Raw genomic sequence first — 57,671 nt, forward strand, 5'->3', positions numbered from 1 at the left:
TGTGCAAACCGGTCACGATGCCCGGAATGACCGGTCACGCTCGCCGGAATACGCACCGCCGATTTGCGTGCAAGATGGCCGGGCAGTGACCCACAGCCTGCCGACTTGCCGGCAGGGCGGGACTGATCCTTTCAATCGACCATTCGAGGTTGCAGTTATGCAGTTAGACACGATCGAAGACATCATCGAAGACATTCGCCTCGGGAAAATGGTCGTATTAATTGACGACGAGGACCGTGAAAACGAGGGCGACCTCGTAATGGCTGCGCAACATGTCACGCCAGAACATATCAACTTCATGGCGCGTTTCGCCCGGGGGCTGATTTGCATGCCGATGAGCAAGCAGCAAGCGGAGCGACTGGGGCTGCGCTTGATGGTCGAGCGTAATGATTCGGGGTTCGGCACGAAGTTCACAGCGTCGATTGAAGCTTCTACGGGTGTGACCACCGGTATTTCCGCAGCAGATCGAGCCCGGACGGTGCAGGTTGCTGCAGCCCCAAAAGCAAGCGCGCAAGATATTGTACAGCCGGGACATATCTTTCCATTGATTGCAGAGCCGGGCGGTGTGCTGGTACGTGCAGGCCATACCGAAGCATCCTGCGATCTTGCTCGGCTGGCTGGGCTGAATGAGGCGGGTGTGATTTGCGAAATCATGAATGATGACGGCACCATGGCACGCCTTCCCGAATTATATGAGTTCGCCCGCGCGCATGAACTTCGTATAGGGACGATAGCCGATTTGATCCATTACCGCGCAGTTTATGAAACCACCGTGGAGCGGGTGAGTCAGAGCCAAGTGACAACAGAGTACGGCGATTTTCTCTTGCATACTTACCGGGACCGAATCAATGGGGATCTGCACCTAGCGCTTACGCAAGGTGATCTGGATCGCTCACCGACATTGATCCGAGTGCAACAGGCTGTCTCATTGCGTGACCTGCTAGGCATACAGATTCCCGGCAGCAGTGGCTGGAATATACAGCGTTGCCTCGCCAGGATTGCAGCTGAAGGCAAAGGTGTACTGGTGTTGCTTGCAAGTCAGGAAACAGCAGAGGACATCAAACTACGAGTAGATGTACTTGCTGGCGAATCGAATCTGTCCAAGGCCCCAGCTGATGGTGACCCCCTCATGATAGGGGTGGGTTCTCAAATACTCAGGGATCTAGGCTTGGGAGATATGCGACTGATGGCCGGTCCGGCAAAGTATCATGGTATTTCCGGCTTTGACCTTCAGGTTTCTGAGTACGTAAAGTTCAGCTGAAAAGCTCAAGAAGATGTCTTTTTTGTGAGAATTTCATTTTATTTTCAATGAGTTAGAGTGGCTTCGCATTGCGTAAACGGAGCTTTGCGTTTTTTAAGTCAACATTTGCGTTGACTTTTTGGCAGGGCCTGATTAATTTGTAGGAAACCAAAGGACGAGAGGGGAAGCAAAATGAAATTCAATTTGATGCAAACGGGTGTAATCGGTCGACGACATGAGCTTGAAGCAGGCATGGCCGGTCAGCGCCCGGAGCTGTACCAGCGCTTTCTCGAAGAGGTACGTGGCTATGTGCGTCTGGCCGACGACCTGGGGTACGGAGCGTATTGTCAGCCCGAACATCACCTGCAGATCGAAGGGTTCGAGATCAACAACCATCCGGGCATGTTCAGTCTCTACGTGGGGCTGCACTCCAAGCGCATGAAGGCGGGCATCATGGGTTATACCCTGCCCACGCATAACCCGGTGCGGGTTGCCGAGGAGATCGCCACCCTGGATCACATGCTCCAGGGACGTCTGATGGTGGGCTTCACCCGTGGCTACCACGCGCGCTGGGTTGACTCGATGGCTGCTCGCCCGGGTGTCAGTGCGACTACACCGGTGAATGCCAAGGCCAAGGATGAGCTTGATGAGCTGAATCGCGAAGTGTTCGAAGAGTCGCTGCAGATCATCAAGAAAGCCTGGGCCAGTGATGTGTTCAACCACAAGGGCAAGCACTGGGAATTTCCACCCAACGGTGGTTCTGCGGGTCATCCCGCCTATGCCAGCATGGGCAAGGGCATGGATGCCGACGGCATCGTCCGGAAAATTGGTATTGCACCCAAGTGTTATCAGAACCCCCATCCGAAAATTTATGGTGGCTTCGCCGGTAGCATGCGTACGGTGGACATGTGGGCCCGTGAAGGTGGCAAGCCGATCGTTCTGGCGGCGGACCTGGACTTCTGCGACGCCTTGTGGAACCGCTATGCCGAAACGGCACGGACCCATGAGCGTGACGTGGCTCGTGAAGACGTGGCGGCTTGGGGCGGTTTCCTGATGTTGACTGATGACAAGGAGCATGCGCGGAAACTGCAGGCTGAACATCAATGGTTCTGGGACAAGTGGTTCATTCCTTTTGGCCAGAAAATGCCGAACGTGCTGATTGGCAGTGCCGACGAGATTGCCGACCAAATTGGCCGGGCGCATGACCGTCTGGGTTTCAACGAGCTGTTTCTCATGTTCGGTCAGGGTCACCTGGATCCGGAACAGAACAATGAAGAGCTGGAGAAGTTCGCTTCGCTGGTTGCGCCACGCTTCTCCACCAAGGATGCCGAAGGCACCATGGTATAAGTCTGGTCCTCATTTGAATATTGGTCGGCAGGTTTGGCCTGCCCGGCTTCCATCCCGGATCCATTGGGTTTGGATGGAAGTCGAATAACTTGTCTGGAGGTGCGCCATGACTGATGTTCTTGGCAAAGAGAGATGTGAAATGATCGACCCAAGCCAGTTTAGAAAGGTTCTGGGGCATTATCCCACTGGTGTATGTGCCATTACCGCGGTAGAGCCCGATGGTAACGTAGCCGGGATGGTGGTGGGCTCCTTTACATCTGTATCGTTGGATCCGCCTTTGGTTGCTTTCCTGCCGGACCGCAATTCCACTAGCTGGCCAAAAATAGCACGGGCTGGGAAGTTCTGCGTTAACGTCTTGAGCGATCAACAACTGGAGGTCTGCAAGCGACTTGCTTCCAAAGCTGAAAATAAATTCGAAGGACTGGATTATTACTTTTCCAAGAATGGATCGCCAATAATAAAAAACGTGGTCGCTTGGATAGATTGCGATCTGGAAAGGGTTGACGAGGCCGGCGATCATTATATTGTTCTTGGCGCGGTACGTGATCTTCAGATCGAATCTGAGAGTAAATCATTATTGTTTTTTCAGGGTGGGTATGGTGGCTTTTTGCCGCTTTCAGCGCCTTCAATATAGTCGTGTTGCATACGTGACATTTAAATAAAGGCTCAGGTGCTGACTCCGCGCCCAGAAGCCATGCTGATTGCTCAGAATAACAACCATATTAGTGGGGAGCCTTCAATGATAAAAAGAAATGAATGGTTTGAAATTTCAACTATCGGAGACTTGTTGGTACGTGCAGCCAACCAGTTTCCGGACCGCGAAGCGGTAATATTTCCAGATGAGCGGCGAACCTATCAACAACTCTATGACAATGCTATGCGGGCGGCTCGAGGATTGTTTGCATTAGGTGTCCGTTCAGGAGAGCACGTTGGGTTAATGTCTGCCAATTGTCCCGAATTCATAGAAGGGCTGTTGGGAGCGTCCATGCTCGGATGTGTGGTAGTGCCTATCAATGCGAGGCACAAAGCCAGTGAGATTGCCTATATCATTGAAAATGCCAATCTGGTAGCGCTACTTACAACCGCAGATGAAAATGAATACACTAATTTCACTCAATTATTCTGCGACGCACTTCCTGATCTGGCCGAGGCAGAATCGCCTTCTGCTCTGACCCTTACCCAAGTGCCCCGGTTGCGCAGCACCGTTTTATTGAAAGGGGAAGGACGCCAGGGCTTCATGGGGCAGTTGGAGTTTTGCCAGTTGGCGAAAACAGTCGGAGAGGATGAAGTGCACGCTGCCAGGCTGCGTGTCGGCATCAATGACTTGGCTTTACTGGTTTATACCTCCGGTACCACAGCGAATCCCAAAGGTTGCATGCTTAGCCATGAGACCATTGTTCGTGGGTCGGTCCACCGCACCCGTACTCGCTATGCTTCCAGCGAACACCATATAGCCTGGAATCCAGGGCCTCTGTTTCATATAGCGGCCCTTGCTCCTTTTATAGGAGTAATGGGTGTCTATGGCACCTATCTAACGGATACATTTTTTGAGCCGGGCCGGGCGATTGCTCTGATGGAGCAAGAGAATGTAGAAATGGCCTGGCCATGGTTCCCTGCGATCGTGCAAGGTGTGTTGGATCATCCCACATTTGATCCGAGCAAACTTGCTTCGCTGCGTAAGCTTATGTTGATTGGGCCACCGGCGTTGGCGAAGCGGGTTCTGGATACTTTCCCTGGTACAGAGCTCCTCCAGGCTTGCGGTATGACAGAAACCGCGGGCATTTTTGCATTGAGTGATACTGAGGATACCCAGGAGCAGAGAATCAACACCCAGGGGCGTGCTGCTGTAGGCATGGAAGTACGTATTGCCAGCCTGAACGGTGAGGGCGACGCCGCACCCAATGAAGTGGGTGAAATCCTGGTACGTGGATATTGCGTAATGGATGGGTACTACCGCGACGCAGAGAAAACCGCATCTACTCTGGATAAGGATGGGTGGTTGCACACCGGTGATCTCTATCTACGTACGGAGGAGGGTAGTCTGGTTTTCAATGGACGCCTCAAGGACATGCTTAAAGTCGGCGGTGAAAACGTAGCTGCGATCGAAATCGAAGCATATCTATGTGAGCACCCCTGCGTTGCGATTGCTGAGGTAGTAGGTAAGCCGGATCCGCGACTTGATGAAGTGCCAGTTGCCTTTATCGAACTCAAGCCCGGGAAGGATGTAAAGGAAGCAGAGCTGATTGAATTTTGCAAAGGCAAGATTGCAAACTACAAAGTGCCTCGCGCTATATACATAATGAAATCTGGAAGTTGGCCTATGTCGGCGACCAAAGTCAATAAAAGAGTTCTTCGTAGCATGCTGTGTGAGTAATCTGTAGATGCTGGTAGATGGTTATAAAATAAGTCTACAGAGGAGGCGTTGTTAGTGATTTTAATTGCAGATATTGACCGCGTAGTAAAAGAAGAATTGAAAGAGATTGAGGGGGGCGAGCCCCTCTCGACGTTGGATGTTCTTCTTATAAACTTGGCTTTGCGCGCATCACCCTCGGTGCTGGATGTTAACGGTATTGAGGAGTATACGCACCTTGCTTTGGACGCAGGGGCGACCGCCGCTCAGGTGCATGAAACGCTGGTTCTGGTCTCGGGGCTAGGTGTACATACGCTTATGGCGGGGTCTCCCATTGTAGCTGCTGTATTGCATGAGCGAAGAGATCCATCCATGGCCGCCCCCCTCGATTCTCGACAGCAGAAGTTATGGTCTACCTATGTAGGCGATGATCCGTTCTGGGATAGCATGGAAATGGAGGTCCCAGGTTTTCTTCAGTCCTTGCTCAGGCAATCTCCGGATGCTTTTGAGGCATTTTTCCAATACTGCGCTGTGCCGTGGAAAACAGCAGCGTTAAGAGCTTATATCAAGGAGCTAATCTCCCTTGCGGTAGATGCCTGTCCAGCCCATCGCTTCTTGCCGGGTCTGCGCCTGCATTTAAAGAACGCGATTCAATTGGGGGTAGGCCGCCAGGCGATTTTACAAACCTTAGCCATCGCAGCGGCGGCTCCCGTCCATGAGGGCGTGACATGATCGGGTTCATGCCCTTGGGCGAAGACGACCAGGCTGAAGCTCTTTATCTGGGTAGCATGTTGAAGCGGTATTCCAGAGTGGAAACCTCGCCGCTCACCGAGCCACCGATGGGCTCGGTGAGCACGGCGGAACGGATACTGTCTGCCTTTTCCCTGCAGGTTGATCGGGCACGCACTATTGGGTGTCCCTCGAGATGATCGAACCCACAGCGCAAGTTGTGGGTTCGCTAATTAACTCAGTTGCAAGCAACCTACCAAGTGTCGATGAATGGGCGCTTTTTCCCCTGTATCATATGGGGTTTCTTAGCGGCTTGCAGACATTGCACCAGCCATGTGCGGGAATCTGCGGGGTCGATGACAGTGTCGAATTCCAGGGAAGCCGCCACGTTAGTGGCTTTGCCCCGTTGATAGAACTCATCCACTAGGCGCTCAAAGAGAGCTGCTTTCTCTTGTTGGTCAGTAATCGCATCAAGCTCGGCTCGATAAGCAAGCCTGACTGCTCCTTCGAACCCCATCCCGCCAAATTCTCCCGTGGGCCACGCCATAGTTGACGAAGGGGCGTGGAACGAGCCACCAGTCATGGCCATGGCCCCAAGGCCATATGCTTTACGAGTAATCAGGCTAAAAAGCGGCACATCCAAATTAGCCGCTACCGCGAACATTCGGCTGGCATGACGAACTGGGGCGGACTTCTCGGTGTCAGGGCCGACCATAAAGCCAGGCGTATCACAGATACTTAGAACCGGTATATCGAAAGCGTCGCATGATTGAAGAAACCGTGCAGCTTTATCCGCCGCGTCGGAGTCTATTGCGCCGCCTAATATCAAGGGATTATTCGCCAGAATTGCTAACGGTTGGCCCTCTATACGCACCAATGCGGTAATCATGTTACTTGCGAAATGCTGCCGTAACTGAATAGCAGTACCCAAGTCGGCCAGCGTCTCGATCACGGACCACATCTCATAAGAGCGCATACGGTTCTCTGGTACGCTATTCCTCAATAAGCGCTGGTCCTTGCACTCCCAGTGAGGCAAAGTTCCTTGGAAATAGCCAATGATCTGCTTTGCAATCAGGGTGGCGTGGGCTTCATCTTCCGCAAGAAAATCTACTACCCCGTTGCGTGTCTGCAAGTCGACAGGCCCGATATCTTCAGCAGCGAATGTGCCTAGCCCTGCACCCTCCACCATAGCAGGGCCAGCCATGCCTATATTGGCGTCTCGGGTGGCGATCAGAATATCGCTGCAACCGGCCAGAACAGCATTGCCGGCAAAACATCGACCACTGACGATACTGATGCGAGGAACCAATCCGCTCAGCTTGGCGAACTGCCAAAAACTGGGCATATTGAGACCGGTTGCACGGGTAGCATCATCATCGTCCCCCGGTCGCCCGCCACCCCCTTCTGCATAGAGCACGATAGGTATTTCCAGGTCAGCGGCAATGGCAAGCATTCGGGATAGCTTCTTGTGACTCATCAGGCCTTGAGTGCCTGCCAATACAGTGTAGTCGTAGGCAAGTATCAAGGCCCTAGCCTGTTGGGTATCAAACTGATCACCATTGATCTGCCCGATCCCGGCGACCAAGCCATCTGCAGGAGTGGTGAGCGAGAGCTCCTCCACCGAATACCGGCCGCGCCGCGCTGCAAATGTTAGAGCGCCATATTCCATGAAGCTGTCGGAGTCGCATAAATCGTTGATGTTTTCTCGCGCCGTGCGTTTTTGCATGGCGTGACGGCGCTGCACCGCTTGAGGGCGTGAATCATCCTGAACTCGAGCATTTGCGGCAAGAGCTTCTGCCAGATCCGGTCTGATGGCTTCGATATCAGGTGTGTCGCTGTGCAATACCACTTCGAAGTGATCAATATCGTCAATATCGGCTCGTTCCATGAAAACAAGTGCTTGATGCTCTCTGAGGCTAGCGCCCTCGATCGCGGGGATACGGCGGATAAAGCCAGCTTCCGGCGCTTTAATCGTATGCTGCATCTTCATCGATTCTATTAATGCTATAGCCTGCCCCTTGTGAACCGGCTGGTCTTTAGTTGCATAGAGTTCCATCAGCAAGCCGCTCATGGGTGCTACGACGGAGAGTAAGCCTTCCGGGTGCTCGTAGATGGATTCGTCGGTAACTGTTACTGCGGTATCGGCACACTGAACAGGATGGCTATGTGCCAATGGGGCAAGCAATTGCGGCAGGTGCTCATCAATGAAGCGGGTATAGGCCCGATTACTGACAACCTCCGGATGACAAAGCAGGTTCTTCAGAAACTCGATGTTGGTTTGCACCCCTCGGATGCGGGTTTGGCATAAGGCTCGGTAAGCGCGCTTTACCAGCAGATCAAAAGGGGCCGTCGGTGTGTGCAAAACCAGCTTCATCAACAGCGAGTCATAGCGCGGATTGATGGTGTAGCCCGCATAACCGAAGCTATCGATTCTGATGCCCGGGCCGCCGGGAGGCTCGAATATATCGAGCGTGCCGCCTTCTGGTTGGACGCTGCCATCTTCTCGCAAAGTCTCCATATTGATCCGCAACTGCATGGCATGGCCCCGTGGTTGGGGAATGTCTGACTGCTGTAATGCCAAGCTGTGCAGCGTTTCGCCGTTGGCCAAGCACAATTGAGCCTGGACCAGATCAATATCGGTCACAGCTTCAGTAATGGTGTGCTCTACTTGAAGGCGCGGGTTTGCTTCAATAAAGAAAAATCGATTGGTGCGCGAATCCAACAGGAACTCGAATGTGCTCAAATTATTCAGGCGCACGGTACGGGCCATTTCAAGTGCTGCCTGGATCATGGCGTTTCGTAAGGCCGTGCTCAGCGTTGGGCTGGGCGCGATCTCCAGCACTTTCTGGTGCTTGCGTTGCAGGCTACATTCTCTTTCCCACAGATGAGCGACCTCTGAACCGTCACCCAAGATCTGGATTTCAATATGTCTGGCGTGCGGAATCATCTTCTCAATATATAAATCACCATTACCGAAGGCAGAAAGCGCCTCGGCGCTACACTGCTGAAACGCGTCTTCGAGGTCCTCTATACGGTGGATAATACGCATGCCGCGTCCACCTCCGCCCGCAATCGCCTTTAGCAGGGCAGGGGTGGAAGGAGGAAGATTTGACAGGAATTCTCTGGCTTGCTGCAGATTGGTACTGGCATCAAGTCCGGGAATTACCGGCACGCCGCATTGTTTGGCCAGTAATCTGGCACTGGCCTTATTTCCCAGGCGTTGGAGTATTTCCGCATGGGGACCTACAAAAACTAGACCGGCAGCTGTGCATAATTTGGTAAACTCCGCTTGCTCGCTAAGAAAGCCGTAGCCGGGGTGGATCGCATCACAGCTATGGCGTTTAGCGATCTCGATTATTTGTGCGGAGTCAAGATAGGCTGCGTTGCCCGTGCCCTCAAGTTGGACGCTCTCGTCGGCAACGCGCGTATGCAATGACTGAATATCGTCCTTGGGATAAATTGCCAAGGTGACGATGCCAAGGTCTGCCGCGGCGCGTGCGATGCGGATGGCTATCTCGCCCCGGTTGGCGATAAGAAGCTTGTTCATCATGTTGTGGCCCTGTCTGGATATAAAAAAGGCCGGGCGCTGCTGCGGCCGGCCTCAGATAAAAATCCTGATCAACGGCCTTTCCATTCCGCCTTGCGCTTTTCAACAAAGGCGTTGCGTCCTTCCAATACATCTTCGCTGGATGCATATTCTTCAATCAGCTCGAACCGGGTTGCGAGTGCAACCTCGAGCGGATAGTCAAGCCGGCTCATGGCTGCATCCTTGGCTGCCTGATTGGCCAGGGGAGAGGCCGCCGCTATTCTTTCTGCCCAGCTCAGAGCTGCCTCGGCAAGCTTCGGATATTCGACGACCTCATTCACCAGTCCATGGGATAGCGCGTCCTGAGCGTTCATCCGATCGCCGGTCAGAATCATGCCCATGGCAATACGCTGGGGCAGCTGACGTACCGCACGATGAACGACACCACACTCTCCGATAATTCCAGCTTTGGTTTCAGGCAAGCCGAACTGAGTGTTGTCTGCCGCGACAATAATATCTGCGCAAAGGGCCAGCTCGAATCCACCGCCCAGCGCGTAGCCCTGAACCGCAGCTACCAGCGGCTTCTTCAGTTTGACCAAGGGACCGGCAATACCGGTAAGCCCCCCTCCAACACCCATGCGTGAAGTACGTTCGGTGCCGCCACTGATATCTCCACCGACGCAGAACGCACGCTCCCCTTCGGCGGACAGGACCGCAACCCAGATCTCCGGGTTGCGATTGATCTCCTGCCACGCCTCGTACAGTGCTTGATCCATCTCACCATTAATGGCGTTCAACGATTTAGGTCGGTTCAGACGTACATGGGCAATATGGCCTTCAACATAAAAGTCTATGTTCGACATGGCTTGTGTTCCTGTTATTCCGGTGTTTTTGTTATGGGAGTTAATGGTGTAGTGGGCGCCGAGCGGTAAAGCTTGATGGCTTCCTTCAACCCCAGATCAGCCAGCTTCTGTTTCATGTCCAATACCGACGGCGCGAGATGAAGCAGCGCATCCATTTCGGCTACAGCTGCTCCCGCTGAGCGGAACCCCATGGCTTCTGCTGCGCGGTTGATTGAAAGCTTCTTGATACGCAATACATCCGGAGGGGTGAGAGCAATGCGCTCGGCCAGCCCTTCCACGCAATCAATCAGCTGGTCAGAGGGAACGCTATGATTCGCCCAGCCCCATTCGACCGCAGTCTTGCCATCGATACTGTTGCCTGCAACGAAAGCCATTTCCTTGGCGCGCTTGGGGCCCACCAAGGGCACCCAAAGCGGTGCAATGTAGCCGCCACCCATGGGTATGGTCGGCTCGCCGATCTTGGCATCGTTTGTTACTACGGTGATGTCGGCGTAAACGCACATCTGTGTGGCACCAGCCAAACAGTATCCATGCACTGCCGCAATGATGGGTTTTGGGTGATCCCACATTGCAACGTAGCGGTCCACATTACGACGTAGGCGAGCATGATCGGCTATTGGATCAGCAACGAGGCTGCCATAGGTGCCAACCTTGCCGACTTGGCCAATGTCGTAACCGGCAGAGAATCCGCGTCCGTCGCCTCGTATTCCGATAACCGGACCGCCTTCACTCACGAGGCGTTGCAGAGCGTCAGAGAATTCATCAAGCAATTCATTCGATAGCGCGTTGGCACTTTCTGGCCGATTCAGGATCAGCCAGGAAATTGCCCCTCTGTGTTCAACACGAATGTGCTCGTATTTAAACGGGGACGCTGTGTTCATTTCAGCTGCGTCCTATTGGCAGGGTTTTCTTGACGTGGAAATCCTGATCGCCAGTAACCCGCAACTCGCGACGTTTGAATTGCCATTTGCCATTCGTCTGTACGATCACATCATGATATTGACCCCACACATGGCTGTCGGGCATGTCACGATTATAGCGGTGCCAGGCATACAGGACCGAGCGTACGGTGGCTTCATTCGGTCCAGTAAAATCCACCACGATATTTGAAACATGGTGGCTGGTCGCCTTGAAGAAGCTGCCCACGCCTTCCAAGGTTTTGGCATAAGCTTCGCGGCCTTGCGCGCCGAAGCCCCCTGGCCCGTAGATGACTTCGCAGTCTTCAGTGAACAGCGCTGCGAGCTCTGACGTCTGGTTCATATCCAGATGGAATGCATAAGTGAAGAGCAGTCGTTCAATGGCTTGGGTGTCGATGATTTGTTGCAGTTGATTTTGTTGTGTCATGGCTTTCTCCTTTGTCAACACAATAGTTGACTAACAAAGCAAGCTTGTCAACGCTTGTGTGAATTTTTGTCAGAATGCTCAAGCGCGGTGCTCTTGAAAAAACTGCGGACAAGATCGGTAATAATATCAACGCAAAGGTTGACAGCTAATGATGGTCGATGCTTATATCAACGTCGAGGTTGAAAAACGGTGTTCGGATGGAGTTGGCAGCAGGGCGTGACGCACTAGGCGCCGTTTGGCTTGCTGGCTATTTGCAACATTAATAGGCTGGATAACTTAATGAAAATAAGAACAAAATCATCAAGCAGGCTTGGTACTCATCAGCTGGGTCGTACGGCCCTGGCAGCGTCAATCGCTTTGGCTTCTATTTTCAGTTCTAGCGCAGTGCAGGCAATCACGCTGAAGTCAGATAACGATTGGCGCATCACTTTCGATACATCCTTGCAGTGGTTGGTAGGCGTGCGAGCGGAGTCACGCGATTCGCGCATTGCCAATGACCCCTTGCATCATTCAGCTAACTATAAGTTCGATCGTGGAGATCTGGTCACGAATCGCGTCCAGGGCATGTTTGAGCTTACGGGGGTCTATCAGAACCGGATGGGCTTTCGGATGTCGGCCAACGCCTGGAATGACTTCGCTTATGACGATGACGTGGAAGTCAGGCCTGGCTACGTATCCAATTATCGCGGTGGAAAATACAGCAGCCATACCAAGAAATACCACATTCGCGGAGCCGAACTGGGCGATGCCTTCGTATTCAATAATTTCGACGTGGGTAAGCGTGCCGCTTCAGTGCGCCTTGGGCGCTTCACCCAGCAATGGGGTAACGGCATGTTTTTCGGTTACTCCTCCATCTCCTACGGTCAGCACCCTACCGATTTCATCAAGGGGTTCTCACAGCCGGGATCAACAGTCAAAGAGTTGATTTTGCCGCGCACCCAAGTATATGGGTCTTTGGAACTCAATGATGAATGGTCTATTGCGGCGCAATATTTTCTGGAATGGCGGCCCAACCGCTTTCCAGAATCCGGTACCTATCTGGCTCCTGGTGATGTCCTCTTCGAAGGCCCTCATGATGGTGGGTTAGTTGTACCGGGTGGTCTGCTGGGCAAGAGTGATGATCCTGACCACATTAATGATAACTTCGGTATTCGATTGGATTGGTCTCCCCAGTGGGCTAATGGTGACAGGTTTGGTTTCTACTACCGCCAATTTGATGAGCCGGAGCCTATTGCTACGCTGAACTATCCCCAGGTTGAACTTCAATATGCTGAGAAGGCAAAAATGTATGCAATGTCATACGAAACTTCACTCGGTGGTGCCAGCTTGGGTTTTGAGGTCAATTACCGCCAGGATACTGCTTTGGCATCAGCATTTCCTACAAGGGTTGCCAAGGGTGACTTGATCAACGTTTTGGCTAACGCAATGGTCAACCTACCAGGGAACGCCTTGTGGGATACAGCAATGTTCCTGGGTGAGGTGACCTACACCCATCTTGATAAGGTTCACGACAAGGATCTCTACAATGGTGAAGGTTACGCCTGTGCAGCCACCAATAGAGTAGGTTGCGGCACTGACGATGCTGTCGCTGTAGCCTTCTTGTTTGAGCCGTCCTGGTTGCAAGTCTTTCCCTCTGTGGACCTCAGTATGCCAATTTCATTCCAATATGGCATAAATGGAACACCTGCCTATGCGGCTGGTGGATTTTATGCGGAGGATTCGATCATTGCGTCGGTTGGTCTAAAAGCAGCCTATGCACAGAAGCACTACTTTGCATTGCAATATCAGGATTATCATTGGAATCCCGATGGTCGCGTGGTTGGCGGTGGCCCTGGAGGCGATACGTATGCTGGAGGTAATGGTCCATACGGGTTGAATGACAAAGGATGGGTTTCACTCTCCTACAATACTTCTTTCTGATTATAAGTCCGATCTCCGGATAAGAGATTGCGACATATATGTATTATTTTTCCTATAACTATAATGAAGGAAAACAGTCATGCTAAAAAAAACAATTCTCGCGGGGCTGATACCCGCCATCACTCTCTGCTTCTCAGGAGCGGCATTAGCAGCGGTGTCAGCTGAAGAGGCGAAGCGCCTCGGAGCTGATCTGACGTTGCATGGTGCCGAGCGTGCTGGCAATGCTGATGGCAGCATTCCTGAATATACGGGTGGCCTGCAGCCCTTACCCGAATATGACCGGGAATCAATGCAGACCTATATCAATCCTTATGCAGATGAAAAGCCGCTATTCAGTATTACTGCGGAGAACATGGGTGAGTATGAAGATGCCTTGACTGTCGGCACACAGGCACTATTGCGCAAATATCCCAGTTACAAGATGAATGTGTATAAAACCCATCGCTCCGCGCGTTATGAAGACTGGGTGATCGAGAACACCTTGGTCAATGCAACGACTGCGGAACTGACAGGTAGCGTGATGGGTGACGCGGTCAAAGGGGCGGATCCGGAAGGTCTGCCGCTTCCTGGTGTCTTATTTCCAATACCAAAAGACGGTTATGAGGTGATGTGGAACCACAAGCTGGCATTCGCTCCGGCAATCATGCACCAGCATAACCAGGCGTTTGTGGTTGACTCCAATGGTGGGGTTAACGTGCTGGCCACACCTAACCAGCACCACATGCGCCCTTGGTACGACCGTAGCGGAAAACTGCGCGCTGACTCGCATGGGGCTATTCTCTCGTTTACTGCTGTGCAGACCAGCCCACCCCAACAAGCTGGTGTAACCTTTCTGAACTTCTATCTGCCGACAGCAGATAATGGAGGGCAATTGGTTTGGTTTTATACCCCGGGACAGCGTAGGGCTCGTCGAGCACCCGATTTTGCCTACGACCTGCCGATCAGCGCCTATGGCGGTGTGCTGATGTGGGATGAGATTTTTGGATTCGTAGGTCGCATGGATCGGTTTGACTTCAAGTTGGTAGGCAAGACTGAAAAAATTGTGCCTTATAACGCTTACACTTTGACGCAGGATGCCAACCCGCGCGAGGTGCTGGGTAAGGAGCACCTCGACCCGGAAGCGCTGCGTTTCGAGCGGCACCGTGTATGGGTAGTTGAAGCAGAGCGCAAGCCTGGCGCACGCCACGTATATAGCAAGCGTCGTTTCTATATCGATGAAGATAGTTGGCAAGTCGTTGCTCTGGAAACTTATGATGACGCTGGGAAACTATGGAAAAATGGCTTTATTCAAAGTTTCCCTACTTATGATGTTGGGGGAGTCAATAATAATACCTGGGCATTTGATGATCTGATCGCTGGTAATTATATGTTGATCAATGCTGGCGCTTCTCAGCCGGGTCACTGGAACCGCTCTTATATGAGCTCAGAGGGTCTGAGGATCGCATTGACTCCCCGTGCTGTGGAGGCACAAGGGGTTCGTTGATATGAAAGGCCAGGTGAGAGAGCTATTCGCCTGGCCTTCTACCGAAAGAAGGCCCTACGGACAGGTGTGATATGGCCGCCAGTCAGAAGTGTGTATTTGTGCTGTTTTGAGCTCACTCGGGTAGACCTGTTATGACTACATCGCGAAATACGTTCAGAATTTCTATCATTATTCCGCTTCTTGCTATGAGTATGTTTACTTCATCCTTGCAAGCGGAGTTCAAAGACCCATTAAATATATCTGCAGAAGAGCAGATAAGACCATTGGATCAAGCTTTTATAGACAGTGCCTTCCGAGGACGTGTTGCCGTGGCTGTGGGCCCAGTTGGTTTGATTATGACTTCCGTCGACGCCGGGGAAACATGGCGGCAGGCTCAGGTTCCTGTGCAAAGCGACCTGGTAGCCGTTGATCTGATCAGCGCTTCCAAGGGTTGGGTTGTGGGCCATGATGGGGTGATTTTGGTTACCGATGACGGTGGGATGACTTGGACAAAGCAGCTCGATGGCCGCATGGCCGCAGAGCAATTCATGAATTATTACCGGGAGCTTGCTGAGAATGGCGATGCCCTGGCACAGACAGCCCTGGAGCTGACCGAACTGAATTATCGCGATGGCCCCGGATTGCCTTATCTTGATGTTTGGTTCAAGGATGAGTCCATTGGTTTCGTTGTTGGCGCATTCGGGAATATAGCTCGTACGAATGATGGCGGAGCGACATGGACTCCCTGGACGCACCGGATCGACAATGAGGCGGGTTTGCACCTCAATAGCGTTATGGGGTTCGGTGAGAATGTTTACATTGGTAGTGAACGCGGCACGCTATTCAAGCTGAACGCTGAGCGGGACGCTTTTGAGCTAATTGATACAGGATACCCTGGCAGCTTTACTGGTCTCATTGGTGATGAGAGCCAGGTTGTTGCATACGGTCTTCAGGGCACTGCTTACCGTAGCACTGATGAAGGGGAGAGCTGGGAAGTTGTTAATGGTCTTCCTCGGTCCACAATTAATAACGCGTTATTGCGTGACAAAGGCCGTGGATTTGTATTTTCCAACCAAGCTGGTGAATTGGTTTTTACTGATCAAGATTTGCGCAGTTATGATGTGTTAGATGCTGAAAATGAAGTTGGTTTGACTTCAGTTTTTGAGGTAAAAAATAACGAGTTTATGGTGACTACCTTACAGGGAATTAAGCGAATGACCCTATCGGATCGAAAGACAATAAAGCCCAAGGTCCAGGAGTAAGGCTATGTCCAAAAATAAAATAATTGCTGGATCCAGTCAAAGTATCAGTGCATCATTCAACAGAATGACTGGCAATCCTCTGGAGCGCTGCCTTTTTGGGAATCGTAAAATATTTTTCTTAGTGGCGGTCCTGGTCACCATATTCTTCGGATATCATGCTGCCAAGTTGGAAGTGAATGCCAGCTTTGAGAAAATGATGCCATCAAAGCATGAGTACATTCAGAACTATCGAAAGTTTGCTGGAAATCTCAGGAGCTTGGGCAACTCAGTGACCGTGGTGGTCGAGAATAAGAATGGCAGCATTTATGATGCTGAATATCAGCAAACGTTAAGCGAAATAAATGACCGGGTTTTTCTTCTCAAAGGGGCGGACCGAGCTTTTGTACAATCGCTTTGGATGGCCTCGGTTCGCTGGACTGCAGTGACTGAAGATGGGTTCGATGGCGGGCCGGTTATGCCGCCGGATTATGACGGGTCTCCTGAAAGTCTGAACGTACTGCGAGAAAATGTGGAGAAAGCCGGGCTTAAAGGTTCTCTGGTTGCACTAAATGAACGTTCCAGTGCGATGTTCGTCCCGCTGCTGGAGCGTGATTCGGATACAGGTGAACCCCTGGATTATAAGGCGTTTACCGATAGTCTGCGAGCTATCAACGATGAGTTCGCGAGTCGCGGCGTAGAATTGCACGTGATCGGTTTTGCAAAACTTGTGGGTGATCTCATCGCTGGGTTGATGCAAGTGCTCAGCTACTTTCTCATTGCCGCTGCGGTGGTCACGGTGTTGGTGTTTTGGTATTCGCGCTGTGTGATCAGTACCGGAGTGGTAACTATCTGCTCTCTTATGGGGGTGATCTGGCAGTTGGGCACTATGCAATTGCTGGGCTTTGTTCTCGATCCTTTTTCAATCCTGGTACCTTTTCTGGTCTTTGCCATCGGCGTTTCCCATGGCTCTCAAATGGTCAATGGAATCATTCAAGATATTGGTAGTGGTCTTGATCGCTATATAGCGTCTCGGCTGACCTTTCGCCGCCTTTGTTTGACGGGCACCGCTGCCTTGTTATCGGATGCCCTAGGTTTTGCCGTGATCGCTGTTATCGCTATACCGGCAATTCGAGATCTTGCGCTGCTTGCAACCATAGGTGTGGTTGCGCTGATTATCACAAACCTTCTATTTATTCCTGTAGTGATGTCTTTCACCGGTATTACTACTCGGGCGAAAGGCCATGCAGAAACCAAGCAGAAAGGTGATTACGCATTAAGTCGGTGGCTTGGGAAATTCACGGAAAGAAAATTTGCTGCAGGAGTGTTGGTATCGGTCGCAGCGATGACCGTGGCAGCTTTCTTTTATGGGCAAAAATTGCAAATTGGTGATGTTGAAGCCGGAGCACCGGAACTGCGTGCGGATTCGGAGTACAACCAGGATGTGCAATATATCCAAGAAAACTACGGTCTTTCCAACGACATGTTTGCGGTTATCGTAACTACACCAGAAGGTGGACTGGGAAATTTTGAGACACTGTTGGAAATTGATCGGCTGGAGCGAAAACTGCGTGCTTTGCCGGGGGTTCAGATAACCGAGTCGGCTGCCAGCATGGCCAGGAAGTTAACACCGGCTGGGTTCGAAGGGTCACCGAAATGGTACACCATCAGTCGTAGCCCATATATTACCAACGATGCGATCGATAGCGTATTCACCGCGCGTCCTGGTCTTATAAATGACTCACGTACAGTAGCGCCGATCATCGCTTATCTGACAGACCATAAGGCTGAGACGCTGCAGAGAGTCGCTTCTGTTGTGGAGGAGTTTGCCGCTGAACACAATAATGAGCAGCGTCAGTTCCTTTTGGCAGCTGGGAATGCCGGGGTAGAGGCTGCGACCAACCAGACAGTGGCCAGAGCCAACTATCAAATGTTGATATTTGTTTATGCTGCGGTGATTCTATTTTGTGGCATCACTTTTCGCAGCTGGCGGGCAGTGGTTGTGGCGATTCTACCGTTGGTGGTTATTTCCACTCTTGCTCAGGCACTCATGGTATTTATGGGAATTGGTCTCAAGGTGGCCACCCTCCCAGTCACGGCGCTGGGAGTCGGTATCGGCGTGGATTATGCGTTATATCTTCTTACTGCGTATATCGTATTCCTGAGGCAGGGAATGTCAGTCAAGGAGGCCTACACCAGCGCCCTGAGATCTACCGGCAAAGTCGTCATGTTGGTCGGTATTACCTTGACAGCGGCAGTTGCTACTTGGGCATGGTCGCCAATCAAATTCCAAGCGGATATGGGGCTAATGCTCGCATTCATGTTCCTCGGTAATATGCTCGGAGCTTTAATCCTCATTCCTGCACTGGCTACCTTTATTCTGAAACCGGAACACATAAGCGGACAGAAAAAAGAGACAAAAAAAGTTGATGTAAACGACACACACGAGGTCAGCATGGAAAGAACGTTAGCGCGATCAATATAAGCCATTGCATGCACTGACTTAGGCCATGAACCTAATCACTTGGATGCTTTTCCAAGTCAAATCAACATTTGCGTTGACATGTCAGTAGAATCTGCTTAATTTGCAGAGACAAGAGCAAGGGGGAAGCAAAATGAAATTCAATTTGATGCAAACGGGTGTAATCGGTCGACGACATGAGCTTGAAGCAGGCATGGCCGGTCAGCGCCCGGAGCTGTACCAGCGCTTTCTCGAAGAGGTACGTGGCTATGTGCGTCTGGCCGACGACCTGGGGTACGGAGCGTATTGTCAGCCCGAACATCACCTGCAGATCGAAGGGTTCGAGATCAACAACCATCCGGGCATGTTCAGTCTCTACGTGGGGCTGCACTCCAAGCGCATGAAGGCGGGCATCATGGGTTATACCCTGCCCACGCATAACCCGGTGCGGGTTGCCGAGGAGATCGCCACCCTGGATCACATGCTCCAGGGACGTCTGATGGTGGGCTTCACCCGTGGCTACCACGCGCGCTGGGTTGACTCGATGGCTGCTCGCCCGGGTGTCAGTGCGACTACACCGGTGAATGCCAAGGCCAAGGATGAGCTTGATGAGCTGAATCGCGAAGTGTTCGAAGAGTCGCTGCAGATCATCAAGAAAGCCTGGGCCAATGATGTGTTCAACCACAAGGGCAAGCACTGGGAATTTCCACCCAACGGTGGTTCTGCGGGTCATCCCGCCTATGCCAGCATGGGCAAGGGCATGGATGCCGACGGCATCGTCCGGAAAATTGGTATTGCACCCAAGTGTTATCAGAACCCCCATCCGAAAATTTATGGTGGCTTCGCCGGTAGCATGCGTACGGTGGACATGTGGGCCCGTGAAGGTGGCAAGCCGATCGTTCTGGCGGCGGACCTGGACTTCTGCGACGCCTTGTGGAACCGCTATGCCGAAACGGCACGGACCCATGAGCGTGACGTGGCTCGTGAAGACGTGGCGGCTTGGGGCGGTTTCCTGATGTTGACTGATGACAAGGAGCATGCGCGGAAACTGCAGGCTGAACATCAATGGTTCTGGGACAAGTGGTTCATTCCTTTTGGCCAGAAAATGCCGAACGTGCTGATTGGCAGTGCCGACGAGATTGCCGACCAAATTGGCCGGGCGCATGACCGTCTGGGTTTCAACGAGCTGTTTCTCATGTTCGGTCAGGGTCACCTGGATCCGGAACAGAACAATGAAGAGCTGGAGAAGTTCGCTTCGCTGGTTGCGCCACGCTTCTCCACCAAGGATGCCGAAGGCACCATGGTGTGAGACTGCCAGATAATAAAGAATTCGATTAGGTAATTAAAACGATAAAATTGGAAGGATAAGACCATGCAATGCGGATTTTTTCATACTCCATATAATTTACCCCACCGTACTGCGCGTGAAATGTTCGATTGGTCACTCAAACTAGCGCAGGTATGTGATGAGGCCGGCTTTGCCGATTTCATGATTGGCGAACATTCCACTCTGGCTTGGGAGAACATCCCCTGCCCGGAAATTATCATCGGGGCGGCAGCACCACTTACAAAAAATATTCGGTTTGCGCCTATGGCGCATCTTCTGCCTTACCATAATCCAGCAACCCTGGCTATTCAGATCGGCTGGTTGTCGCAAATCCTGGAAGGCCGGTATTTTCTTGGAGTGGCACCTGGTGGGCATCATACAGACGCTATTCTCCACGGTTTCGAGAGCATTGGTCCGTTACAAGAACAGATGTTCGAAGCACTCGAACTGATGGAGAAGGTGTGGGCCCGGGAGCCATTCATGGAAAAAGGCAAGTTCTTCCAGGCAGGCTTCCCTGGACCAGATACTATGCCTGAATATGATGTAGAGATCGCAGATAATAGCCCTTGGGGTGGTCGTGATGCCTTGGAAATCGCCGTCACCGGGTTGACCAAGAACTCATCGTCCTTGAAGTGGGCCGGCGAACGTAATTATAGTCCGATTTCCTTTTTTGGCGGTCACGAGGTGATGCGCTCGCATTACGACACATGGGCTGCCGCTATGGAATCGAAGGGCTTCACTCCGGAAAGATCACGTTTCAGGGTTACCCGGGAAGTTTTTGTGGCGGACACTGATGCGGAAGCCATCAAGCGAGCCAAGGCTAGTGGCATGGCGCAGACATGGCAACATTATCTATTCCCCATCTATAAAAAATTCAATCTGTTTCCTGGAATCATAAAGGATGCAGGAGTGGATATTGATCCAAGCCAGATTGATATGGATTTTCTGGCAGAGCATGTATGGCTTTGCGGTTCTCCAGAAACAGTGACCCGTAAAATTGAGGCGATGATGGAGAGATCGGGTGGCTGCGGTCAGGTTATTGTCAACTCGCATGACAATATCGATAATCCAGAGCCTTATTTTGAATCACTGCAACGGCTCGCGCAGGAAGTTATTCCCAATATTCAAAAAGTCTGAGTCAGAGGCAGTGCGGTTGTTGCCTAATAACCGCATTGCTTGTTCAGATACCGATAATAACTGTCGGCTAAATATAATAAAACCATAGTTAACCTTTCTGTATAAACAAAGCATCGAGCACGAGGCTCACCATTTTCTCTTGAAAATCAGGATTGGGCTGATCCTCTCTATTTGATCCGCTTGCGGTAAAACACGCAGTTCCCAGAGTACCTATCCAGAGTAGCTGCACTGCTTCATGAGCAGGGCAACTCAAGACGCCCTCGTTATATAGTCTGGAAAGGTCGGCCTCCACAGTCGCAAGGGTTTCAGCTACCGCCATTGGCGGATCGCCAGCAAGTATATGCTGGATGACCAGCCGACACATCAAAGGCTCTTGGCGAGCAAATTGATTGAATGCTCCCCAGCCGTTTCTCAGTCCCTGTTGTGGGCCTCGTTCCCTGGTGCCTTGAAGATAGGCCTCGGCTACCTGTTCGTAGGTTTCATCGATCGCTGCCCGATGCAGGCCATCGAGATCACCAAAATAATGATAGATGGTGGGAGCACCGACGCCAGCCAATGCGCATATGGCTCGGGAGCTCGCTCCGTCTCGTCCTTCAATGCTCAGTAGATGGCGAGTTGCCTGAACCAGACGTTGCCTGACCTCGGTTTTTCCATCATTAGAATAATTGCTATTTTGCGTACTGAGTACTTTCATACGGGGACCTTGCTGTAATGATTCCAAAGTTATATGACTATCGGCGCTTATGCATTTTAGTAAGTTTACGGCGATCCTGATTTTGCTTGGTGACACATCTTAGCGAGTATTTCGGTGAGGATCATTTATATTTGTCATCGCTGGTGTTGACGGGTTTGTATAACACCGTTATATTGAGTTTCGACAGCATTCCTTCTTAGGCAGAGAATGCTTCCTTGCCTACTACCCATCAGAGGAGATAACAATCATGGCAATGGAAACTGGTTTGATTTTTCATCCCTATATGCGTCCGGGACGTACAGCCAAGCAGACGTTTGACTGGGGCGTTCAAACTGCTGTTCACGCGGACAGCGTAGGGATTGATTCGATGATGATCTCCGAGCATGCGTCGCAGGTGTGGGAAAATATTCCCAACCCTGAGCTGATCATCGCGGCAGCAGCCTTGCAGACAAAAAATATCAAGTTTGCCCCGATGGCCCACATCCTGCCTCATCAGCACCCGGCGAAATTGGCGATGACGATCGGATGGCTTTCTCAGATTCTAGAGGGGCGTTATTTCCTCGGTATCGGTGCAGGGGCTTACCCTCAGGCGTCCTACATGCATGGTATCCGCAATGCGGGCCAATCAAATACGGCGACGGGGGGTAATGAGACCACAAGCTTGAATGATATGGTCCGCGAGTCTCTGTCCATTATGGAGAAAATTTGGAAGCGGGAGCCTTTCTTTTACGAAGGTAAGTACTGGGATGCAGGGTATCCGGAAGAGCTTGATGGTGCTGATGGTGACGAGCAGCATAAGCTGGCCGACTTCAGCCCTTGGGGTGGCAAAGCTCCTGAAATTGCCGTGACGGGCTTCAGCTACAACTCACCCTCCATCCGCTTGGCGGGTGAGCGAAACTTCAAGCCGGTTTCGATTTTTTCTGGGCTGGATGCGTTGAAAAAACACTGGGAGGTCTATTCTGAAGCGGCCATCGCCGCTGGCCACGTCCCGGATCGTGCACGCCATGCGGTTTCGCAAACAGTATTCTGCGCTGAAACCGACAAGGAAGCCAAGAAACTTGTCATGGAGGGGCCTATTGGTTACTGCTTCCAGCGTTATCTCATCCCGATCTGGCATCGTTTTGGCATGATGGACGGTTTTGCGAAGGATGCGGGTATCGATCCGGCAGATGCCGACCTGGAGTTTCTGGTTGACAACGTGTTTATTGTTGGCTCACCTGAAACGGTTACTGAAAAGATCAACGCGCTGTTCGCTGCCACGGGTGGTTGGGGAACGCTCCAAGTGGAAGTCCATGATTACTATGACGACCCTGCACCCTGGTTCCAGTCGCTGGAGATGATCTCCAAGGAAGTTGCTCCCAAGATAGTACTGCCGTAAACCGGGTGGGCATGATACCGGTCGCGATACGTCGCGACCGGTGCGTAACCCTTAAGTGGCAGGGGTGATGCCATCGATGCTTGCAAAACGATAGCAGGCCAGTAGTTGCAGAAAGGCTTACCAGGGATGCAGTTCACTGTTCCACTTGAAGAAGGAACCGGTGTTATCTGATGTCAGATTCTCGACAGTGGACTTGATACCTTCAGCGCTTTGCTGCGGAGTGATTTCGCCGTTGGGGCCACCCATGTCTGTCTTGACATGGCCTGGATGAATTGAGGCCACACATACGCCTCGGTCTTTCAAATCAATAGCCAGGCTCAGCATGATCCTATTTACTGCCGCTTTTGTCGCACCGTAGGCATACATAGCACCATGTGGCCAAGTGGAGGCAGCGGCCTGACTGCTGACGGTCATAACCTTCCCCTTGGCGGCCAGAAGGTTTGGTAAAAGTGCTTGTACCAGGCGGAACGGCCCAATAGTCATCACTTCAAAAGCCCGGCGCCAATCGTTAAAATCATCTTCTGTGAACGCGGCGCCTTCAATACTATCTGTTTTTCCGCCGATGATGCCAGCTACATTGAGCAGTACATGAACGGGCGCATCACTAAGAATTGTTGCCGCCTCGTCTATCGAAGCCCCGTCCGCCATATCAACCTGATGCAAGGTTATTCGGCCCCCGGAAGTGGCTGCGAGCCGCCCAAGTTCCGTCGCTTCATTCGGACTTCTACAAAACGCATATATCCGGTTACTGTCGGCCGCATATGCTTCGACAAGCGCAAGGCCAATGCCACGGTTAGCGCCAGTTATTACGATATTTTCCATCTATCAGACCTCTGAATTCGATTGTTGGAAACGCGATATTTAATAAAAGCTAAACATGGAGGATAGGCGCTGCTGGGTTGCACAGGAATAAAATTTCTGCCAACAGAGCCTGGATTAGGTCATTGCAACTAATGGCAGGCGAGAGGATTGTCAGGTACTGCTTCCGACGGCATACGACCTATGCGGATCGTGAAAGCCTCTGGCTCTGGAATTCATCGTGCGTTTTCATGGGCTATGGAAAGACGCCTGGATCGCTCCTCAAATAGCTGATTGAAAACAAGCTTCGATGGAATGATGCAGGTCACATGCTTCAAGGATATCTGCAAACCAGGGGACCACTGCTAATTCATTAAGCCTGGTAGGATTCAGCCAAGCGCAATCATCATTCTCCCAATTAAGGGTCAATGCTCGAGTTTGGCTGGCAAAATGGAATGTGTGTACACGCCACACTCGACCATCCAGACCTTCCAAATGTAGCACCTTGTTGCTGAGGAGCCGGAGATCCCATCGCGAAATACCGGCCTCTTCCTTGATCTCTTCCAGTGCCTGGGCTAAGGGATCGTTGCACGCGTCGAGGAACCCGGTTACACAGTTCCAGCGACCCACATCACCGGTCACTAGCGGACTACGTCGCAGCAAGGCAAGGTCACCCTGATGGGAAAGCACAGCCGCTACGATATCGTGGCAGACCGCCGGTGTAACCTGTTCCGCTGTCATTTGGCTTCTCATGGTGGCCTCCGTTAACGGCTTCAAGCGCATTATCGTGTGACTTTGCATTCATCATGGTTCAAGATACAGCTCAAGTCAACTCTGGTGTTGATTTTATTGTGGCTTTTAATCGGTTGGGAGGTGAAGGAATATGGGAGCACTTCGAACGCAGATTTTTTTCAATGGCGAGCAAAAGCTGGCGGCTAGTGTTGGGGGGCCGGAAGACGGCCCCGGCATCTTGTTTCTGCATGGGGGCGGGCAGACCCGATACGCGTGGAATAGCTGTGCTGAAACCCTTGCTGAAGATGGGTTTCGCGTCATCAGTCTTGACCTGCGAGGGCATGGAGATAGCGCTTGGGCTGCGGATGGGTATGCAATCGAGTTGCAGGTTCAAGATGTCCTGGCGGTCATTTCGCAGTTTCCTGAGCCTCCAATATTGGTTGGTGCGTCTCTGGGCGGATTGGTCGCGCTTAACACTCTAGGCCTTCATGTCAGGGGTGGCAGAGCTCTCGTTCTGGTGGATATCACGCCGCGTATCGATATGCAGGGCGCTGCGCAGGTGCGTGATTTCATGACAGCAAACCCGGAGGGGTTTGAAAGTCTTGCTCAGGCAGCTGAGACAATTTCACGCTACCTTCCTCATCGCCGACGTCCTGAAAGCCTGTCAGGGCTGCAGAAAAACCTGAGAATGCGCAACGGGCGTTGGTATTGGCATTGGGACCCGGCCTTGTTTTTCTCATTGGATGTGTCCAAAGAAGCCGTGCAGGCGCGCCATGAGCAAGCCAGCAGGAGTATCACAGTGCCCACATTATTGATTCGGGGTAGCCGGAGCGAGCTGGTAGGTGAAGATCAGGTAAATCATTTCCTGGAGCTGATCCCGCATGCTGACTTTATTGATATTCAAGATGCCGGGCATATGGTCGCGGGAGATAGCAACGAGGTGTTCATTCAAGCCTTGCGGGAGTTTGTCACAAGTTTGCCTGGCTAGCCTGATTGGATAGACACCCCCTTTCAGGAAGGGGGCGTCAGCGTGTCAGCGCACCGACACCAAGCCACCATCCACGGGCAACATCTGACCGGTAATAAAGCGTGAACTGTCGCTGGCAAGAAATACCATAACCGGTGCCAGGTCTGTATCGGCATCGCCAAACTTGCCCCCCAACGGAATATCCATTTTGGTAGCCGCATCATGTGCAGCCAGCTCAGCAGGAGATAGGGCGTTGCGAAAGGCGACATACATGGGTGTGACCATATAGGGTAATACAGCATTGACACGTATACCGTCTGGCCCCCATTGGCGGGCTACGTTGCGTGTCCATGTGTGAACTGCTGCTTTGCTCGCCGCATAGAGCCCATTATTCAGCTCACCGACCAGGCCTGACTCGGAGCCGAAATTGATGATATTGCCAGTCCCCTGGGTTTTCATCAGTCGATAGGCTTCAGCATTGGTATTCATCGTACCTAGCACATTGATACTGAAAAGTTGGTTGAATAGATCCTCAGGGATGGCATCTGGGGGAGAATGGCGATGCACACCGGCGATATTGGCTAGAACATCCAGGCCGCCCATCTCATCAGTCGCCGCTTGAAAGGCTTTCTCTACGTCATGCCGGTCACTGATGTCACACTGGTGAAAACTGATATTACTATTCGGAAAGGCCGCTCGGAGTTCAATAGCAACCTGTTGACCCAGCGAGTCGTTGATATCCATGGATGCAACGCTTGCTCCCGCCGCAACATAGGCCCGTACGATGGCCGCTCCGATGCCCTGGGCGCCGCCGGTAACGATGATTTTCTTGCCAGTCAGCTGCTGCATTCTATACCTCTTATTTTTATCCTAGGATTTCAGTGATGTATTGATAAATCAGGCTGTAGTTCGAGGTCAACTGTTGTGTTGATTTTATGCGTGTACTATGCAAAAGTCGACATCTGAAAAAATAAAGGAGCATTTTGTATGCCCAGGTTGCTCAATAAAGTCGCTGTCGTTACCGGCGGAGGTCGAGGTATCGGCAAAGCCATAGTTGAGGCTTTCGTAGCCGAAGGTGCACGCGTTGTGATTGGGGATATTGATACCCATGCCGCTAGTTTGGAGTCACAACTGGGTGCCGAACGGGTGGCATTCAAGCGAACCGATGTAACTGTTGACAGTGACATTGAAGCGCTTGTGGCCTATGCCGTTCAGCGTTTTGGTCGCTTGGACATCATGGTGAATAATGCAGGCGCATTGGGTGACCAGGCTGCGTTGGTTAATCTTGATCCGAACAGTTTTGCCAAGACCATTGCACTATTGCTGGGATCTGTCGCTTTGGGGCATAAATACGCTGCTCGACAGATGATTGCGCAGGCGGAAGGAGGCAGCATCGTTTCGATCTCGAGCATCGCCGGTATTCAGGCTGGCTGGTCATCGGCATCTTATGATGCGGCAAAAGCTGCGATACTGCATTTTTCCCGCTCGGCATCATATGAACTTGCAGCAAAACAGATTCGTTCCAATGTGGTTGCGCCCGGCTTGATTCTGACTCCCATAATAGGTACAGCCTGTGACGTCGCTCCAGAGCACTATGAGGCATTCACTGAAAGTCTCCGAGCACCGTATGGTGATCTGATTCCCTTGGGGCGTGCAGGTAATCCGGAAGATATAGCCCAAGCCGTGTTGTTCTTTGCGTCGGCGGAGTCCTCGCATATCACAGGGCAGTCACTTGCCGTGGATGGCGGACTGACCTCCATGACTGGCTTTGATATAGGTGGGGTAGTCGCGCAAGCAGTAGAGAGCTTTAATGCACAAATTGATAGACCTGACGACGGGAAAATCGGTTGGTTGCCGAACAAGAACCATTAGGGACTATATTTTCTTGCTAGCAAGCAGATCAGGACAAAGCTCATGTCCCATTAGGATACAGCAGTCATCCATAGGGCCCTTGATGGCAAGTTGCAATCGCAATGCTTTGATCTCCGTCAATCCCAATAAAGTCAATGTATGGAAGAAAGGGGATAGGGATCCGGGGATGATTGAGAAGGCTTATCTGATTCCCGAGTATCACGCAGCCGGAACCTGGGGCCTGCAAACGCGCCAAACTGTAGTGGCATGGTTAGCCTTTACGCAAGCATAGGTACTGGCTAGCATGGTACCGCGAGACGATATACTGATATGCTTTATGGTGTTTAATAAAGGAAGAGCTTAATAGATGGCAAGGTCACCCAAATACAGCAATATTTCCCAGCGCCGAAAAACGGCGCTGAGTGATGGCGGAGCTAAATATAAAGCAAAAAGGGATGAGTTGATTCGTGTTGCAGCTGATCTTTTCAAGGAAAAAGGCTATCAGACGACGACCCTCAACGACATTGCCAGCCATGCTGGAATGGACCGGGCCAGCGTCTATTATTATGTGGGCAACAAGGAAGAATTTTTCCGGGATGCAGTGAAAGGCGGCGTTGAGCAGAACGCGGAAAAAGTTGATCAGGTGCTTGCGCGCAAGGATATCAGTACCCAAGAAAAACTGGAACAGTTAGTCCAGCTGCTCATGAAGTCCTATAGCGACAGCTATCCTTATATGTACCTGTACATCCAGGAAGAAATGCACAAAATAGCGGATGCTAAAACCCCTTGGGCACAGGAAATGTTGGAGAAAACCAAAGGTTTTGAGCGAGCAGTGTTGGCTCTGATCAAGGAAGGGATGGCAGAGGGCAGTTTTCGTGATGACATCGCGGCCACCCTTGCTGCTAACACTATTTTCGGCATGCTCAACTGGACGTACCGCTGGTATACACCCAACAGCAAATACAGTGCTGAAGAAGTGGCTGACGCCTTTAGCAAAATTTTCTTTACCGGCCTGCGCAGCAATAAATAATCTAGATCGGGATGCTCAAACGCTAAGCTGTTCCAGAATATCGGCCAAGGCCTGAGCGGCGACGGACAGCTCATGGTCAGCTTTGGTCAGCATCCCGATGGGTCGTTCTATCACCGGATTTGCGAGCGGAATACAGTGAGCCCCGAGTTCATGCATTTGTTGAATGCACAGGGATGGAACCACGCTCACTCCAAGCCCACTTCCTACCATGCGGCCTATTGTTGCCAATTGATGGCTCTCCATCGCAACGTTCAGTTTTTGCCCACCAATGCTCAAACTCTCCTCCAGCATGACACGAACGGCAGATGGTCGTTGCAAGGTGATAAAAGGATAGGTCTGCAAATCCTCCCAGCAGACCTTCGTACATTCAATTAGTGGCGAGTCTCTCGGTACTACCGCGACAAATCTATCCAGATACAAAAGCTTGAATTTCATCGAAAGGTCGCTTGCTGGTTCAAAGGTGATCCCCAGCTCCACCTGGCGGTTACGAACCATTTCTACCACCTGTTCATTGATCACGTCATGGACAGTGATCCCGATCGCAGGGTAACGCTCACGAAAATGCATGAGCATTGATGGCAGACGGTTACCGGCAAAGGAGGGCATGGCCGCGATGGATACCCGACCCCGCCGTAAGGTGAAATGCTGGCGCAGGTTATCCTCGACATTATCCCATTCGGCGACAAGGCGGCGGGCCAGAGGAAACAAAGCATGGCCTTCGGGTGTCAGGTTAACCGTACGGGTGGTGCGACTGAACAGGCGTCCTCCCAAGCCATCTTCCAATGCTTTTATTGAGAGGCTTAATGCGGGCTGAGACATATAAAGTCGTTCTCCGGCCTGGGCGAAGCTCAGGGTCTGGGCGACTGCAACAAACGCCCGAAGCTGTTTAATGGTCATGATGATGCTTTCCGTTGGGCTCCTTAATTAATATTAATAGTAAATGAATAGGTTAAAAAAACAAACTTAACAAATTACTTGCTTCGTTCCACACTCATGTTTACGAACTCTCGAAGAGGATGAAAGCATGGCTGGTTTCGATAAGTGTGTGAGCTCCTACGCCGAAGCTCTGGATGGTTTAGAGGATGGGATGACCGTGCTGGCCGGTGGCTTTGGCTTGTGTGGCATTCCAGAAAACTTGATTGCGGAGATCAAGAGAAAAGGCACGACTGGCCTCACTGTGGTTTCCAACAACTGTGGAGTGGATGGGTTTGGGTTGGGCGTTCTGCTTGAAGACCGGCAGATCCGAAAAATGATCGCCTCCTATGTGGGTGAGAATGCGCTGTTCGAGCGTCAGCTGCTTGATGGTGAATTGGAGGTTGAATTGACCCCGCAGGGCACTCTGGCCGAGAAGATGCGGGCTGGTGGAGCGGGCATCCCTGCGTTCTATACCGCAACGGGATACGGCACTCCCATTGCAGAAGGGAAGGAGACCCGCGAGCTGGCAAGGCGTCACTACGTACTGGAGCACGCCATCACGGGTGACTTTGCCATCGTCAAGGGCTGGAAGGCCGATCGTTTCGGTAATGTCATCTATCGTCACACCGCACAGAATTTCAACCCGTTGGCCGCTGCTGCTGGACGAATCACTGTTGTGGAGGTGGAGGAGATTGTCGAGCCAGGCGAGCTTGAGCCCGGCCAGATTCAAACGCCAGGTATCTATGTGGATCGAGTGATCTGCGGCAGTTTCGAGAAGCGTATCGAGAAACGCACCCTGCGTGCTTGATGCTGCGCTACTGAACAGAACAAGAGGAAATAGACATGGCACTGACTCGTGAGCAGATGGCGCAACGTGTTGCACGTGAACTGCAGGATGGCTTCTACGTGAATTTGGGTATCGGTATTCCTACCTTGGTGGCGAACTATGTACCGGAGGGTATGGAGGTCATGTTGCAGTCCGAGAATGGTTTGTTGGGCATGGGGCAGTTCCCCACCGAAGATGAGCTGGACGCGGATATGATAAATGCCGGCAAGCAGACGGTAACCGCCCGCGTTGGCGCATCGATCTTTGACTCCGCTGCCTCCTTCGCAATGATCCGGGGCGGACATATCGACCTTACCGTACTGGGTGCCTTCGAAGTGGATGTGCAGGGCAACATCGCTTCCTGGATGGTGCCGGGCAAGTTGATCAAGGGTATGGGGGGCGCTATGGATCTGGTTGCCGGCGCGGAAAACATCATTGTCACCATGACTCATGCATCCAAGGACGGCGAGTCAAAACTGCTGGATCAGTGCAGTCTGCCGCTGACAGGCGCGGGTTGCATAAAGCGCGTGCTAACGGATCTGGCTTACCTCGAGATTGCCGACGGGGCGTTTATTCTGAAGGAACGCGCCCCTGGGATCAGTGTGGAGGAAATTGTCGCCAAGACTGCCGGCCGTCTGGTCGTGCTAGACCATGTGCCGGAAATGGTCCTGTAAGCATATGAGGTCGCGGTACCTGGCCGGTGGGCGGCTGATTTACGGGCCGAGCGAAATAAGAGAGCCCAGGCGATTGCCTGGGCTCTTTGCTTACGCAGGAAGGATCACCACTGGGTTTCAGGAATATCGACCATGATCCCGTCCAGATCCTGGGACATGACAATCTGGCAGCATAGTCTGCTGTTGGCTTTGACCTCTGCCGCGGCACATTCCAGCATCTCCACCTCTCGGGTAGAGGGGGCCGTGATCTTGTCCTGGAACGACTCATTCACGTACACATGGCAGGTGGCGCAGCTTGCACTGCCACCGCAGTCACCGACGATATCGTAGATGCCGTTGGAGACGGCCGCCTGCATCAGGCTGACGCCCTCGGTTACCTCCAGCTCGTGCCGTGTTCCGTCGTGGGAGATGTATATTGCTTTAGCCATTGTTGTTGTCCTCTTGTACGTAGGCGCGCTCAGCCTGGCTGACTCGCCTGCTCATTGTGTTCAGGCGTAGGCCGGTTGTTCTTTTGCTGCGTTTATGATTTCTTTCAGCGTTACGGTTTCGTCGGCGAGACGATCCGCCCTGATCGCGAGCCGGTCAGTAATGAGCTGCTTCGACAGATTGAATTCTACCGGCCGATTCACCGTGTCCACGGCCAGAACCCTGTCGTTTTTGAGATAAAACACGCTGAAATCCGGACGCTCCAGGCTGCCTCTGATGATGATCTGGTCGTATCCGTTGGAAAGACCAACCATTTTCAGTCCAATGTCATATTGATCGGACCAGAACCAGGGAGCGGCTTCACTGCGAACGGGTTTGTCGCAGAGAATGGCCGCGATTTTCCTGGCCTGCTCCAGCGCATTGGGTACCGACTCCACGCGCACCCGGCGGTTGTAAATGCTGCTGTGAAAGCTTGCACAGTCCCCCAGCGCCATGATGGCTGGATCTGAGGTGCGCATGCCTTCGTCGACGAGGATGCCGTCGTCCACTTCCAGCCCCGCATCCCTGGCCAGCTCGCAGTTGGGGATCAGCCCGATGCCCGCCACCACCAGATCGGCAGGGATGCGGGTTCCGTCAATGCAGAGCACTGCGTTTATCTGCGACCCGTCATCTGCGACCTCGAAGCGGGCGATCTGAGTATTGACTCGGATATCCACCCCCGCATCCCTGTGCAGGCGTTCATAAAAGGCTGATACCGGGGGCGCTGTCACCCGATCAAGCACTCGCTCGGCGATGGTCAGTATAGTTACGCGCATGCCCATCTTGATGGCGGAAGCAGCCACCTCGAGGCCGATGTAACCGCTGCCGATGACTACCAGGTGGTTGCCGCTGATCATCTGGCTGCGGATGCGTTCAGCATCCGCCAGGGTTCGCAGGTAACACAGGTTATTTGCGGTCTCCACCGGGCCGCACGCGTCCGGGAGGGTTCGCGGACGGCCGCCAGTGGCCAGGATCAGGCGGTCATAACTCAGCGTCTGACCATCTGCCAACTTTATCGTCGCCGCGTCTCGATCGATCGCGGTCACCCTGCTCCCCTGAAACAGCTGAATGCGGTGCGCCTCGTACGCCTCAGGCGTTCTGAGATACAGGCTCGCCAGGGAAGCGGTGCCCGCAAGATACGCCTTGGAGAGGGGCGGCAGGTGGTAGGGTACATCAATGCTTTCGCCCAGCAGGGTAATGTCGCCCTGCCAACCCTGAGCCCGCAATCCGAACGCCACTTCGACGCCGGCCTGCCCGGTTCCGATTATGACTACCTTTTCCTGTGGCTTCATTACGCCTCCTCGCGGTCAGACCGCATTGGTCGAAGCGGGATCCCAGACCAGTGGCAGGGAGCGAACGCCACTGACAACACCGGCCTGGTGCGGCACTTCGGCACCGGGCTTGATCGAGAATTCGGGAATACGAGCCAGCCATTCCTCCAAGGTGATCATGATTTCCCGGCGGGCCAGATGCTGACCTACGCAGAGGTGGCTCCCATGCCCAAAGGTGGTGTGGGAAATCTTTTCGCGGTTGAAATCAACGTGCATTGGGCAGGCATTTTCCCGCTCATCGAGCCCGGAAAGCAGCTGCGGGAGCAGAATCAGATCACCTTCCTTCATTTGAACGCCATGGAACTCGTAGTCCTGGGTCAGAATGCGCCCGTCTGCCACGACTGAGAAGCGCCGCAACAACTCCTCGGTGGCCGCTGGCAGGCGCTCGGGATTGTCAATCAGCTCTTGGCGATGCTCGGGGCTGCGGGCCAGGAATTCCATGATGAAGCTGATGAAATTCACCACCGTATCCAGGCCGGCAAGTAGTAGCAAGCCACACACCTTCTTGGCCTCGTCGCTGGTAATCGGGCGGCCCTCGATCTGGCCGTTGGCGACTACGCTGATCGCATCAGTACCCGGCTTGCCGGTACGTTCGGCGATAATGGGCACCAGATAGTCATATAACGCGTTCCGGGCCTCGACAAAGGTCATGCTGCCATCCGGGCGGGTCATCTGGTCGCAAATATATTTCAGGTGCGGAATGTCCTTGTGCGGCAAGTCGGCCATGAGCATGAAAATGCGGATCGGGAAGGGCTCGGCGTAGGCCTCGGTAAAGTTGCATTCGCCTTTCAAGCGCAGCTCATCGATCAGCGAGCGGGACAGGTCGCGGATCTGCGTCTCCAGGTCGTCAACGACCGGCAGACCCGCGACCTTGTTGAGAATCGCCCGCCACTTGCGCTGCTCCGGCGGATCCATCGAGGTAGGGATGAAGTCATAGGCCTCGCCGGCTTCCCGGGGAATGAATGGGCACTGGCTCGAGAAGATTTGTGGATTTTCGTATGCCTCACGAATCAGCTGCGCCCGCGACGCTATCCAGTGACCGCCATTGCGCTGCGTCCAGACAATTTCCGGTACCCCCGGGCCCTGCAGGGTGGCCCATGCCTGATGTCCCCCCTGGGACAGATTAGGTGGGTTGTACATGTCGAAATCGAATACCAGGTGCTCTGGGACATGGGTCGGCAGCGGGGCGACGACGGCGTCATTAACTGCAGTTTCAGTATTCATTGTTGTTCTCCTGACTCGATTTTTACAGAGTGGGGTCGATCACGGGTTTGATGAGGTTGCCGATCTTTACCTGTTCCAGCGCTTTGTTGGCGTCGGCGATGGAAAAGCGCTGCGTGATGAGACTGGCCAGCGGGTATCGCTCCTGCATCTGGGCGGCAAAATGCATCGCCTGGTGAAAATGTTTGGGTTTGGCGAAGGTGGCGCCGGATACGTGAATGTTCTTGATCGTCAGATCACGGGGAGAAATGGGCTGTGTTCCAATAGCTCCCCATAATCCGAGCACTATGTAGCGGCCATGGTTGCCAGTCAGATCTACCCCTTCAGGGAAGGCGGGCAATGCGCCGGCTGCCTCAACAACGACACTGGCGCCGCGCTTGCCGAAACGGTCATTGACGATGCGCTGGCGCTCCTCTGCGGAAGTGTCCTTAAGCGAGATGGTTTCGGTTGCTCCTAAACTGCGTGCCACCTCCAAACGGGTCTGGGAGTGATCAATGGCTATGATGTCCTTTGCCCCCGAAGCTGCAGCAACCAGTACCGCTGCCAGGCCTACGGGGCCGGCACCTTGCACCACTACAGTATCGCCGAGACCTACAGGCCCACAGCGGTCAAAGCCACGTAGAACAGTAGGCAGGGCGCAACCCAGCGCCGCCAGCGCTTCAGGTTGCGCATGGTCGGGCAGGCGATAGAAAGCCATACCATTGGGGAGGCAGGCAAAGTCGGCGTAACTGCCCCAGTTGGGCTTCTCGGCATGCTCAAAGAAGGTGGAGTTATCACACGGGGTTTCGTCCAATACGGTGCAGCTGTGGCAACGGTGGCATAACGCGATAGGAGCCCAGTACACCAGGTCACCTGGTTTCACTGGAACACCGGCATAGTCTGTGCTGACCCCTTCACCCAGTTTTTCGATGCGCCCGACACCTTCATGGCCGAGGATAATGGGAAAGGGCATAGCACCTGCTTCGCCGGAAACGATGTGCACATCGCTTCCGCAGACCCCTCCGAGTACCACTCGCACAAGGGCTCCACCGGGCTGTGGATCGAAGATGGGCACTTCCCAAGTTTCAACCCGGTTCTGCTCGACCATTACTGCCGCTCTAGCGTACTGCATGCTCACACCTCATTTTTATTATGCATTTTCTGGGTTGCTGGTGAGCCATGCGCGCATGCGTCGTACGGCGTGCTAGGCTCACCGTCTATATCGGTGATATAATCAATATATCCGCGATATAGAGATTGGTCAACACGCGTGGTGGAAAATCAATTGTCAGCTGAAAGTTGATGAGCAGAGGGGGAGCCACTATTGGCCACGGTTAACTTGTTGAGAAAGAAAGGGCGTCCGGAGCTGGGCAATGGAGACGTGAAGCGCGATCTGCTTAATGCAGCCATGCAGCTTCTCAGCAGTGAAGGGCGCGAAGGGGCCACCATGCGGGCGATCTGTGCAGCTGCGGGGGTGACGCCGCCCACTTTGTATCATTACTACGGAGATCTGGAGGGTTTGCATAAAGCGGCAATTGATGAAACCTATCTTGGCGTGGCGGAGGCTTACCATGGAGGCACAGAGGAAAAAGGCCCGCTGAAGGGGATTCGAGACGGCTGGGCAACATTTCTTGAGTTTGCCCACTCTGAACCGAACATGTGTCGCATCGTAATTCAGCAAATAATGGCCGGAAAGCCGCCCAGTATGGTAATGGAAACACTGCAGGGTCTGGCGGAGGATCTGAATGAGTTTCACGCACAGGGTGTGTTGAAGTACAACCCCAAAGACACCGCACAATTGTTATGGATGAGTGCCTTGGGTGCACTGACCTACGCAGTCAGCAAGGACAGTGTCGCGTTGGAGGGCTCCGAAGAACCCTCACTCCAGAAGGCATTACTTGAGATAACTCTGGATGCGTTGTTTGAGCACTGATAGGGATAGGTTGGATGGCTCGGTTGAGATTACTGTTCAGGGGTTCCCGCACTATTCATGATGGGTGAAAACTCGGTTGGTACCCATGAATAAGCATCGTCCTTGACCCGAACGTGACCGAGGCCAGGGAAGGGGAGGTGTGCACCGGCAACCCAGAACCTTCCCGCAGAGGTGCTCGAAAGCAACTGCAGTCTTGACGCCCTCGCTTGGTCCGTATCGGCATCAGCTTCTATCACAACGTCCGGGTGAGCGAACTGCACCGCATGGTTGTGCAATACGTCGCCCCAAACCATGAGGTTCTCGGTACCGGAGCGGAATAGGTAAGCGGTATGTCCGGGTGTGTGCCCATAGGCAGGAACGCTTTCCACACCCGGCAACAGCGTATCGTTTGGCTGGTATCGTTGCAGTTGCTCTTCCGTATAGGGAGCCAGGGCGCTTCTGGTCATGCTGAAGAAAGCCTGGTTGGCTTCCGGGATATCTTCCATGGCGGTATCCAGCCAGAACTCTGCCTCTACCTGCGGAACGTAAATGGTCGCGTTAGGGAATACAGCATTACCGTCAGCCTTGGCTAGCCCGCAGGAATGGTCCGGGTGTAGATGAGTCAACAACACCGTATCGATCTGCCCCGGCTTGTAACCTGAAGCCTCAAGATTATCGACAAGGGAGCCCATGGTGGGACCGAAGCATTCAGCTGCGCCTGTATCCACCAATACCAGATTATTGCCTGTGTTTATGAGGTAGCCGTTAACCGCAGTTTGTATTCCGTCATCGGTAGCGATGAATACGTCATTCAGCAGGCTTTCCAGAGTGTCTCTGCTCAAGCCTTTCAGCCAATCCAGATCGAAACGGACATAGCCATCGTATAGGGCAGTAACCTCCAGATTGGCAATATTCATTCGATAATAACCGGGCACCTGGTGAGGCTGTTTTGCTATGGGGTCGGCTAACGCGTGTGCTGCTGAAAAGCTCATTGCCAAGCTCATGAGACCAGCTGTGATCGGAGCTCCAAGGAAGGAGAGTCGCGAAAGTATCATTATTGTTTCTCCGTAGCGCCTACACTGTTTAAAACAGTGTATCGATGATATGTTGCCCAATCAACGTGAGCGCTGAATATTCAGGCGAAGCGGCAGACTGCGAGGCGGTTCAGTAAGGATGACAGTGCGCAGGAGACGAGACATGTAGCCATGTGACCGAGCCTGCCTTGCAAAAAGGTTAACTATTCGTGTCGAGACCTGTGTCTCGCAAGGAAGACCGGTGCGTCTGCGATATACACCAATTGAGATGGTGCGCCGCTGCACTTTGGCATCCAAAGCGACCTTGGCCTATCTTGGTGAAGGCATGAAAGCGATATCAATATTAAGAAGGAAACTAGAATGCTGACCCAGAAGATATATCGGTATTTGTTAATGTTCCTCGCGTGCTTGACGTTGTCTTTGCAGGCGCAGATGGCTGCTGCCCAAGAGGAAGAGATGCAAGCCCGGCAGCTGTTGAGCGAAGCCGTCAACTACTACAAGGAAAACGGCGACAAGGCCCTGGCCGTGTTCAGCCGGCAGGGGCCCTTCGTCAGGGATGATCTCTACGTGTTCGCGATCAACACCAACGGCATCATGCTGGCCAGCGGCGGCCCGTCGGTCATGCTCATCGGGCGAGACATCATGAATGCCATCGATGATGAGCTCAAGCCCGCTTTCGAGCGGGCGTTGAGCCAGCCGGAGGATGGTGAGATCCTGGAAGCAGACTATCCCTGGGGCAACTGGAATACCGCTGGCCGCAAGATCACCAAGCATGTGTACTTCCAGCGGGTAGGCGATACGGTGCTGGCGGTCGGTTATTACCAGCCGCGGGCCAGTTCCGAGCAGGCGCTGCAATTGCTGGAGACGGCAAGCGAGGCGGTGAGCAGCAGTCCGCGGGAAACCTTCACCGCGATCAACGCGTTGGACCAGCGTTTCTACAAGGACGATCTCTACGTTTTTGTGGTCGAGCTGGATAGCCAGCGCTTCGTCGCCCATGGTTCCAACTTGCGTCTGGTCGGACGTGACTTTGGCGCTCTGACTGACGAGGTCGGCAAGCCCTTCGGTCAGGAGGCGCTGGACAAGATTGCCTCCAGCGAGACGGCCGAGTTCGATTACCAGTGGAAGCACCCGATCACCGGTGATACCGAGCAAAAGCACGCCTATGCCCGCAAGGTCGGTAACTATCTGGTAGCAGTAGGTTATTACCAACCCAATAACGGCAGTGACGCTCAAGCCGACACTGAATAGCGCTTCCTGTAGCTCAGCCCGGTTGCGGATTCAGCGCTTCCGGGTGGGCTGACCTCTTCTGGTACTGCTCTGCTTCCTGCCTCTGATACCCGCTTTTATCAGCAATTGATTGTCCGCCTGACCGATCTTGGCCAATGCGCCTGAGTGTCGTCGCCTGCCATCTCGTAGTGCCCATCGGCTCATCTGACCAAATTGATAGTGTGCGGTAATCGCACAGACTGGCTGCCGACCTTGAATCGAATCTCCTATGCTCCACCGCAGCTTCATTCGGATCTTTGACCGGTCCAAGCACTTTCACAACAACAAAAATGAGAACGATGGTATGCATAAGATAAATATTCACGAGATCATCGATAACGCCCGCTTCAACCAGTTCCACTGGCTAGTGATGTGCCTGTGCGCTCTGCTGCTGATCTTCGACGGCTATGATCTGTTCATCTACGGTGTGGTTCTGCCGGTGATCATGGAAGAGTGGGGGCTGACGCCGCTGGAAGCCGGTGCATTGGGCAGTTATGCGCTGTTCGGCATGATGTTCGGTGCGCTGGTTTTCGGCACCTTGGCCGACCGCATCGGACGCAAGAAGGGTATCGCCATCTGCTTCCTGCTGTTCAGCGTGGCCACTGTATTGAATGGCTTTGCCAGTACGCCGACCGAGTTCGGTATCTTTCGCTTTCTGGCCGGCTTGGGTTGCGGCGGTCTGATGCCCAACGTGGTGGCATTGATGAACGAATACGCACCCAAGAAGCTGCGCAGCACCCTGGTGGCGGTGATGTTCAGTGGTTACTCGCTGGGCGGCATGATGTCTGCGGGACTGGGTATCTTCCTGCTGCCGACATTCGGCTGGGAAGTGATGTTTTTCGCTGCGGCGGTGCCTTTGTTGCTGCTGCCGGTGATTCTGCTGTATCTGCCTGAGTCGGTGGGTTTTCTGGTGCGCCAGGGCCGCAATGATGAAGCGCGTGCGCTGTTGCAGCGAATCCAGCCCGACCTGCAGATTGGACAGGATACGGAACTGGAAATAGTCGAAGCTTCCAAGCAGAAGACATCAGTACTCGATCTGTTCCGCGATGGTCGTCTGGTTGGCACGCTGTCTATCTGGGTCGCCTTCTTCTGCTGTTTGCTGATGGTCTACGCGCTGGGTTCCTGGTTGCCGAAACTGATGGCCAATGCCGGGTACAGTCTGGGGTCGAGCCTGTCGTTCCTGTTGGCACTGAATTTCGGCGGCATGTTTGGTGCCATCCTCGGTGGCTGGCTGGGCGATCGTTTTGATCTCGGCAAGGTCGTGGTGGTGTTCTTCGCTGTGTCGGTGGTGTCCATCAGCCTGTTGGGGATCAAGACGCCGATGCCGGTGCTCTATACCCTGATTACTATTGCCGGTGCCACGGTGATCGGTACGCAGATCCTGCTGTATGCCGCGGCGGCTCAATTCTATGGCTTGTCGATCCGCTCCACCGGCCTGGGCTGGGCTTCAGGTATTGGTCGCAACGGCGCTATTGTTGGGCCATTACTGGGCGGCGCGCTGCTGGGAATCAATCTGCCGCTGCAGCTGAACTTCATGGCCTTTGCCATTCCGGGGATCATTGCATCACTGGCCATGATGCTGTTTGTCCTGTCGAGCAGGCGTGCTAGTGTCGCGGCGGCTCCCTTGATGGCAACCAAGGCCTGACTGGGCACATGAGGAATTCTAGCCGGGGTTCCTCAGGCAGACTGGTACGCGAGACGATATGAAAACCTTACTCCGAGATATTTCCCTCTCCGCGGTGGTCGCCGGTTTCATCGCGACGGTGATCTCTTATGCGGGCCCACTGGTGATCATCTTCCAGGTCGCCCAGGCAGCGGATCTGCCTCACGAGGTGCTGTCTTCCTGGGTCTGGGCGATTTCCATTGGCAGCGGTGTGCTCGGTATCGTGCTCAGCCTGCGTTACAAGGTGCCGGTCATTGTGGCCTGGAACGCACCGGGTTCGGCGCTGCTGATCACGTTGTTGCCGGGCATGAGCCTGAATGAGGCAGTGGGTGCCTATCTGGTCAGCAGTGCCATCATTCTGCTGGTCGGGCTTTCCGGAACCTTTGACCGCATCGTCAGCAAGCTGCCGGCGGCGATTTCCGCCGGCATGCTGGCAGGTATTCTGTTCAGCTTCGGTACCGGCCTGTTCGTTTCGCTGCAGGATCAGCCCCTGCTGGTGCTGGCCATGTTCTTCACCTATCTGCTGGCTAAACGGCTGATGCCGCGTTACGCGGTGCTGGCCGTGCTGGTGGTAGGTGTGAGCATTGCCCTGGGGATGGGCGAGCTGCGCAGTGATGCGCTGGTGATCGGCCTGGCGATGCCGGTGTGGATAAGTCCCGAGTTCAGCTGGCAGGCCACGCTCAACATAGCGCTGCCGCTGGTCATGGTCGCGTTGACCGGACAGTTTGTGCCCGGCGTTGCCGTGTTGCGCAATGAAAATTACCAGACGCCTGCCAGCCCACTGATCAGCAGCAGCGGGTTGGGTTCGCTGTTGCTGGCGCCGTTCGGTTGTCATGGGCTGACGCTTGCGGCTATCACCGCAGCCATCTGCACCGGCAAGGAGGCCCATGAGGATCCCGCGCGGCGCTATGTGGCCGGTGTTTCGGGTGGCGTTTTCTATCTGCTGCTCGGGCTGTTCGGTGCGACCCTGGTCTCGATCTTCACGGCTTTTCCGGATGCCTTGATCGCCGCGCTGGCAGGGCTGGCGCTGTTGGCGGCGATTGCCGGCTCGCTGACCGGTGCCATGGCAGTGCCGAAGGACCGTGAAGCGGCACTGATCACCTTTCTGGTGACGGCGTCCGGCATGTCTTTCCTGGGTCTGTCCGCCGCGTTCTGGGGACTGATCTTCGGTATTGCTGCGCATGTCCTGCTGGGTTTCAGGAAACCTGCTGCTGCGCTGGCAACGCCATCGGCGAGTATTTCGGCGGAGCAATCTGTCCGCTGAAAGCAGGCCCCCTTAGCTTAAAACAATTCACCCTGCGCCCCGGCTTTTGCTGCGGGCGGCGGGAATATGCAACCAGAAAACAACAACAACGAGTGATATCCAATGAAAAATCAGTTTCAGATCGCCTCGCTTGCCCTGGCTATCGGTGTGGCATTCTGCATGCCGACAGCTGCTGTAGCCGGTGAAGGTTTCGTTGAGGGTGCAACGGCAACGTTGCAGGCGCGCAATTATTATTTCAGCCGGGATTTCTCCGACATCGTCGGGCCCAACCAGCAGTCCAAGGCTGAAGAATGGGCGCAGGGTTTTATCCTCAAGGTGAACTCTGGCTATACCCAAGGGGCGGTCGGTTTTGGCGTCGATCTGCTCGGACAGCTGGGCATCAAGCTCGACAGCGGTGGTGGCCGGGTCAATACCGGACTGCTGCCAACGGACAGTGATGGCAAGGCGGTAGATGACTACAGTCGACTGGGTGCGGCGCTCAAAGCGCGCTGGTCGCAAACGGAGCTCAAGGTGGGCGAATTGACGCCCAATCTACCGGTGCTGACTTTCAGTGATATTCGTCTGTTACCGCCGACTTATCAGGGCGCCAGTATTGTTTCTCAGGAGATTGACGGCCTGACCCTGCAGGGCGGTCAGTTCCGTTCCGGCAGCCTGCTTAATGCGGCGGGTGACGGCAAGATGCGCGCCAAGCTCGGACATGTTCCGCAGCTGGGTGGCAATGCCGCCACCGACCGCTTCAACTATGCCGGCGCCGATTACGCCTTCAACACCCAGCGCACCTCGGCCGGTATCTGGTACGCGCAGCTGGAAGATATCTACAACCAGCGGTTCTACAGTATCAAGCACAGTGAGCCGATGGGTGACTGGGTGCTCGGCGCGAATATCGGCTTCTACGACTCCAGGGAAGATGGTGACAAGCTGCTGGGTGATATCGATAACCAGGCGGCGTTCTCCCAGCTCTCGGCCAGATATGGCGGACATAGCTTCATGGTCGGCTATCAGGCCATATTCGGCGATGATGCCTTTCCACGTGTGTTCAATAACGTCACCCCGCTGGGCAACGAGGTGCCAACCTATGAATTCGCCGGTGCCGACGAACGTTCCTGGCAGCTGCGCTATGACTACGACTTTGCTGCTATGGGTGTGCCGGGGCTGATTGCCGGGGTACGTTACATCACCGGTGACAACGTCGATGTTCAAGCCACCAACGGTGGCGGATCGAATTATGAAGGCAAGGAGTGGGAGCGCGATCTGGATATCGGTTACACCTTCCAGCGCGGCTTGCTGCAGAACCTCAGCGTGCGTGCACGCAATGTTGTGGCGCGCTCCAACTACCGTACCGATATCAACGAGAATCGATTGATCTTCAACTACACCTGGCAGCTGCTGTAGAGGCAGTATCGCGCGTCGACGCGCGGCGGCTTTGCGATTGTCGCCCTTGAGGGCGATAATCGAACGCCGTTCCTCGGCAAGGTTGTCCAGCATGTCTGACGAGTTCCGTCGCAGCACGGCGCCATTGGCGCCGCCCATCATTGCTTCACCCGCCAAGCGCATCGATGCTCTGACTGGCGATCCGAACTTCATGACCTCTCTGGCACGTGGGTTGGTGGTCATTCGTGCTTTTCAGGAGCGCAAGCGCCACCTCACCATTGCCGAGATCAGCCGCCGCACCGAGATCTCCCGCGCAGCGGTACGCCGTTGCCTGCTGACCTTGATCAAGCTCGGTTATGCCACGACCGACGGCCGTACCTATTCGCTGTTGCCCAAGGTGTTGACACTGGGGCATGCCTATCTGTCATCGACGCCGCTGGCAGTGACCGCGCAACCGATTCTGGATCGCCTCAGCGACAAGCTGCATGAAGCCTTCTCCATGGCGACGCTGGAAGGCGATGAGATCCTCTATGTCGCGCGCTCCTCTATCCCATTGCGGCTGATATCGGTAAACCTCAGTATCGGCAGTCGCTTGCCGGCCTACTGCACCTCCATGGGTCTGATCCTGTTGGCGGGGCTGGATGATGCGGCGCTGGATGATTACCTCGAGCATGCCAATCTGCAGGCCAGAACCAGCCGCACACTGCACACACCCGAAGCCGTTCGCTCGGTGGTTGCCGAAGTCCGTCTGCGCGGGTGGGTGGTGACCGATCAGGAGCTGGAAATCGGCTTACGTTCACTGGCCGTGCCGCTGAAAGATTCTGCCGGTCAGGTGTTGGCTGCGCTCAACGTCGGCACTCACGTCGGCCGGGTAACCCGCCAAGAACTGGAAACCCGCTTTCTGCCAGTGTTGCTGGAAGCCAGCAAGGAGTTGAGCGCCAAGCTGTTTTACTGAAGAAAGGTGCATTACTGCTTAACTAAGCATTAGTTATTATTGATTTGTCTTTAGTTAACAAGGGGCGCAAACTATTCGCGTTTGCTTGCCCGCCTTGCTTCACGGAGTATCCATGATTCACCCCTCAGCTTCAGCGGGCTCATTCGAGCCCGGCTATAACTACGATGTTGTTCGCAAATTCACTGTCATGACCCTGGTCTGGGGTGTGCTCGGCATGGCCATGGGTGTCGTGCTTGCGGCCCAGCTGGTCTGGCCCGCACTCAATTTCGACCTGCCTTGGTTCAGCTTTGGGCGCCTTCGACCGATCCATACCAACCTGGTGATCTTCGCCTTCGGTGGTGGTGCGTTGTTCGCTACGTCTTTCTATGTGGTGCAGCGTACCAGCCGGGTACGGCTGGTATCCGACAAGCTGGCCAACTTCGTCTTCTGGGCCTGGCAGGCCATTCTGGTTGCCATCATCATCAGCTACGCCAGCGGTCTCACCACCAGCAAGGAATACGCTGAGATGATCTGGCCCATTGCGACGTTGATTACCGTGGTCTGGTTTGCCTATGGTTACCTGTTTTTCGGCACCATCGCCCGACGCAAGGTCAAGCACATCTATGTTGGCAACTGGTTCTACGGCGCTTTCATCATTGTCACCGGACTGGTGCACGTGGTGAACCACATCGATGTACCGGTATCGCTGCTCAAGTCCTACCCGGTCTACGCTGGTGCGACGGATGCGATGATCCAGTGGTGGTATGGGCACAGTGTGGTGGGCTTCATTCTGTCGGTGGGCTTTCTCGGCTTGATGTACTACTACGTGCCCAAGCAGGCCGACCGGCCGATCTACTCCTATCGCCTGTCCATCGTGCATTTCTGGGCGGTGATTGCGTTATACATCTGGGCCGGACCGCACCATCTGCATTACACCGCGCTGCCGGACTGGGCGCAGACCCTCGGTATGGTGATGTCGATCATCCTGCTGGCGCCAAGCTGGGGCGGCATGATCAACGGCATGATGACGCTCTCGGGGGCTTGGCACAAACTGCGCACTGACCCCGTCCTGCGCTTTCTGGTCGTGGCGCTGGCCTTCTACGGCATGTCCACCTTCGAAGGCCCGATGATGGCGATCAAGACAGTCAATGCGCTGTCGCACTACACCGACTGGACCATCGGCCACGTGCATGCCGGTGCGCTGGGCTGGGTGGCGATGATCAGCATCGGTGCGCTCTATCACATGGTGCCGCGTCTGTGGGGGCGTGACGGCATGTACAGTATTGGCATGATCAACCTGCACTTCTGGATGGCGAGCATGGGCACCGTGCTGTATATCGTCGCCATGTGGGTCAACGGCATCACCCAGGGCCTGATGTGGCGCGCCGTGAACGTCGACGGCACCTTGACCTACGCCTTTGTCGAGGCGCTGGAAGCCAGTCATCCAGGCTATGTCGTACGGATGATCGGCGGCGGCATCTTTGCTGCGGGCATGGTACTGATGGCTTTCAATTGCATGATGACCATTCGTGGCGTCGACGTGCAGGAGCAGGGTTCGCTGGTAGAGGCGCGCTAGACTTCAATAACGCGGGGTCCGGATTCCAGAGCCCCGCGACTGCTGCTTGCTGCCATGTGGGATCGCCAGCACAATGCGCTTTTCATTGATGATGGGTGCAAGCATGTCTGACCTTCCCCTGGCGGGCCGCCGTGTCGCTCTGCCTGAGAGCCGCGAGCTTGATTTGTTTGCGAATATGTTGCTGAAGCGCGGCGCCGAGGTGGTGCGTTGTCCGTTGGTGGCCATCCATGATGCGCCGGACCAGCAACCGATACTGGACTGGCTGCAGCAATTCAATAGCCAACCCTGGGACGATTTCATCGTGCTGACCGGCGAGGGCATACACCGCCTGCTGACGGCGTCCGAGCGGGCCGGGGGCAGCGTGCGGGATGAGTTCATTGCGCGGCTGGCTCAGGTACGCAAGATAACCCGCGGGCCCAAGCCGGGGGCAGCGCTGCGTACGGTCGGTCTCAAGGCGGATCTGGTGGCCGTTGAGCCCACCACCGCCGGCATTATTCGCACCTTGCAATCGGAAGAGCTGCGCGGGCGACGTATCGCTGTGCAGCTGTATGGCAGCGACCCCAACCTCCTGTTGATGGATTTTCTGCGCGAGGCGGGCGCCGAGGTCACAGCGGTTGCACCTTACGTTTATGCCGATGATGTCGAAGATGCCCGGGTTGATGCGTTGATAGCCGAGATGGCCACCGGCCGGCTGGATGTCATCGCCTTCACCAGTGCCACTCAGGTAAGGCGGCTTTTCCAGATTGCTCGACGTTCGGTGGGTGAGCAGGCGCTGCGTGACATCCTCCGGCGTCTGAAAATCGCCGCGGTCGGACCGGTGGTGGCGGGGGAGCTGCGCGAGCGTGGGTTGCAGGTTGATCTGATGCCATCCAGCAGCTTCTTCATGAAGCCGCTGGTGCGGGAGCTGGTCAAGCAGTTGGGGACCAGACCCTCTGACAATGGTTTACACTGACTCGCTATACCATGTCTGTCTCCCAAGGGAAGTTTGATGATTAAAACCGGCCCGATACGTTTATCACCAGAGCAACTGACCGTCCCGATAGACCTTGAAAGTCTGGGGTTCTCGTCCACAGATGATCTGGAGCCGTTCAAAGGCATTCTCGGCCAGGACCGTGCCGTCGAGGCTATGCAGTTTGGCGTTGCCATGCGTCGCTCGGGATACAACATGTTCGTCATGGGTGAACCGGGCACCGGGCGCTTCTCCTACGCGATGCGTTATCTGCGCGCCGAAGCCAAACGCATGGCCACGCCGCAGGACTGTGTTTATGTCAACAACTTTGACGAAACCCGGGAGCCGAAGGCGCTGCATATGGCGCCTGGCACCGCTGCTCAGCTGATCGAGGATATTCACCAGCTGATCGATAACCTCCTGGCGACATTCCCGGCGGTATTCGAGCATCCGGCCTTTCAGCAGAAGAAGAGCGCGATCGATCGTAACTTCAACAAGCGTTATGACGGCGCCATCGATGCGGTGGAACGCAAGGCCCTGGAGCGCCATATTGCCCTTTATCGGGACGGCCAGAATCTTGCCTTCACGCCCATGCGCGATGGCAAAGGGTTGGACGAAGCGGAGTTTTCCCAGCTGCCGGAAGCCGAGCGGGAGCGTTTTCACGCGGATATTTCAGTGCTTGAGGAGGTCCTCAACGAGGCTTTGGCGAGCCTGCCGCAATGGAAGCGCGAATCCAGCAATCAGCTGCGCGAGCTGAACGAGCAGACCATCACCTATGCTCTGCAACCTCTGTTGGCGCCTTTGACTGAACGCTACTGTGATAATCCTGGTGTGTGTGAATACATCGAAGCGATCCGCCAGAACCTGTTGAAGGTGGTGATCGAGCTGATGGCGGACGAGCGTGCTGCGGATGCCCGTCCCGAGGCCGCGAAAAAAGCGGCGCTCATCGAACATTACAGTCCCAACCTGGTCATCGATCATCCCGGCTCACGTGGCGCGCCTGTGGTCCATGAGCCGCATCCGTCCTACGACAATCTTTTTGGGCGGGTCGAATACAGCTCTGAACAGGGCGCATTGATCACCAATTATCGGCACATCCGCTCCGGCGCGCTGCACCGGGCCAACCACGGTTACCTGGTGCTGGAGGCGGAGAAGCTGCTTTCTGAGCCTTTCGTCTGGGAAGCCCTCAAGCGCGCCTTGCATGCACGTGAGCTGAAGATTGAGTCACCCTGGGCGGATCTTGGAAGAATGACCACGGTGACCCTGACGCCGGAGGTTATTCCCCTATCAGTCAAGGTGGTGCTGATCGGCTCACGCCGGGTGTATTACACGCTGCAGGATTACGATCCGGATTTTCAGGAGCTGTTTCGCGTGCTGGTGGATTTCGATGACCATCTGCCGCGTACGCCCGACAGTATTGAAGGTATGGCACAGCTGCTCAAGACCCGGGTGGACGAGGAGGGCATGGCCCCGCTGACAGTGGCGGCGGTGGCGCGAATCCTGACCTACAGCGCGCGGCTGGCCGAGCATCAGCAACATCTGTCAGCCAGCATCAGCGATATCTTCCAACTGGTCGCCGAAGCTGACCTGGTGCGTGAGCTTGGCGGTGGACGGATGACCGATACCGGGCATATCGAACGCGCTCTGCAGGCCAAGGAGACGCGTACCGGGCGAGCCAGTGCACGCATTCGCGAGGATATGCTGTCCGGCGTGATTCTGATCGACACCGATGGCGCAGCGATCGGCAAGTGCAATGGCCTGACGGTAATGGCTGTGGGGGATTCGGTGTTCGGCATGCCGGCACGCATCAGTGCGACGGTTTACCCTGGCAACAGCGGTATCGTGGATATCGAACGGGAGGTCAGCCTCGGACAGTCGATTCACTCCAAGGGCGTCATGATCCTGACCGGCTATCTCGGCAGCCGTTACGCACAGGACCATCAACTGGAGATCTCGGCGAGTATCGCGCTGGAACAATCCTATGGTTATATCGACGGCGACAGCGCCTCCTTGGGGGAGGTCTGTGCATTGATTTCGGCGTTGTCCAAAGTGCCGTTGAAACAATGCTTCTCGATTACCGGCTCAATCAACCAGTTCGGCGAGGTACAGGCAATCGGTGGGGTCAACGACAAGATCGAAGGCTTCTTCCGGCTCTGTGAAGCGCGCGGCCTGACCGGTGAGCAGGGGGTGATCATCCCGCATTCCAATGTACCGAACCTGATGCTCCATCAGACTGTACTGGATGCGGCCAAAGCCGGGTTATTCCATATCTACGCGGTGGACAATGTCGACCAAGCGCTCAGTCTGCTTGCCGGTGAAGAGGCGGGCACGCCGAATGCTGAGGGTAACTTCCCGGAAGGCTCGATCAATGAACGGGTAGTACAGCGACTGAAAGCGATCAATAGCCGAAATCAGGACAACGAGGACGGCGAATCCGCTGATGAAAGGCCAACAGGTTCTGCTGTCGAACCACTGGTCAAATAATGAACGCAACGCCGGACATCAGGTCCGGCATGCTCTAGAGCAACCTTTCCCAGTACTGTCTACAGAGTTATCCACAGATTGTGTGGAAGACTTTCACAAGGCCATTTCTACCCTCGGTTGTCAATCGCCTGTTGTTGGGAAAGCGCACCGAGTAGCCGATTTTTTACTGGACAAATGCCGAGAGACCCATAACCCGCTGTCTGCAGGCACTTCGCGGTGCCTGTGAATGACTGGTTGGTCCACATTGGCTGTTTTTTGAACTGATCCCTGCAACGCCTGTCCCCCTATGGCCCAGACGCAGTTATTACAAGCCTGTTCACAGAGTTATCCACAGAAAGTGTGCACAACCTGTCAGGTCTCAGTCTCGTTGGCAGCGCAGCACTACAAACTTGCCGTTGCCTCCTACCTGCTCCACGACATTGAAGAAGCGCCGCAGTTTGACGTGGTAGCCGAGATGCCGATTACCGACCACCAGCAAGGTGCCACTTGGCGCCAGCGCATCTCGGCTTTGCTGGAACAGGCGCATGGCGATTTCATCACCGATGACCTGTTGCTGGTGGAATGGCGGATTGCATAACACCAGATCGGCACTGGCGGCGCCGGCCTCAATCAAGCCGTCGCTGACGGCAAACTCGGCGTCACGCTCTGGACAGGCAAGGAGAAAGTTTTCCCGCGCAGAAGCGACGGCGGCGAAAGACTCGTCGATGAAGGTCAGCTTCGCCTCAGGGTTGAGCTGGGCGGCCTGAATACCCAGCGCACCGTTGCCGCAACCCAGGTCGACAATACGAACTGTGCCATCCAGCTGCGGGATGCACGGCAGCATTACCCGGGTACCGATATCCAGCCGCTCGCGCGAGAACACGCCGGGTAGATTGGCGAGTTGGCAGTTGCTATCCGGCAGGGTGTAATGAGTTGTCAGCAGTGGCATGGTTGGAGCAAGCGCGCTGTCGAATCGGGCGTTCAACAGGCGGGCCTTCTTCCAGGCCAGGGAAGCCTGATAGGGTCCGACGTAACGGGCCAGCAGGTCGCCAGCGCTGGGCGGCAGGTGTTTGAGCATGGCACCGGTAATCACCAGACTATCAGCGGATAACAGTGGGCGCAGGCGGCTGAGCTGATCTTCCAGTAAGGCGAGGCTTTTCGGGATACGCAGCAACACTCGGGCGAAGGGGCCTGAGGGTAACTGTTGGCTGCCGACAAACTCCACTGCATTATCGGGTAACTGATTGTGCCCGGCATTCAGATGCAAGGCTCGCTCGGCCAGGTGTGAATCACTCCAGCTCACCACCGGTAGACCGGCTACGGCCAGTGCGCAGGCCAGAGTGCCGAAATTGTCGTTGACCACCAGCACCGGGCCGGCAGCAGTGGGTATGTCAGCCTGCGTTTGCAGCAGGTACATATCGGCGGCATCGAAGGGCTGCAATGTCGGGTTGCGAGTAGGCGGATAGCGGTCGAGCTGGAGGGTACCGAAGGGAGTATCACAGACGTGCATGGGCGGGCCGGGTCATCGAATCAGGGCGGCCAGTATAGCGCAGCCCGATGCATTCGATCACCGTGGCGGATATTTACACATCGTTTCGAGCGGGACGAATCGCCCGTCCGAAACGATGTCCATTTTACTTGTTGGCCTGTTGCTTGAGCAGATCGCGGATATCGGTCAGCAGAACCTCTTCCGTGCTGGGTGCAGGAGGAGCGGCGGGAGCCTCTTCTTCCTTGCGTTTGAGACTGTTCATGACCTTGATGGCGACGAAAATGGCCGCCGCAATGATCACGAAGTCCACCAGACTCTGAATGAAGGCACCATAGCCGATGGCGACTGCTTCCAGCTCGCCCTGTGCTTCGCGCAGTACCACGGCGAGATCGCTGAAGCTCACTCCGCCGATCATCAGCCCCAACGGCGGCATGATGATGTTGTTAACGAAGGATGAAACTACCTTGCCGAAAGCGGCACCAATAATGATACCCACGGCCATGTCGATGACATTGCCGCGCATGGCAAAAGCCTTGAACTCCTGAATCAGACTCATATTCCCAATCTCCTGTATGCCGTCGTGGCTGCGCCTATTTGATAATGTTTGACATTTTATTTCAACGCATTCTGTAACGCTGTTCAGAGAACCTTCAAGACTGAGGTGTGCACATAGCCTTTGTTGTCCGCCGACCAGTATAGTGGCGGCTGACTGAACAAATATTCAAATGGATTGACGATGGCGAAGAACAAGCGACTCTATGGCTGCACCGAGTGTGGCGCCACCTTCACCAAGTGGGCCGGACAATGCGGCGAGTGCCAGGCATGGAATACTCTGGTGGAAACCGTGATTGACACCACCCCGACCGGCGGCAGCGGAGGGTCTTCACGCAGTGCCAACTGGGCCGGGGAGCTTGCTCAGGTACGTACACTGGCGGAAGTGTCCACCGAAGAAATGCCCCGCCAACCCAGCGGCTCGTCCGAGTTGGATCGGGTGTTGGGCGGTGGCCTGGTCACGGGGTCAGTAGTGCTGATCGGGGGTGATCCGGGAATCGGTAAGTCGACAATCCTGCTGCAGACGCTGTGCCGCCTGGCGGAGAACATTCCCGCCCTGTATGTCACCGGCGAAGAGTCCCAGCAGCAGGTGGCCATGCGTGCCAAGCGCCTGGGACTGCCGGAAGACAAACTCAAGGTCATGACCGAGACCTGTATCGAAAGCATCATTGCCACGGCGCGACGTGAGCAGCCGAAGGTGATGGTCGTTGACTCGATCCAGACGATCTTCACCGAGCAGCTGCAGTCGGCTCCTGGCGGCGTGGCGCAGGTACGCGAAAGTGCGGCGCTGTTGGTGCGCTATGCCAAACAGAGCGGTACGGCGATCTTCCTGGTCGGACATGTGACCAAGGAAGGTTCACTGGCCGGGCCGCGGGTGTTGGAGCACATGGTCGATACCGTGCTGTACTTCGAAGGGGAAGCTGATGGTCGCCTGCGCATGCTGCGTGCAGTGAAGAACCGCTTCGGGGCGGTCAACGAACTCGGCGTATTCGCCATGACCGACAAAGGCCTGAAAGAGGTCTCCAACCCGTCGGCGATTTTCCTGTCGCGTTACGATGCGCCGATTCCCGGGAGTGTGGTGATGTCCACATGGGAAGGTTCGCGGCCGATGCTGGTGGAAGTGCAGGCGCTGGTCGACACCAGTCATCTGGGCAACCCGCGACGAGTGACCCTGGGGCTGGACCAGAATCGCCTGGCCATGCTGCTGGCCGTGTTGCACCGCCATGGCGGGGTGCCGACTTACGATCAGGATGTATTCGTCAACGTGGTGGGTGGCGTCAAGGTGCTGGAAACTGCAGCGGACCTGGCGTTGCTTGCGGCTGTTATTTCCAGCCTGCGGAATCGACCGTTGCCGATGGATCTGATGGTATTTGGCGAGCTGGGTCTGTCGGGGGAGATTCGTCCGGTGCCCAGTGGTCAGGAGCGTTTGAAGGAAGCTGCCAAGCACGGCTTTACCCGCGCCATTGTGCCCAAGGCCAATGCGCCCAAGGAGTCACCCAAAGGCATGCAGGTGGTGCCGGTGACCCGGCTGGATGAGGCATTGGGCGTGCTGTTTGATTGAGGTAGTAGGCCTCTGCACAGCGCCAAAATCAGAACGCAGAGCCATCCAAAGTGATGGTTCCCACGCAGAGCATGGGAACGATCGGATTTGTGCGAAGGATGAGGGCGGGCGGGTGCTGGATCAGACGACGCCCTGGGCCAGCATGGCGTCGGCGACCTTGACGAAGCCGGCGATGTTGGCGCCTTTCACGTAGTTGATATAGCCGTCTTCTTCCTTGCCGTAGCGCTCGCAAGCAGAATGGATGGACTGCATGATGGCATGTAGCTTGGTGTCCACTTCGCCATCGGTCCACTGCATGCGCATGGCGTTTTGGCTCATTTCCAGCCCGCTCACCGCGACGCCACCGGCGTTGGCCGCTTTGCCCGGAGCGAAGAGGATGCGGTTTTCGAGGAACACATCGATCGCTTCCAGAGTGGATGGCATGTTGGCGCCTTCGACTACGGAGTGGCAGCCATTGGCAATCAGCGTACGGGCATCATCACCGTTGAGCTCATTCTGGGTGGCGCAGGGCAGGGCGATGTCGCAAGCCAGGTGCCAGGGTGTGCGCTTGGCCAGAAATTCTAGATTGAATTGGCTGGCCATTTCCACCAGGCGACCACGACGCTCGTTCTTCAGCTCCATCAGGTGGTGCCAGTGTTCGGCAGTCATTCCCTCGGGGAAGAACAGAGTGCCGCCGGAATCGGAGATGGAGATCACCACGGCCCCCAGATCCATGGCCTTGAGCGCAGCGTACTGGGCAACATTACCGGAACCGGACACAGCTATGCGCTGACCTTCCAGGCTTAATCCACGTTCCTGCAGCATTTCCTCGGCGAAATACACGGCGCCATAACCGGTAGCTTCCGGGCGGATCAGACTGCCGCCATAGGTCAGGCCTTTGCCGGTCAGCACCGAGGTGAACTCGTTGCGCAGACGCTTGTACTGGCCATACATGTAGCCGATTTCCCGTGCTCCAACGCCGATGTCGCCGGCAGGAATATCCAGGTTCTCGCCGATGTGACGCGACAATTCAGTCATGAAGGACTGACAGAAACGCATGACCTCGGCATCACTCTTGCCCTTGGGGTCAAAGTCCGAGCCGCCTTTGCCGCCACCCATGGGCAGGGTAGTCAGCGCGTTCTTGAAGACCTGTTCGAAGGCCAGGAACTTGAGGACGCCCAGGTTGACCGAGGGGTGAAAACGCAGTCCACCTTTGTAGGGGCCGATGGCGCTGTTCATTTGCACACGAAAGCCGCGATTCACATGAACCTGGCCATTGTCATCCATCCACGGCACACGAAACATGATCACCCGCTCAGGTTCGATCAATCGCTCAATGATACCCGCCTTGAGGTATTTGGGATGCTCCTGCAGGAAAGGCCACAGCGTGCTCAGAACTTCTTCGGCTGCCTGATGGAATTCGGGTTGCTCTGGGTCGCGCAACTTCAGGTGCGCCAGGCAGGCTGTCAGCGTATCAGTCATGGAGGTCTCTTTTTTGCAAGTTTAAGGCGTAATGGCGCAAATTTATCAGAGGTGGGCACGGTCTGAAATAGCGCTTCACAAAAAAACATACAGAGGGTTGATGTGGAAAGTCGCTTCTGAGCGCTGCAGCGAAGGTGATTTCGGCGACCGCAATCAAGCTGCAGCTGCTTGTTTTAGAAGCGTTTTCTTGATTATTCAGGTGACGTCGCCGCCTGCGCGTTTTGGTCGCAGACGGCGGCTCGAAAAAGTTCACTGAAAATGTGACTTTTTTCTCAAACCGGGTTTTTATGCCAGTTTTTTATAGCGGACACGATGCGGCTGGGCTGCGGCCTCGCCCAGGCGTTTTTTACGGTCGGCTTCAAATTCAGTGTAATTGCCCTCGAAGAATACCACCTTCGCATCGTCCTCATAGGAGAGAATGTGCGTGGCAATACGGTCCAGGAACCAGCGGTCGTGTGAAATCACAATCGCAGAGCCAGGGAAGTCCAGCAAAGCTTCTTCCAGAGCACGCAGGGTTTCCACATCGAGATCGTTGGAGGGTTCGTCGAGCAGCAGCACGTTGGCGCCCTGTTTCAGGGTCAGTGCCAGATGCAAGCGCCCACGTTCCCCGCCGGAGAGGTCCTTGACGAACTTCTGCTGGTCCGCGCCCTTGAAGTTGAAGCGGCCGACATAGCCACGTGACGGCACTTCATAGTTGCCGACCTTGATCATGTCGAATCCGTCGGAAACCTGTTCCCAGACGGTCTTGCTGCCATCCAGCTCGTCACGGCTCTGATCGACGCTGGCAATCTGTACGCTGTCACCGATGATGATCTTGCCGCTGTCAGGCTGCTCCTTGTCGGTCAGCATGCGGAACAGGGTGGATTTACCTGCGCCGTTACCACCTATCACGCCGACAATCGCGCCTTTGGGAATGGTCAGGGACAGATCATCGATCAGTACCCGGTCGCCGTAACCCTTGGATACATTGTGCAGCTCGATGACCTGGTCGCCCAGACGCTGACCAGTAGGGATATAGATCTCGTTGGTTTCGCTGCGCTTCTGGAATTCCTGAGATTGCATTTCCTCGAAGCGTTGCAGACGAGCCTTGGACTTGGACTGACGCCCCTTGGCGCCCTGGCGCACCCACTCCAGCTCGGCTTTCATTGCCTTGGCATGGGAGGCTTCCTGCTTGGCCTCGGTAGACAGGCGGTTGGCCTTGGACTCCAGCCATTGTGAGTAATTGCCTTCGAATGGAATGCCGTGGCCACGGTCCAGTTCGAGGATCCAGCCAGCGACATTGTCGAGGAAGTAGCGGTCGTGAGTAATGGCCACCACGGTGCCCGGGAAGTTGTGCAGGAACTGCTCCAACCAGGCGACGGAATCGGCGTCCAGGTGGTTGGTAGGTTCGTCGAGCAGCAGCATGTCGGGTGCCGATAGCAGCAGGCGGCACAGAGCTACACGGCGTTTTTCACCACCGGACAGATGGCCGATAAGGGCATCCCATGGCGGCAGGCGCAGCGCGTCGGCAGCAACTTCCAGTTGGCGATCCAGATTATGCCCGTCGGCGGCCTGCAGAATGGCTTCCAGTTTGGCCTGTTCTGCGGCCAGCGCGTCAAAATCGGCTTCCGGCTCAGCATAGGCGGCATAGACTTCATCGAGACGTGCCTGAGCATCAGTTATCTGGCTCACAGCTTCTTCGACTATTTCTCGCACTGTCTTGTCCGCATCCAGTTGCGGCTCCTGCGGCAGATAACCGACATTGATCCCGGGCATCGGGCGGGCTTCGCCGTCGAATTCGGTATCCACGCCGGCCATGATGCGCAGCAGAGTGGACTTACCGGAGCCGTTCAGACCCAGTACGCCGATCTTGGCGCCAGGAAAGAAGGAAAGGGAAATATCCTTGAGAATCTGCCGCTTCGGGGGGACAACCTTGCTCACCCGATGCATGCTGTAAACGTATTGAGCCATGTGGACGCAAACCTTGATAACTGTAGAAAAAGGAACGGCACCTGGAACGGTGCTGGATGGTGGGCAAGGCTAGCTGAAGTCGGTGCTCAGGGCAAATTGCGGGGGTCTTGGCGCATGCCGCACCAGGCCGGTAAACGATGATGAAATAGGCTTGCCGACCGGCTGAATGCTTTTCATGTGCCAGTTTGCGCCGGTTGGGGTAAAATATGGCCTCTTTTTTATTTGTACATCCTGTCAGAGGGCCGTGACATGTTTAGCCGTTCCAACGATATTGCCACTTTCGACGCCGAGTTGTGGGCATCCATGCAGCAGGAGGCCCAGCGTCAGGAAGAGCACATCGAGCTGATCGCATCCGAGAACTACACCAGCCCTGCAGTCATGCAGGCGCAGGGTTCGGTGCTCACCAACAAGTACGCTGAAGGTTACCCGGGCAAGCGCTACTACGGTGGTTGTGAATTCGTGGACATTGCTGAGCAACTGGCCATCGACCGTGCCAAGGAGCTGTTCGGCGCTGACTATGCCAACGTTCAGCCGCATGCTGGCTCCCAGGCCAACAGCGCTGTGTTCCAGGCGCTGCTGCAGGCCGGTGACACCGTACTGGGCATGAGTCTGGCCCATGGTGGTCACCTGACCCATGGTGCGTCAGTCAACTTCTCCGGCAAGATGTACAACGCTGTGCAGTACGGTATCAACACCGATACTGGCCTGATCGACTACGACGAAGTCGAGCGTCTGGCCGTTGAGCACAAGCCGAAGATGATCATTGCTGGTTTCTCTGCCTACTCGCAGATTCTGGATTTCCCGCGTTTCCGTGAGATCGCTGACAAGGTCGGTGCCTACCTGTTTGTGGATATGGCTCACGTTGCCGGTCTGGTTGCGGCAGGCGTGTATCCGAACCCGGTGCCCTACGCTGACGTGGTCACTACGACTACTCACAAGACCTTGCGCGGCCCGCGTGGCGGTCTGATTCTGGCCAAGGCCAACGAAGCGCTGGAGAAGAAACTGAACTCTGCGGTATTCCCTGGTGGTCAGGGTGGTCCGCTGATGCATGTGATTGCAGCCAAGGCGATCTGCTTTAAAGAAGCCATGAGCGACGAGTTCAAGGTCTATCAGCAGCAGGTGGTGAAGAATGCTCAGGCGATGGCCGAGGTGTTCATCGAGCGTGGTTTTGATGTGGTATCTGGCGGTACTCTGAACCACCTGTTCCTGCTGTCGCTGATCAAGCAGGACATCACCGGTAAGGATGCTGACGCCGCATTGGGTCGTGCGTTCATTACCGTGAACAAGAATGCCGTGCCGAATGACCCACGCTCGCCATTCGTGACCTCCGGTCTGCGCATCGGTACGCCGGCCGTGACCACGCGCGGCTTCAAGGAAGCTGAGTGCCGCGAACTGGCTGGCTGGATTTGCGACATCCTGGGCAACATGGGTGATGAGTCCGTCATCGATCGCGTCCGTGAGCAGGTCAAGGCTATCTGCGCCCGTCTGCCGGTTTACGGTGACTGAGCGGTAGAGTGCAATGACAAAACCCCTTGCCGAGCAACCGGCAAGGGGTTTTTTTATGCCGCAGTTGCAATCCCGGATGAGCTCGTTAGGCTGGAATCGCTCTCCATGTGAATTGCTGAGGAAGAATCGATATGAAAGGGACATCACTGCGGCTGGCTTTACTCTTTCTGTTTGCCGGCGACACCGTGTTGGCCGAGCAGAAACCCGAGGTGCAGGTCGCCTTCATGGATTTTCCGGGTTATTCGGAGTTGGGTGCGACTGGCCGGGCAACGGGCAAAGCTGTTGATCTGACCCGCAAGCTGCTGCATGAGGCGGGTTATGAGGCGCAGGTCCAGATTCTGCCGGCAGCGCGGATCTGGCTGGGACTGGAAAACGGTGACGTGCATATGTGGCCCGGCTTACTGAATAAGCCTGGCTTGGATGAACATACCTTGCTCACGGAACGCGACATGGGTCAGGTGGGTATCAATCTGTACTATCTGCCGGGCAATCCGGCGCCGGATTGGCCGCAGGGGCTACGTGGCAAAAGTGTGATCATGATCACCAATTTCACCTATACCAATGCACTGAAGGATATTCTCATCGACCCTGAGCTGGACTTGGTCTTGCATAAAAGCGGCTCGCACAGCGGTGCAGTGAAGATGCTGCTCCGCGGGAGAGGCGACTATCTACTGGATTACCGGGCGCAGGTGGATGTTGTGCGGCAGGAGCTTGAACTGGATCCACTGCCTTCTATCAAGGTGGCAGAACATCCGATGCGGTTTGTATTGTCACGCCATTCGGGATTTGCCGACCAGTTGAAGGCCGATCTGGATGCAGCCTTCGATCGCTTGCAGGCTCAAGGTGTTGAACTGGATGTGACGCAGCAATAACCGGGCAGAGGTCGGATGGCAGACGGTGTTTCATTCCGTCTGC

Annotated in this window: 49 protein-coding genes; 31 read left to right on the plus strand and 18 right to left on the minus strand. The window is 54.7% G+C overall.

Annotation, left to right across the window (positions count from 1 at the left end; translation table 11 throughout):
- Positions 1-157: 157 nt before the first annotated feature.
- The 6 genes from ribBA to INT39_RS04510 all read left to right on the plus strand — a co-directional run bounded on the left by ribBA (position 158) and on the right by INT39_RS04510 (position 5,866).
- Entirely contained in the window at positions 158-1,261 is a 1,104-nt protein-coding gene (ribBA, locus tag INT39_RS04485; protein WP_193072080.1) for a bifunctional 3,4-dihydroxy-2-butanone-4-phosphate synthase/GTP cyclohydrolase II, read from the plus strand.
- Positions 1,262-1,432: 171 nt separating this feature from the next.
- A complete protein-coding gene (locus INT39_RS04490) occupies positions 1,433-2,587 on the plus strand; it encodes an LLM class flavin-dependent oxidoreductase (RefSeq protein ID WP_193072082.1) in 1,155 nt (384 codons plus the stop codon).
- Positions 2,588-2,693: 106 nt separating this feature from the next.
- Complete coding sequence (locus tag INT39_RS04495) at positions 2,694-3,221, plus strand: flavin reductase family protein (protein ID WP_226944546.1); 528 nt, start codon at positions 2,694-2,696, stop codon at positions 3,219-3,221.
- A gap of 60 nt (positions 3,222-3,281) precedes the next feature.
- Positions 3,282-4,961 (plus strand): class I adenylate-forming enzyme family protein, encoded by a 1,680-nt coding sequence (locus INT39_RS04500; RefSeq protein WP_226944548.1) that lies wholly within the window; start codon positions 3,282-3,284, stop codon positions 4,959-4,961.
- A gap of 54 nt (positions 4,962-5,015) precedes the next feature.
- Positions 5,016-5,669 (plus strand): carboxymuconolactone decarboxylase family protein, encoded by a 654-nt coding sequence (locus tag INT39_RS04505; protein WP_226944550.1) that lies wholly within the window; start codon positions 5,016-5,018, stop codon positions 5,667-5,669.
- Entirely contained in the window at positions 5,666-5,866 is a 201-nt protein-coding gene (locus INT39_RS04510; protein ID WP_193072084.1) for a hypothetical protein, read from the plus strand. The genes INT39_RS04505 and INT39_RS04510 overlap by 4 nt, the downstream gene beginning before the upstream one ends.
- Positions 5,867-5,919: 53 nt before the next feature.
- On the opposite strand, the gene INT39_RS04515 is transcribed toward INT39_RS04510, so the two are convergent.
- From INT39_RS04515 to INT39_RS04530, 4 genes are all read right to left on the minus strand, one after another.
- Positions 5,920-9,213 (minus strand): carboxyl transferase domain-containing protein, encoded by a 3,294-nt coding sequence (locus INT39_RS04515; RefSeq protein ID WP_226944583.1) that lies wholly within the window; start codon positions 9,211-9,213, stop codon positions 5,920-5,922.
- A gap of 71 nt (positions 9,214-9,284) precedes the next feature.
- Positions 9,285-10,055, minus strand: coding sequence for an enoyl-CoA hydratase-related protein (locus INT39_RS04520; RefSeq protein WP_193072089.1), 771 nt, complete (start codon positions 10,053-10,055; stop codon positions 9,285-9,287).
- A gap of 14 nt (positions 10,056-10,069) precedes the next feature.
- Complete coding sequence (locus INT39_RS04525; RefSeq protein WP_193072091.1) at positions 10,070-10,936, minus strand: enoyl-CoA hydratase-related protein; 867 nt, start codon at positions 10,934-10,936, stop codon at positions 10,070-10,072.
- A 1-nt stretch (position 10,937) separates the two neighbouring features.
- Positions 10,938-11,399, minus strand: a complete 462-nt coding sequence (locus INT39_RS04530; protein WP_193072093.1) for a nuclear transport factor 2 family protein — start codon at positions 11,397-11,399, stop codon at positions 10,938-10,940.
- A gap of 279 nt (positions 11,400-11,678) precedes the next feature.
- On the opposite strand from INT39_RS04530, the gene INT39_RS04535 reads away from it, so the two are divergent.
- From INT39_RS04535 to INT39_RS04560, 6 genes are all read left to right on the plus strand, one after another.
- On the plus strand, positions 11,679-13,319 hold the full coding sequence (locus INT39_RS04535; protein ID WP_193072095.1) for a DUF1302 domain-containing protein: 1,641 nt from the start codon (positions 11,679-11,681) through the stop codon (positions 13,317-13,319).
- A gap of 79 nt (positions 13,320-13,398) precedes the next feature.
- A complete protein-coding gene (locus tag INT39_RS04540; RefSeq protein ID WP_193072097.1) occupies positions 13,399-14,802 on the plus strand; it encodes a DUF1329 domain-containing protein in 1,404 nt (467 codons plus the stop codon).
- Positions 14,803-14,933: 131 nt separating this feature from the next.
- Positions 14,934-16,043, plus strand: a complete 1,110-nt coding sequence (locus INT39_RS04545) for a WD40/YVTN/BNR-like repeat-containing protein (protein ID WP_193072099.1) — start codon at positions 14,934-14,936, stop codon at positions 16,041-16,043.
- A gap of 4 nt (positions 16,044-16,047) precedes the next feature.
- A complete protein-coding gene (locus INT39_RS04550) occupies positions 16,048-18,504 on the plus strand; it encodes an efflux RND transporter permease subunit (RefSeq protein WP_193072101.1) in 2,457 nt (818 codons plus the stop codon).
- Between the two features lie 130 nt (positions 18,505-18,634).
- Positions 18,635-19,789: an LLM class flavin-dependent oxidoreductase gene (locus INT39_RS04555; RefSeq protein WP_193072104.1), complete on the plus strand. Its 1,155-nt coding sequence runs from the start codon at positions 18,635-18,637 to the stop codon at positions 19,787-19,789.
- A 63-nt stretch (positions 19,790-19,852) separates the two neighbouring features.
- Positions 19,853-20,944: an LLM class flavin-dependent oxidoreductase gene (locus INT39_RS04560; RefSeq protein WP_193072106.1), complete on the plus strand. Its 1,092-nt coding sequence runs from the start codon at positions 19,853-19,855 to the stop codon at positions 20,942-20,944.
- A gap of 88 nt (positions 20,945-21,032) precedes the next feature.
- On the opposite strand, the gene INT39_RS04565 is transcribed toward INT39_RS04560, so the two are convergent.
- On the minus strand, positions 21,033-21,638 hold the full coding sequence (locus tag INT39_RS04565; protein ID WP_193072108.1) for a TetR/AcrR family transcriptional regulator: 606 nt from the start codon (positions 21,636-21,638) through the stop codon (positions 21,033-21,035).
- A 247-nt stretch (positions 21,639-21,885) separates the two neighbouring features.
- On the opposite strand from INT39_RS04565, the gene INT39_RS04570 reads away from it, so the two are divergent.
- Entirely contained in the window at positions 21,886-23,016 is a 1,131-nt protein-coding gene (locus INT39_RS04570; RefSeq protein ID WP_193072110.1) for an LLM class flavin-dependent oxidoreductase, read from the plus strand.
- Between the two features lie 117 nt (positions 23,017-23,133).
- Here INT39_RS04570 and INT39_RS04575 read toward each other — a convergent pair whose 3' ends face one another.
- Both INT39_RS04575 and INT39_RS04580 read right to left on the minus strand, forming a co-directional pair.
- Positions 23,134-23,838 carry an SDR family oxidoreductase gene (locus INT39_RS04575; RefSeq protein WP_193072112.1) on the minus strand — a complete coding sequence of 235 codons (705 nt, stop codon included), beginning with the start codon at positions 23,836-23,838 and terminating at the stop codon, positions 23,134-23,136.
- A gap of 258 nt (positions 23,839-24,096) precedes the next feature.
- Complete coding sequence (locus INT39_RS04580) at positions 24,097-24,567, minus strand: NUDIX domain-containing protein (RefSeq protein WP_193072114.1); 471 nt, start codon at positions 24,565-24,567, stop codon at positions 24,097-24,099.
- A gap of 130 nt (positions 24,568-24,697) precedes the next feature.
- Between INT39_RS04580 and INT39_RS04585 the strand changes: the two genes are divergently transcribed.
- Complete coding sequence (locus INT39_RS04585; protein WP_193072116.1) at positions 24,698-25,534, plus strand: alpha/beta fold hydrolase; 837 nt, start codon at positions 24,698-24,700, stop codon at positions 25,532-25,534.
- 45 nt (positions 25,535-25,579) lie between these two features.
- Here INT39_RS04585 and INT39_RS04590 read toward each other — a convergent pair whose 3' ends face one another.
- The gene (locus INT39_RS04590; RefSeq protein ID WP_193072118.1) at positions 25,580-26,362 is read right to left on the minus strand and encodes an SDR family NAD(P)-dependent oxidoreductase; all 783 of its coding nucleotides are present in this window, start codon (positions 26,360-26,362) and stop codon (positions 25,580-25,582) included.
- A gap of 138 nt (positions 26,363-26,500) precedes the next feature.
- On the opposite strand from INT39_RS04590, the gene INT39_RS04595 reads away from it, so the two are divergent.
- Together INT39_RS04595 and INT39_RS04600 are read left to right on the plus strand one after the other, a co-directional pair.
- Positions 26,501-27,385: an SDR family NAD(P)-dependent oxidoreductase gene (locus tag INT39_RS04595; RefSeq protein ID WP_193072120.1), complete on the plus strand. Its 885-nt coding sequence runs from the start codon at positions 26,501-26,503 to the stop codon at positions 27,383-27,385.
- A 346-nt stretch (positions 27,386-27,731) separates the two neighbouring features.
- Positions 27,732-28,394 (plus strand): TetR/AcrR family transcriptional regulator, encoded by a 663-nt coding sequence (locus tag INT39_RS04600; RefSeq protein ID WP_193072122.1) that lies wholly within the window; start codon positions 27,732-27,734, stop codon positions 28,392-28,394.
- A 15-nt stretch (positions 28,395-28,409) separates the two neighbouring features.
- On the opposite strand, the gene INT39_RS04605 is transcribed toward INT39_RS04600, so the two are convergent.
- Positions 28,410-29,291 carry a LysR family transcriptional regulator gene (locus INT39_RS04605; RefSeq protein ID WP_193072124.1) on the minus strand — a complete coding sequence of 294 codons (882 nt, stop codon included), beginning with the start codon at positions 29,289-29,291 and terminating at the stop codon, positions 28,410-28,412.
- 127 nt (positions 29,292-29,418) lie between these two features.
- Between INT39_RS04605 and INT39_RS04610 the strand changes: the two genes are divergently transcribed.
- Complete coding sequence (locus tag INT39_RS04610; protein WP_193072126.1) at positions 29,419-30,117, plus strand: CoA transferase subunit A; 699 nt, start codon at positions 29,419-29,421, stop codon at positions 30,115-30,117.
- Between the two features lie 35 nt (positions 30,118-30,152).
- Positions 30,153-30,809, plus strand: a complete 657-nt coding sequence (locus INT39_RS04615; protein WP_193072128.1) for a CoA transferase subunit B — start codon at positions 30,153-30,155, stop codon at positions 30,807-30,809.
- A 104-nt stretch (positions 30,810-30,913) separates the two neighbouring features.
- Here the strand turns inward: INT39_RS04615 and INT39_RS04620 are convergent, their stop codons facing one another.
- From INT39_RS04620 to camD, 4 genes are read right to left on the minus strand one after another with little or no spacing between them, the layout of a single operon-like run.
- The gene (locus INT39_RS04620; protein WP_193072130.1) at positions 30,914-31,237 is read right to left on the minus strand and encodes a 2Fe-2S iron-sulfur cluster-binding protein; all 324 of its coding nucleotides are present in this window, start codon (positions 31,235-31,237) and stop codon (positions 30,914-30,916) included.
- A gap of 60 nt (positions 31,238-31,297) precedes the next feature.
- On the minus strand, positions 31,298-32,566 hold the full coding sequence (locus tag INT39_RS04625) for an NAD(P)/FAD-dependent oxidoreductase (RefSeq protein WP_193072132.1): 1,269 nt from the start codon (positions 32,564-32,566) through the stop codon (positions 31,298-31,300).
- 15 nt (positions 32,567-32,581) lie between these two features.
- Positions 32,582-33,829 carry a cytochrome P450 gene (locus INT39_RS04630; protein ID WP_193072134.1) on the minus strand — a complete coding sequence of 416 codons (1,248 nt, stop codon included), beginning with the start codon at positions 33,827-33,829 and terminating at the stop codon, positions 32,582-32,584.
- A 22-nt stretch (positions 33,830-33,851) separates the two neighbouring features.
- A complete protein-coding gene (camD, locus tag INT39_RS04635) occupies positions 33,852-34,937 on the minus strand; it encodes a 5-exo-hydroxycamphor dehydrogenase (RefSeq protein WP_193072135.1) in 1,086 nt (361 codons plus the stop codon).
- A 192-nt stretch (positions 34,938-35,129) separates the two neighbouring features.
- Between camD and INT39_RS04640 the strand changes: the two genes are divergently transcribed.
- A complete protein-coding gene (locus INT39_RS04640; RefSeq protein ID WP_193072136.1) occupies positions 35,130-35,738 on the plus strand; it encodes a TetR/AcrR family transcriptional regulator in 609 nt (202 codons plus the stop codon).
- 29 nt (positions 35,739-35,767) lie between these two features.
- On the opposite strand, the gene INT39_RS04645 is transcribed toward INT39_RS04640, so the two are convergent.
- On the minus strand, positions 35,768-36,634 hold the full coding sequence (locus tag INT39_RS04645) for an MBL fold metallo-hydrolase (protein ID WP_226944552.1): 867 nt from the start codon (positions 36,632-36,634) through the stop codon (positions 35,768-35,770).
- 459 nt (positions 36,635-37,093) lie between these two features.
- Here INT39_RS04645 and INT39_RS04650 point away from each other — a divergent pair, with 459 nt between their 5' ends.
- The 8 genes from INT39_RS04650 to INT39_RS04685 all read left to right on the plus strand — a co-directional run bounded on the left by INT39_RS04650 (position 37,094) and on the right by INT39_RS04685 (position 48,258).
- Entirely contained in the window at positions 37,094-37,999 is a 906-nt protein-coding gene (locus INT39_RS04650; RefSeq protein ID WP_413468903.1) for a cache domain-containing protein, read from the plus strand.
- A gap of 322 nt (positions 38,000-38,321) precedes the next feature.
- Positions 38,322-39,662, plus strand: coding sequence for an MFS transporter (locus tag INT39_RS04655; protein ID WP_193072139.1), 1,341 nt, complete (start codon positions 38,322-38,324; stop codon positions 39,660-39,662).
- Positions 39,663-39,720: 58 nt separating this feature from the next.
- On the plus strand, positions 39,721-40,944 hold the full coding sequence (locus INT39_RS04660; protein WP_193072140.1) for a benzoate/H(+) symporter BenE family transporter: 1,224 nt from the start codon (positions 39,721-39,723) through the stop codon (positions 40,942-40,944).
- A 102-nt stretch (positions 40,945-41,046) separates the two neighbouring features.
- Positions 41,047-42,336, plus strand: coding sequence for an OprD family porin (locus INT39_RS04665; RefSeq protein WP_193072142.1), 1,290 nt, complete (start codon positions 41,047-41,049; stop codon positions 42,334-42,336).
- Positions 42,337-42,427: 91 nt separating this feature from the next.
- Positions 42,428-43,270 carry an IclR family transcriptional regulator C-terminal domain-containing protein gene (locus tag INT39_RS04670; RefSeq protein WP_193072144.1) on the plus strand — a complete coding sequence of 281 codons (843 nt, stop codon included), beginning with the start codon at positions 42,428-42,430 and terminating at the stop codon, positions 43,268-43,270.
- A 112-nt stretch (positions 43,271-43,382) separates the two neighbouring features.
- Entirely contained in the window at positions 43,383-44,825 is a 1,443-nt protein-coding gene (ccoN, locus tag INT39_RS04675; RefSeq protein ID WP_193072146.1) for a cytochrome-c oxidase, cbb3-type subunit I, read from the plus strand.
- A 103-nt stretch (positions 44,826-44,928) separates the two neighbouring features.
- Positions 44,929-45,777, plus strand: coding sequence for a uroporphyrinogen-III synthase (locus INT39_RS04680; protein ID WP_226944556.1), 849 nt, complete (start codon positions 44,929-44,931; stop codon positions 45,775-45,777).
- Between the two features lie 36 nt (positions 45,778-45,813).
- Positions 45,814-48,258 (plus strand): Lon protease family protein, encoded by a 2,445-nt coding sequence (locus INT39_RS04685; protein ID WP_193072148.1) that lies wholly within the window; start codon positions 45,814-45,816, stop codon positions 48,256-48,258.
- Between the two features lie 358 nt (positions 48,259-48,616).
- On the opposite strand, the gene INT39_RS04690 is transcribed toward INT39_RS04685, so the two are convergent.
- Together INT39_RS04690 and mscL are read right to left on the minus strand one after the other, a co-directional pair.
- Complete coding sequence (locus tag INT39_RS04690) at positions 48,617-49,747, minus strand: methyltransferase (RefSeq protein ID WP_193072150.1); 1,131 nt, start codon at positions 49,745-49,747, stop codon at positions 48,617-48,619.
- A 124-nt stretch (positions 49,748-49,871) separates the two neighbouring features.
- Positions 49,872-50,282 (minus strand): large-conductance mechanosensitive channel protein MscL, encoded by a 411-nt coding sequence (mscL, locus tag INT39_RS04695; protein WP_319021320.1) that lies wholly within the window; start codon positions 50,280-50,282, stop codon positions 49,872-49,874.
- A 180-nt stretch (positions 50,283-50,462) separates the two neighbouring features.
- Here mscL and radA point away from each other — a divergent pair, with 180 nt between their 5' ends.
- On the plus strand, positions 50,463-51,839 hold the full coding sequence (gene radA, locus INT39_RS04700) for a DNA repair protein RadA (protein ID WP_193072152.1): 1,377 nt from the start codon (positions 50,463-50,465) through the stop codon (positions 51,837-51,839).
- Positions 51,840-51,959: 120 nt separating this feature from the next.
- On the opposite strand, the gene gdhA is transcribed toward radA, so the two are convergent.
- The gene (gene gdhA, locus INT39_RS04705) at positions 51,960-53,300 is read right to left on the minus strand and encodes an NADP-specific glutamate dehydrogenase (protein WP_193072154.1); all 1,341 of its coding nucleotides are present in this window, start codon (positions 53,298-53,300) and stop codon (positions 51,960-51,962) included.
- Between the two features lie 100 nt (positions 53,301-53,400).
- Here gdhA and INT39_RS04710 point away from each other — a divergent pair, with 100 nt between their 5' ends.
- The gene (locus tag INT39_RS04710) at positions 53,401-53,556 is read left to right on the plus strand and encodes a hypothetical protein (protein ID WP_193072156.1); all 156 of its coding nucleotides are present in this window, start codon (positions 53,401-53,403) and stop codon (positions 53,554-53,556) included.
- 29 nt (positions 53,557-53,585) lie between these two features.
- Here the strand turns inward: INT39_RS04710 and ettA are convergent, their stop codons facing one another.
- Positions 53,586-55,250, minus strand: a complete 1,665-nt coding sequence (gene ettA / locus INT39_RS04715) for an energy-dependent translational throttle protein EttA (RefSeq protein WP_193072158.1) — start codon at positions 55,248-55,250, stop codon at positions 53,586-53,588.
- Positions 55,251-55,499: 249 nt separating this feature from the next.
- Here ettA and glyA point away from each other — a divergent pair, with 249 nt between their 5' ends.
- Positions 55,500-56,756 (plus strand): serine hydroxymethyltransferase, encoded by a 1,257-nt coding sequence (gene glyA / locus INT39_RS04720; RefSeq protein ID WP_193072160.1) that lies wholly within the window; start codon positions 55,500-55,502, stop codon positions 56,754-56,756.
- A gap of 131 nt (positions 56,757-56,887) precedes the next feature.
- Positions 56,888-57,628 carry a substrate-binding periplasmic protein gene (locus INT39_RS04725; protein WP_193072162.1) on the plus strand — a complete coding sequence of 247 codons (741 nt, stop codon included), beginning with the start codon at positions 56,888-56,890 and terminating at the stop codon, positions 57,626-57,628.
- Positions 57,629-57,671: the final 43 nt, after the last annotated feature.

Source organism: Pseudomonas sp. FME51 (assembly GCF_014897305.1).

What these genes read in the sequence shown, in the direction of transcription:
- ribBA (WP_193072080.1), top strand. Translation starts at nt 158, where the DNA reads ATGCAGTTAGACACGATCGAAGACATCATCGAAGACATTCGCCTCGGG.
- INT39_RS04490 (WP_193072082.1), top strand. Translation starts at nt 1,433, where the DNA reads ATGAAATTCAATTTGATGCAAACGGGTGTAATCGGTCGACGACATGAG.
- INT39_RS04495 (WP_226944546.1), top strand. Translation starts at nt 2,694, where the DNA reads ATGACTGATGTTCTTGGCAAAGAGAGATGTGAAATGATCGACCCAAGC.
- INT39_RS04500 (WP_226944548.1), top strand. Translation starts at nt 3,282, where the DNA reads ATGCTGATTGCTCAGAATAACAACCATATTAGTGGGGAGCCTTCAATG.
- INT39_RS04510 (WP_193072084.1), top strand. Translation starts at nt 5,666, where the DNA reads ATGATCGGGTTCATGCCCTTGGGCGAAGACGACCAGGCTGAAGCTCTT.
- INT39_RS04515 (WP_226944583.1), bottom strand. Translation starts at nt 9,213, where the DNA reads ATGAACAAGCTTCTTATCGCCAACCGGGGCGAGATAGCCATCCGCATC.
- INT39_RS04520 (WP_193072089.1), bottom strand. Translation starts at nt 10,055, where the DNA reads ATGTCGAACATAGACTTTTATGTTGAAGGCCATATTGCCCATGTACGT.
- INT39_RS04525 (WP_193072091.1), bottom strand. Translation starts at nt 10,936, where the DNA reads ATGAACACAGCGTCCCCGTTTAAATACGAGCACATTCGTGTTGAACAC.
- INT39_RS04530 (WP_193072093.1), bottom strand. Translation starts at nt 11,399, where the DNA reads ATGACACAACAAAATCAACTGCAACAAATCATCGACACCCAAGCCATT.
- INT39_RS04535 (WP_193072095.1), top strand. Translation starts at nt 11,679, where the DNA reads ATGAAAATAAGAACAAAATCATCAAGCAGGCTTGGTACTCATCAGCTG.
- INT39_RS04540 (WP_193072097.1), top strand. Translation starts at nt 13,399, where the DNA reads ATGCTAAAAAAAACAATTCTCGCGGGGCTGATACCCGCCATCACTCTC.
- INT39_RS04545 (WP_193072099.1), top strand. Translation starts at nt 14,934, where the DNA reads ATGACTACATCGCGAAATACGTTCAGAATTTCTATCATTATTCCGCTT.
- INT39_RS04550 (WP_193072101.1), top strand. Translation starts at nt 16,048, where the DNA reads ATGTCCAAAAATAAAATAATTGCTGGATCCAGTCAAAGTATCAGTGCA.
- INT39_RS04555 (WP_193072104.1), top strand. Translation starts at nt 18,635, where the DNA reads ATGAAATTCAATTTGATGCAAACGGGTGTAATCGGTCGACGACATGAG.
- INT39_RS04560 (WP_193072106.1), top strand. Translation starts at nt 19,853, where the DNA reads ATGCAATGCGGATTTTTTCATACTCCATATAATTTACCCCACCGTACT.
- INT39_RS04565 (WP_193072108.1), bottom strand. Translation starts at nt 21,638, where the DNA reads ATGAAAGTACTCAGTACGCAAAATAGCAATTATTCTAATGATGGAAAA.
- INT39_RS04570 (WP_193072110.1), top strand. Translation starts at nt 21,886, where the DNA reads ATGGCAATGGAAACTGGTTTGATTTTTCATCCCTATATGCGTCCGGGA.
- INT39_RS04575 (WP_193072112.1), bottom strand. Translation starts at nt 23,838, where the DNA reads ATGGAAAATATCGTAATAACTGGCGCTAACCGTGGCATTGGCCTTGCG.
- INT39_RS04580 (WP_193072114.1), bottom strand. Translation starts at nt 24,567, where the DNA reads ATGAGAAGCCAAATGACAGCGGAACAGGTTACACCGGCGGTCTGCCAC.
- INT39_RS04585 (WP_193072116.1), top strand. Translation starts at nt 24,698, where the DNA reads ATGGGAGCACTTCGAACGCAGATTTTTTTCAATGGCGAGCAAAAGCTG.
- INT39_RS04590 (WP_193072118.1), bottom strand. Translation starts at nt 26,362, where the DNA reads ATGCAGCAGCTGACTGGCAAGAAAATCATCGTTACCGGCGGCGCCCAG.
- INT39_RS04595 (WP_193072120.1), top strand. Translation starts at nt 26,501, where the DNA reads ATGCCCAGGTTGCTCAATAAAGTCGCTGTCGTTACCGGCGGAGGTCGA.
- INT39_RS04600 (WP_193072122.1), top strand. Translation starts at nt 27,732, where the DNA reads ATGGCAAGGTCACCCAAATACAGCAATATTTCCCAGCGCCGAAAAACG.
- INT39_RS04605 (WP_193072124.1), bottom strand. Translation starts at nt 29,291, where the DNA reads ATGACCATTAAACAGCTTCGGGCGTTTGTTGCAGTCGCCCAGACCCTG.
- INT39_RS04610 (WP_193072126.1), top strand. Translation starts at nt 29,419, where the DNA reads ATGGCTGGTTTCGATAAGTGTGTGAGCTCCTACGCCGAAGCTCTGGAT.
- INT39_RS04615 (WP_193072128.1), top strand. Translation starts at nt 30,153, where the DNA reads ATGGCACTGACTCGTGAGCAGATGGCGCAACGTGTTGCACGTGAACTG.
- INT39_RS04620 (WP_193072130.1), bottom strand. Translation starts at nt 31,237, where the DNA reads ATGGCTAAAGCAATATACATCTCCCACGACGGAACACGGCACGAGCTG.
- INT39_RS04625 (WP_193072132.1), bottom strand. Translation starts at nt 32,566, where the DNA reads ATGAAGCCACAGGAAAAGGTAGTCATAATCGGAACCGGGCAGGCCGGC.
- INT39_RS04630 (WP_193072134.1), bottom strand. Translation starts at nt 33,829, where the DNA reads ATGAATACTGAAACTGCAGTTAATGACGCCGTCGTCGCCCCGCTGCCG.
- camD (WP_193072135.1), bottom strand. Translation starts at nt 34,937, where the DNA reads ATGCAGTACGCTAGAGCGGCAGTAATGGTCGAGCAGAACCGGGTTGAA.
- INT39_RS04645 (WP_226944552.1), bottom strand. Translation starts at nt 36,634, where the DNA reads ATGAATATTGCCAATCTGGAGGTTACTGCCCTATACGATGGCTATGTC.
- INT39_RS04655 (WP_193072139.1), top strand. Translation starts at nt 38,322, where the DNA reads ATGCATAAGATAAATATTCACGAGATCATCGATAACGCCCGCTTCAAC.
- INT39_RS04660 (WP_193072140.1), top strand. Translation starts at nt 39,721, where the DNA reads ATGAAAACCTTACTCCGAGATATTTCCCTCTCCGCGGTGGTCGCCGGT.
- INT39_RS04665 (WP_193072142.1), top strand. Translation starts at nt 41,047, where the DNA reads ATGAAAAATCAGTTTCAGATCGCCTCGCTTGCCCTGGCTATCGGTGTG.
- INT39_RS04670 (WP_193072144.1), top strand. Translation starts at nt 42,428, where the DNA reads ATGTCTGACGAGTTCCGTCGCAGCACGGCGCCATTGGCGCCGCCCATC.
- ccoN (WP_193072146.1), top strand. Translation starts at nt 43,383, where the DNA reads ATGATTCACCCCTCAGCTTCAGCGGGCTCATTCGAGCCCGGCTATAAC.
- INT39_RS04680 (WP_226944556.1), top strand. Translation starts at nt 44,929, where the DNA reads ATGTCTGACCTTCCCCTGGCGGGCCGCCGTGTCGCTCTGCCTGAGAGC.
- INT39_RS04685 (WP_193072148.1), top strand. Translation starts at nt 45,814, where the DNA reads ATGATTAAAACCGGCCCGATACGTTTATCACCAGAGCAACTGACCGTC.
- INT39_RS04690 (WP_193072150.1), bottom strand. Translation starts at nt 49,747, where the DNA reads ATGCACGTCTGTGATACTCCCTTCGGTACCCTCCAGCTCGACCGCTAT.
- mscL (WP_319021320.1), bottom strand. Translation starts at nt 50,282, where the DNA reads ATGAGTCTGATTCAGGAGTTCAAGGCTTTTGCCATGCGCGGCAATGTC.
- radA (WP_193072152.1), top strand. Translation starts at nt 50,463, where the DNA reads ATGGCGAAGAACAAGCGACTCTATGGCTGCACCGAGTGTGGCGCCACC.
- gdhA (WP_193072154.1), bottom strand. Translation starts at nt 53,300, where the DNA reads ATGACTGATACGCTGACAGCCTGCCTGGCGCACCTGAAGTTGCGCGAC.
- INT39_RS04710 (WP_193072156.1), top strand. Translation starts at nt 53,401, where the DNA reads ATGTGGAAAGTCGCTTCTGAGCGCTGCAGCGAAGGTGATTTCGGCGAC.
- ettA (WP_193072158.1), bottom strand. Translation starts at nt 55,250, where the DNA reads ATGGCTCAATACGTTTACAGCATGCATCGGGTGAGCAAGGTTGTCCCC.
- glyA (WP_193072160.1), top strand. Translation starts at nt 55,500, where the DNA reads ATGTTTAGCCGTTCCAACGATATTGCCACTTTCGACGCCGAGTTGTGG.
- INT39_RS04725 (WP_193072162.1), top strand. Translation starts at nt 56,888, where the DNA reads ATGAAAGGGACATCACTGCGGCTGGCTTTACTCTTTCTGTTTGCCGGC.